Raw genomic sequence first — 57,671 nt, forward strand, 5'->3', positions numbered from 1 at the left:
CGGTTTTAGAAACTTTATTAACTTTAGGAAGCGTGTTTTCATCACTCTGAACATACAAAAAGAGAAAACCTATCAGGTTCTCTCTAGATGTTAGCTTTTCGTCACCCACTACAGTTGACAAAGAGCCATATTTAACCTGTCTACTTGACAGGGGGCATATCAATAGCGGGTGGTTTATTTGTTTCGCACCTTCGGAGCGAAACGGACTAATAGTCACATAATAAAAAGGAATTAAGCAACCAAACGCTACTTAATTCCTTGAAATTATCTCATCACCTCTATTCGCCTTTAAATTTTGATAGACTCTATTTTCTAATTAATATGACCAATATTGTCAATACTAACCTTTTCAATCAATTCATTAGTTGTCGAAACTAAGTACATTAATAAATCCAAAAAGAGTATCAATAGTAAAGTAAACTAAATAATTGAGTTATAAATGGCTATTTTCACAAAACTGTTTCATCATCACACTATCTCAGTACACAAACCATTTTTCTATAGCTTTGTCTTAATCTTGATCTTTTTTCTTTAATCCAAGAAACGCACATAAGGTAAACATTATTCCGGCAACTAATGACATGAAGACTTCGCTAACTGTTCCGGTTTTTGGCAACCTATCATTGTTAGTAGTTGATTTACTATCAATATTGGTATGTTTATTATCTATGTTCTCTGGTTCATTAAGATAAACTTCCTTCTTATTTTCAAAGTTTTTATCATTTTCATCAGGAACTTTAGCTGTGACATCCTTAGTTGAATCAGATTTGTGTGAATGATTTTCTCTTTGTAAATCCTCTTTTTTGTAATTTTCATCTAAGTGACTATGATTTTCTTGCACGTTATCTTTCTTTTTCGATACATCAAAAGTAGGTTTATTTTCCTCCTCCTTTTTCTCCTCTATTTTCTTGAATACAGGTTTTATAAGAGTATCTTTTGATACATTAATAACATAGCCAGCATCTTTTTTCCCTTCGACACCAGAAATTTCCCAGCCATCAAATTGATATCCTTTTTCTAATTCACCCTTATAGACAGGTAAAATGAAATCTTCTTCCGACACTATCGTTGAACTCATTTCTTTTCCATTTTGAATGGTCACAGTTACCGTATGAGGTTTTAGTTCGCTTACCTCTCCCGTATCTTTGTTTAAAATGAATTCTTTTACGGTTGTATTTCTTGCAAAATCTTTTACAACAATCTTAATGTTTAGTGTCTTATCTGTTAGTTGTTTAATATCATCAAATGATTTATATTCTTTTCCATTTACATAAATATGTTTGTCTTGAATCTCACCATCGAATCCATTATTTCTTTTATCATTGATATTAAAGACTACAGATTTTCCGTCAGCATATTCAATACTAGTATTTCCCTTAGGATCAATGTTTACTTCTGGTTTAACATTATCATATAAAAATTGATAGTGTACTCCAACCGCTTTCGCATTCAAATCGCTATAGCCAGTTTGAAGATAAACATTTCCATCCATATCTGTTACCTTATCTGGGAATCCGTTTGCTTTATAGTCTTTCATTCCCCAGTCCATGATGTCACCGTCTTTAACATTAAGCTTAATATTAAAATCTCTAGTGTTATCAATGTGTAAATCTCCGTAGATTAAATAATTATCTACAACCGATTCATTAACTCTCAACTCCCAGTTAAAACCACCCTTATCAGAAATCTTACCTCTTAAATAAAATTCTGGATTTCGTACATAAATTTTATTAGATTTAGATGGATTAAAGTAGTTCTTGTCCATTGAAAGATTTACTGGTTTTGCATCAATAAATAACATAGAGCCATCTTCTTTTATAGCTTCTACGTTGGACTCATCCTCCCCATGATACTCTTTATCATCTTTACCAAATAATACCAGTTTAGAAGAATCTGTTACAAGATTTCCATCTTTATCGATTGCCTCCCCTTTATCATTCATTTTAAAGGTAAACACTTGATATTTTACAATGTTAAAGCCATCCAAAGCCGACATTAATACTGATTGAGTACTTCTTCCATCTTCAACATTTCTACTATCAGCATAAATTATTTTTTCTGATAGGACTCTTAGATTAGGATTGGCCTTTTGTATTTTTGCTATATCTTCCTGGCTATAAACTCCATTTCCTTCTAACATATCCGTTTTTCCAGGATTATAGGTAGTCACTTTTAGTGCATAGCCTTTTCTTAGAATGATGTTATCCTTTAACAGATATTGTTGTTTTTCTGAATCAGAATAGATTTTACCAGATTCCATTTCCGTTAAATTGTTTGGTTTGTTCTTTGAAAGATCACCTTCTCCTAATTCTATTACATTCCCATAACTTGATGTATAGGGATATTCTGTTTTAGTTTCCTTATTTTTTTCAGGCATTCTAATTTTAGTTTCAGCTTTTATCTGATCATCATCTTTAACAAAGAATCTCATATCTCCTGCAAAAGCTAATCCATCCACAATATCATTAATATTAGCGTATAAATCAAATGTCATCGTTTTTGAGTGGGAATCATACTTAGTCGTTTTGATTTCTACAGAACTATAGTTATTGCCGTAATATACCTTGGCATTTTTAGAAACATTACTTATCTTTCCAAGAATTTCAAAGTGTCCATCTTTAGACGGGCTTAGAACACCATAAATTTTTGATTTGATTTCGTCAAGTTTTTCAGTTTCATATTGTAAGGCACTACCATCGTCATAAGCAATGATATTTCCCTTATCATCGTATTTATAATCGTATTCCTCTGTTCTCTTACCAGTTTCACTTGTAAAGTCATCAACTTCTCTAAATTTCTTTTTAATGAGTTTCTTTAAGTCTTTACTTTCAAAATCTCTAATTGTTGAAATAGTTTTATGAATAGTCAAGCTTGATTTTTCTTCGATAGACTCTTCATTTTCTTGATGATTTTCTTCCTCAGTTGTATCCTTTTTAAGACTATCCTCTTTTCTATTTTCTAAATTTTTAAATTTAGATTCGGAAATCTCGCCAAGCTTTTGGTATTTAGATGAATCTTGATCAGGATCTACTAGATAATAGGAAATCATCCCCTTTTCATCAGCATGATCAGCAAATTTAATTCTATGAATCTTTGTGAAATTGCTAGATCCATCTAATGCAATGACTTCAATGATTTTTCCTCTTAAATCTCCTGCACCATTAATTTCATAAATAGTATTTCCGTCTTTGTCTAGTTTCCTATTTCTTCCTTGACCCTCACCTGCATAAGTTACTTCAAGATTTTTCTCAACCTCTCCATCTTCATTAACCAGAGCGGCGCCTGCATACCAAACTTCGTTTGCAATCTCGTCAAATTTTTCAGGATGTTCTTTTTGATCTCTCGCAAATAAGGTTTCATTCTTGTATTGATCTTTTACCTTGTGATAAGTATCCTTTGTAATCAACTTAATTTTTTCAGGATTTGAAAAATCAACCGAAACAATCTTAGGGGCTGTATTATCAATTTTTACAGGAATATAGGAAACCTGCCATGGGTAATCTTTAGTTAATCTATATTTAAATTTATAGAAATATTGACCTTCTGCAATCGGTTCAAATTGTCCTCTTATCCTAGTAGCAGGATCTTTGGTATCCTTGCTTTCTGGTGCATTTTCTTCTCTACCTCTAGGGTTATAGATGAGTCCATCCCATTTCAAGTCGCTCCAAACTTTTAGCTTAGAAGATTTGATTCCCTTTGCATCATTTCTCTTAGAGTTTAAAATTCCTCTAATAAAGTGTTCTCTCGAAATGACTTTTAAGTCTCTTTGATTTTCTCCCTCTTTATTTGTATTTACTATTGAAATCAATCCTTCTTCTGCACTTCTTAATACAAGTGGAGAAGGTGTTAATCCTCTCCCAAGTTGAGCATCTTGAGGATTTCCATTTGAATCTAAAGGATAAATTTTAGCAATATTAGAACCACTTGATGATGGTGCGTTGATCCCTTCGTTATTGAAAGCAAACAATTCTGGATTTTGATCTAGGGATGTTGTATTTTTATCTTTTCTATTTTGTATAACTCCTGCTGGATTAAATTTATCTATACCTTCTCCACCAATCCCCTTATTTAAGGTTCCTGGAATTTTCGGTTTGCCATCATCATCATAACCTTCCATTGTTTTTGATTTTGAACCTTCCTCCCAGGCCCATTTATCAAGGATTGGTTCGTGGTTCCAATTCCCAGCAAATCCCATTAGAGGCATCGATAAAGAAGGTTGGAAGTTTATTTTCTTCCCGTTGGAGTTCAGAGCTTCCATTTCTTCCACTGACTCAAAATGAATAAATGATTCTACAAATTTATTTTTGTTTTTAGCCTCCCCAACATTTATAACCGCATTTAAATCAAAGCTAGAATTTGGACCTATAGTGAAAGTGTCATGCTCAAATGTAATATTTGCTCCTTTGATTTTTTCTGGGTGGATTTCTGGAACAATTTGCTTACCATCTGGAGATTTTTCATCTTTGTATGTTTCATCCAGTTTGAGTCTGTCAGTTAGAGCATCTGTAGTTATAGCAGATGCTGAAACTTTAAAGGTTAAAGGTCTGTTTGATGTATTGTGAAGCTTAATTGTAAAATATTTTTTATCTCCTTTTATTTCTTTAAGAGAAATAGAACCATAAGAGTTTACCAAACCTTTAGAATCCGTGTTTTTAAAAGTAGCTACGACTTCATTTCTCAAAGCATTGGCAACATTAATTAGCCCTGCTCCCTGTTGTCTAGGTGATGCAAAGTATTGACTTTTTTCTTTCCAAGAAGTTGCATCCATCATAGGGCGTGCAGTATTTTGTAGGGCTATTTTTGTAAGACTTGTAAGATCTATTTTGTCATCTCCCTTAAGATTTTTCAACACAGGTCTTTCAAGCATTTCCTTTAATTTTGGTCTAATCAAAACAGTAGAAGCTGCCACGATTGGAGTTGCCATACTAGTCCCTGACATATAACCATAAGTTGATTTCCCATTAATGACATTGAGAGTGGATTTAATATTTTTACCGGGTGCTGAAACATCTGGTTTTAAAAGTAAATCTATTCTTGGTCCCCAAGATGTGGACCCTGCTGGAACGATGATCTCTTCTTTATACAGTTCTTTGTCTGTGTCAGGTGCAAACTTAAAGTCAATCTCTTTTTCGTCACCTACATTCGGTTTATTAGAATTATAGCTTGCCATATCAATTGGATAGTATTGCTCCAATTTATCTTTAAAATCTTCTTTATTATTCCTTTTAACCTCAGTTTTTTTATCAGGGTTAATCATGTTCCATAACTTTACACCATCATCTCCTGAAATTGAAAAAACTTGACTAGTAGTTCCTTCATCCTCCTCATATCCCATAGCTGGAAGCTCTGTCCAATTATCTCTATTGTAGTAATTTACAGTATTTACAACCATAATGCCACGTGCACCCTTATCCGTTGCACGTTTAAAAGCATTTTTTAACTCCTTTGTATAAATTCTATCCATTACTGCAATTTTGCCTCTAAGATCCAATCCTATCAAATCTTTGTCTTGCCCCTTGCCTATATATACAAATTTTAATTTACTAGAAGCTTTTGATCCTTCTTCATTTGTTATGATTTTATTCTTATCGAAAAAGGCACCTATATTTCTATATTTAAAACTTTCTCCACCTATGTTAACTTTATCAAACTCAACTGTTTGATTTTTAGCAGATGCGACTGCTATCGCATCTTCATGTGCTGCAGTTCGTGTTACATTTCCAGTGTCGGTCATTTTCAGATTATTATTTGCCACTAAATCCCATGAAGAACTTGAAGCAGAAGTCGCATAGTTACCCGTAGCTACAACCATTGGAATGCCTGCTTTTCTTAATGCTCTAATAGCTTGCCAATATTTCTCACCTACAAGACCTGTTCCTGTAAAGCCAGATGATATCGAAACAACATCGACATTGTGTTTGATCGAATCTTCAATAGCATGAAACATTGTTTCATCTCCTGCGAAGCCAGATCCTGCGTCAGAGTACATTTTATAAGAGAAAATCTGTGCATTAGGAGCAATTCCATCTATTCCGTTAAAGTTTTTAATATCTTTTTCAGTATCATTTCCCGCAAGAATCCCTGCAATATGCATCCCATGTGGATCAAAATAATCGCTTCCATCATCAGCTTTTTCTACAGTAATTTTACCACCATTATAATAATTGAAAGCATGAGGGATTTTATCACTCAACCAGAAATTTTTATCAGTACCTTTTAAGTCTTCTTTTTTAAATCTCATTGAGTCTTTAGCATCATCATCAATCCTCATGGCCTTATGCCTATAATCCGTTCCCGTATCGATATTTGAAATGACCATACCTCTACCATCAAAGTTTTTCCCAAATGGTGCATTGATAGATTTTAGGTAATCGATTGCCTCTTCAACTCCAATTTCTTTTCTAGCATGATTCATCATAGGTTGGACTTTTTGTGACCTTTCAACCGATGAAATACCTTCTATTAGTTTAATTATGTCCAGAGTATCTTTGGTTGTTTCAATAGCGCTACCGTTAAAAATTCTATCATAAGTATATAAAACTTTTGTATTCTTAAGATTTGATAGTTCCTTGATTGCTTTTTCTCCAGATTCTTTATCTTTAAATTCAGCAATATAGACAAGTTTATCCTCTTTTTTGGGACTTTCTGGGTCTTTACTTGCAGACGAGTCCGCTTTATCTCCTTGGGATTGATTGGAATTTTCTTCTTTGATTTTTGCTTCTTCATTGCTAGTGTTATTGTCTATCACAGGATTTTTACTAACAACTTCTTTTTCCTCAATATTGGAATTTTCTTCTTTGATTTTTGCTTCTTCATTGCTAGTGTTATTGTCTATCACAGGATTTTTACTAACAACTTCTTTTTCCTCAATAATTGTTGTTTTCTTTTCTTCAGTATCCTTTGAAGTTTCTATAACATTATGAATATCTTCAAGTTTTTCTTTGTTTTCGTTTTGTTTACCTACTACTGTTTCTTTATCAGATATTTTTAAAGAATCTTCAGAACTAGGTGTATCTGCTAGGATTACCTCATTAGGGACATATGCTGCTAAAATAACTGCAGCTGTGGTTAATGACAATACTGTACTTTTTTTCATTTTAATTCCTTACATATTTATTTAACTTCCAATAGATAGTAAACTTTAACTTTGCTAGCATTTGTTATAAAAAGTTTTACTAATACTCTTCGAAGATCGCATCAAACCGCGTCAACGTCGTCTTAGCGTATGTATGGTTACTGACTTCGTCAGTTCTATCTACAACCTCAAAGCAGTGCTTTGAGCAACCTGCGGATAGTTTTCTAGTTTGCTCTTTGATTTTCATCGAGTATAAGTATTATCTAGGAAATAGAGTAGTACATTTATATATAATTGTTAGCTCTCCAGAAAAATAGTATATCATTTAAAAAATTTAAGTCAAGAAAAATTAACCTACATTAATTTATTTTTTAATAAGCGTTAAAAACATAGAGTCAAAAACTTTCGTAGTTAGCTGGGGTACATTATCAGAACATTCACACCATCAAAAATAGTAGCAATCAACTTAAAGCACTAGCAACATCACAAAGTCAAACATCATTAATGAAATATCAGCGCTATTAAACAATATAAAAAACCGCTAAGAATAAGACTTAACGGTTATCTTCTACATATCTATTTTTTCAAATCCTCAGTCGTTTATCTACCTATAACCTAGACTTTACGAGTGCCTTGCTCTACCAACTGAGCTAAATTGGCTAACACTTTTATAGTATGGCACTCTCAATTTTTTGTCAGGAAGTTTTAAACGATTTTCTTTATCAAAATCTGGCAAGGATTCTGGGGATCCCAAAGTTGAGGAAAAATCTCTAATTTTTTAAAACCAACACTTCGATAAAAGACATTTGTTCGATCATAATCTTTATTAGAGCCTTCTGCTACTGTTTTTACCTGTAGGTAGTCTACTTGTTTGCGTGCTTCACTTTCTAAAGTAGCAAGCAATTGACTCCCAATTCCTCTACCTTGATGAGCTTTTTTTACGCCGAGACAATCAATCTCTGCACACTCTTCACTAGAATAGGACAAGCTTACAAATCCAGTCAAATTACTCTCCTGATAGGCTGCCCAAACTTGCAAATCTTTGGCTCCTTCGATGTAGGCTTGCGTGCTTTCAGGTATTCCAAACCATTCTGGCAAATCCTTTAAAACCTCATCAACAACTGCCATTTTTTGATCTTCATCCTTGACTTCTTCAATTGTAAACATCATAAGTTCCTTTCTTGATTTTAGTCTTACTTTACCTCTTACGAACCAGCACTTTCGTAGGCATCCAAGCCCCTATCCCAGAGTTTGAGGGAAATGAAAAAGAAGACAAGGGAAATCAGGATCAAACCACCGATATTAAAGAGCCCATTCTTACCCTGCAAGAAATAACTGGCAGGATAGTAAGCCGTAAAGGCAAATGGCACGATAAAACTGATCAACCAACGAAGGAGCGAATTGTAAATGGAAATCGGGTACTTGGCAAAATCATTGAACATATAAAAAATATAAATCATGGCGCCTGACTGTTTAGTCCAAAAAGCGATACTGGCTGTCGCTATTTTCAAGGAAGTATAAATCAAGGTAGCAAATGGAATACAGACTAGGAAAATCAGGAATTTGGGAAGCGTCCAAGCAATGCTTGATACTGTTGTTCCCAATAGAATGTAACCGACCAAAAGTTCCCCCAAGGCATCAATCTGAAAGGTCTCAACCAGAATATGAAAGAGAGGGTTGATAGGACGAGTCAAATACTTGTCAAATTCCCCTTTTCGGACTAGTCGTTGACCTAAGGCCCAGAGATTGTCAAAAAAGAGATGATCTAATCCCTTTGGAATTAAGGAAAATCCATAGATAAAGGCAATTTCTTGAAAGGTCCAACCTTCTAGCGAGGGGATGTGTTGAAAGATGACATTGAGAAACAAGAGGTTTAGGCCTTGAGTCAGAAAGACTCCCAAGACACCTACTACAAAATCAACCTTGTATTCCATGATTTGCTTGATGTATTGTCTGATAAAAATCAGATGCATGCGTTGATATTTTTTCATACTAACCTCCTTGAATAGTGATAAATGACTGGACTCGTTTCCAAATCAACTGAGACAAGCCCACCATCACTATAAGCCAGAAGAACTGGAGCAAAAGCGCTTGAAGAATCTGACTGGCATCGTATTTCCCAACAATGATCATAACCGGAGTGTAAATCAAGGATGAAAAAGGCAAGAAGGAGAGAATAGCTGAAACCACCTTTGGAAAGAAAGCCAAGGGAATCAAACTTCCAGACATAAAGGCCACTATGGAAGTCTTGAGTAGATTGGAACCCCAAAGATTTTTAAAGACAAATGCTGAAAATCCAAAGCAGATGTTAAAGAAAAAGTTAATCAGATAAGCCAGAGTTAAGCTAAAGAGATAAAGGACAGTTAATCCCAGCACTTCTACAATACCTTGCCCAGATAAGATTTTTATCAAAACAATGACACTTAAAAATGGCAGGCCAACAGAGATAAAAATCAACCACTTGGAGCCAAGTTCGGTGAAAAGATAAGAGGCCGCAAAATGCACTGGTCTCAGCAAGCGCATGATAATGGAGCCATCCTTGACCTCCTCCCCAATCATAAAGGAGCTATCAGACCTGGTCAAAAGATTGGTCACAAAACTCATGATGATGTAGAGGGTGATATCAGCCATACTAAAGCCCTGAATCAAAGGCTCCTGGGAGGAGTCAAAGACAGCCTTCCAGAGATAGAAAGCAACAAAAGCCCCCATGACATCACCAATCCGATAGAGAATAAAGTTGACTCGATAGGTAATCAACTCCTGAATCCCTGCATTGATAAAGGGTTTATAACGTCTCCATAATTTGACCATCTTAGAGCTCCTTTCGGTAGAAGCGACGGATAATATCTTCAATATCCGTATCCACCATCTTCAAATCACGGATTTCAAAATCAGACAGGGTTTGCTTGATAATATCGGCCGACTGGTAGCGGGAACTATCGAATTCAATATTGAGAGTATTTCCTTGTCTATCAATGGACATATCAGGCAAGCCTTCATAATGAGAGACGAGATGACTTTGACCTGGTATCAGATCGAAAGAGAGAGTCTTCATCTTGCCAAAGGTTTCCTTGAGCTGGCTAACCGTTCCATCAAAAATCTCTTGCCCCTTATCAATCATAAAAATCCGATCACAGAGTTGCTCAATGTCACTCAGATCGTGAGTGGTCAAGAGAATAGTTGTTTCTTCCTCTTGATTGATTTGAGTAATAGCCCGGCGAATGTTATCCTTAACCGACACATCCAAACCAATGGTCGGCTCATCTAAAAAGAGAACCTTGGGATTGTGAAGCAAGGAAGCCGCAATATCCGCCCGCATCCGTTGACCTAGCGAAAGAGTCCGCACGGGATCCTTGATAAAGTCCTTCAAATCCAAGACTTCATTCAAAAAATCCATGCGCTTGTGGAAGAGCGAGTCTGGGACATCGTAAATCTCCTTCAAAACCGTGTAAGTTTCTTGCAGGGCCAAGTCCCACCATAGCTGAGTTCGTTGTCCAAAAACAACCCCAATATCCTTGACATAATCCTGGCGATTATCCTGTGGAATCTTGCCATTAATCCGACAAAAACCAGATGTCGGTTTCAAAATTCCTGTCAGCATTTTAATGGTGGTCGACTTCCCAGCACCATTTGCCCCGATAAAACCTAGAATCTGCCCCTTGGGCACCTCAAAGGTCAAATCCTTGACCGCTTCAAAGGTCTGCTTTTCAGGATGAATAAAGGAACGCAAAGCCCCCTTCAACCCCGGTTCCTTGACTGTCTTCACAAAATTTTTCTGAAGATGTTTCACTTCTATCATTGCCATATCTATCTCCTACAGTAAAAAATCAACAAACCGTGTCCTCTAAACACAAAAAGCCAATTTCTCATCTCCTAAAATCTGCCTTCTTTATCACAGCAGAACACCTTAGTATTACTCTATTATAAAGCAGTTAAAAAAGGAAACCAAGTGTTATTCTCGAAAAAGAGAAAATAGTTTTGATACTTGAAAAAATCAAAACTACCCGTCTAATTCACTAAACAAAATGACGCAATTCAATAATTCATCAGAGCCTCTACATATTCCTGTAGAGGCTCATTTCAACTTCTCTCATTCTTGCTTGTGAATGTTTAGATAGATTATAAGCCACAAAAAAGCCACCATATGGTGACTTAATGATAGACAATCTAAAAAGAATTGGAAATAATTCCTTTTTTGAGTGCTGTAAGTATAAATCCCTACTTTACACACTAAGTTCATTTATCACATCTAACAATAACTCTTTGTCATTCTTCATAATGGCTAACAATGCATCCTCGTCATCTTCCAAAATGGCTAAATATATCTTTCTTCGAGCTTCAAACTTTTCGATTTCTTTTTCAATCTCTTTAATCCGTCGAGTTTCTCTTAATTTCATAGAAAAAAGAATTCCCAAAGCCATAAAAGTTAATACATCAATTGTAGCGAAAAATATGATAAGATTCATGATAATTACTCTCCCTCTAAAATAAATTTTCTTAGTTCTCAACTAATGAATGGATTTCAACACTTCACTCTGAAAAGATGAGTTTTCCTTGTTTATGTTCATTATTAGTGTTAACCATTAACAAACATATGCTCTCGCAAACATATACAAATCATCTAATTCATCATGTTCAGGTCTTGAGGTTGTATGAAATCCTGCACAATAATGACAATAATAAGTACGAATGGTTTGATCCTCACACAACATGACTGCACGAAGTGCTTTGGCATTAGTCTCATAAACTATTTTATTTTTTTTAGCTCCATGACAGTAAACACCTTTTGTTGAGTGTCTGTTCTTCATAAGTTTCATTTTGTTTTTATAGATTATCTTTCTAATTTTAGACATTTTGCTTTCCTCCTTTTGGTAATAAATGCTGTACTTTTGTTTTGCATTATTTCTTTATAACTATATTTTATCACCAGAAACACACAATACAAGTACCTTAAACACATCATTGTCCATCTGTTTTATACTTTCAAACAATACAACAAAAAAAGTACGTATAAAACGTACTTCTGTTTTTTTGTGAAATGCTATTAAAAAAAAGTGTCAATTTTACTTATTTATTTTTTCTAGTTCAAGTATAGTAAATACCCCATTAAATCGATCAATATAACGTTGAAAACTATCTCTGCCATAGGTTTCAATTTCATATATTACCCTAGGAACTGTACTCCTTGTATCTTTCTCGATAACTTTAAGTGCAGGGACATCATCTTCAAGTACTTCCCAAAACTGACCAACATATCTGAATCTAATCCGAAATTTTTCCGTATCTGAAAACATCAAGAAAGTATAATAACGAACATCACTATCTGACAAAATTTGAGTTAATTCCTCAGAACTTAATATTAGTTCTGTATTATACTTCGAACGATGAACAGTTTTAAAACGATCCAGTCTGAAATTACGAAGACTCCTTGTATCTATTCTTAATCTTCCATCCTTTTCTTCAACTTTATATGCCATACAATAAAAATAATGATCATTAAACATAATCGAGACCGGTAACACATCATAATCGGCATCCTTTCCTTGGTATTTCGTATACTTAAAAGAAAGAGGCTTCTGATTTTCAATTGCGTCAAAAATAGCGGATAGATGAGGTAAGATAGATTTACTCTTATTGTCCCTGTAAATCGATAATTCCTTATACTCCTCTAGTTCCCGTTCCGTAAAGTTTCTAATACGCTGACGTTCCCTATCATCAACAGCTCTCTCTACAAAAGTATCAATGATTTCTCTAACTTCCTCAACACGTAGTGCTCTACTTTCTAAAAGAATCTTAGACAAGATGACGGCCTGGTTGTACTTTAAGTTACCATAACCATGGTTATATTCTGCCTCATAGGTTCCTGCAAGTCGAGAATACTTTATTTTCATATCATCTCTAAGTACTTTTAGATTTTCCTTTAATTCCCTTAAATCATCTTTAAAGGTTCGCTCGGCGATATTAAAACGTTTAAGGTAATCAGTTTTATTAACCTTATGCCCCTTTTCCAATTCAGACATAAAATATAAAAGACGACTGGTTTTCCCTTGCAAATTATTTTCTTCTTTCATTATTCGACCTCATGCTTGATTATAACTTATAGAATATAATATCATTATCCTCTACGTTAGTATGCTTTTACTTTCAATACTTATCTAAAAAACTCAAAGTCCCTTTGAAAATTGAAAAATTATCCTAATTCTGTTCGTAATAATATCTAGTCTTTTTTGTACTAGCTTACAATAAAAATAGAGATTTAATACACAAAGGCCAGTGTGAATTTCACTAGCCTTTGTGATAATATTAGTGCAATTTATTATTCAAGTATTCTGCTATATCCAAAAATGATAGCGTAGAATCAAAATGTTCTTCCTCTGCTTCTTCGCCACCTATTAAATTAAGGCTAAAATGATTTCCTCGAAATCTGACTTCATATACTTCATTTATATAGAGTATCCTATTGGTACTTTCAATCCCTTTCTCACTTTCATAACAAGATTGTATTCCTAATTCCTTTAGTTTTTCTTCTAGTGCTATCAAATGAATATCATAATTTTTAGCACTAGAGCTCTTATTGGGAATTAACAACATCTCCTCTGAACGATTAAGCCAGAACGGAGATTTCATTCTATATTGTGAAGGAGTCATTTTACTAAACATGGTTTCATAGTAAGCAATGAAGGCATAACGCCATTCTTGAGGAGCTATATTACTAATATTTTCTTGGATAATACGACGATACTCAACATCTAGCGGCTTGTTCATATCGAGTTCATCAAGTAGTTTTTTGACATACTCATTTCGAGATGAAAATAAACTTTTGAGGCTTGGTGCAGACCCAGAAGACTCATTTGAATTATCCTGATACAGCGTTTTATAATTATTAGCTGTAGTCATTGTATAGTCTCCTAGAGCTAGCAAAGCTGCCCGCATTAATAGACCTTCTTCAGGCTTTGTTTCAGTAAACATTTTTGATATTTTATTCCAATAGATTGAAATAACATCAATCTTTCTGCTTGGCAAATCATCCGCTTCGAAGTAAAAGCAACTTCGAATCTGACCATCAAAATAGGGATGATTTTCAGCAACTTCTATAATCTCTCTATAGGAATCATCTGCAGTTATCAATTTAGCTTTTTCAATCTCTTCGTCAACTTGGTCAATACTGAAACCATTAATTCTATTTCCCTCGGCTAGATATTCTAGCAGGTCTGAAGTATGTTCGATTTGTTCATTAATCCCCTTGATTGCCCGTTCATATGACTCTTGAGAATCTATAACTGAGTTATTAATCAAGTTCCTAAAGATACGATACCAATTTTTATAGCTAGTATCTAATGAATCACCGTGATGTTCTAAGAATGTTGAAATAACGTGAAAATAAACCCTATCCTTCAGTTTTTTGTCGACTATTGAACCTTCTAAGATAGATGAAACCTCAGGCACTTTATTCTGAGAGAGAAAGTCAAGAACAGATACAATTATTTTTATATGACTTATTTCTACAGTTTCAAAGTCGATTTCAAGAGTCCAATTGTCGCGTTTAGAATAATCAAGGCTATCTAAATTATTGATAAGCACAATTTCAAATAAATTTAAAAAGTTGGTGTCAAAGGCATTTTTATCAATATTCCAAATAACATCAGTCCATTTTGTATCAATATTTTGGGAAAATTCCCTTTCTAAATGACTATCTATTTTCTTTATTCTATCAATTAATCTTGCTTTAAAATTTTCAAAGTCAGTTAATGGGCGCCCTCTAGAATTCAGTTTGATATAGAGCTCATCTTCTGAACCAAGTTTATCAATATCTAGAAAATTGAAGACAAGTTTTTGGTTATTAGAATCTGATAAAACTGAAACATAATCAAACCCATAATCAAAAGAATCAGAAATGTCATCTAGTGTTTTCAAGGCACCTTGTACAGTTGGATCTAACTGCCATGAATCTGCAAACCATGGCTGATCTGTTATGATTTCTGAAGAACTTTCTGTTTCTGTAAAGATATTCTTTCTGTTCTCAAATAGACTCTTGAAAAATTGTGTAGAAGACTTTCTAGTTTTATAAGAAAAATTACCTAGAAAGTCACACTCGTCATTATCTCTATAGGCAAAAAGATAAACCAGAAATAAGGTTGTCAGACGTTGTTGCCCATCTAATGGAATAAACTTCCCATTAATTGATTTTCCATAAATAAAATTCAAATCGAGTGGTCCAACGTTTGTGTCAAGTAAGGCAGTATTTATATCCTGGAGTAATTTTTTTCGAACTTCTGTGGTTCTTTTATCCTTTCTTCCTTGTGCATAGTCTCGCTGAATCAATGGAATTACGACTCGATAATTTTCTAACAATGATTTTAAGTTATATTTTACATTAATCTCTTGCATGACTACTCCTCATAATCTCCAAAAAATTGGTTGAATTCCTGTTTTATCGCTTGAATATAACTGTCTTTATCCTTATCAGTCCAGTCGTCAAATCCATCTACCTCATTGCTATAGACTTTCAAGAACACATTGCGCGTACAAACAGGTACAAATTTTCCTTCCGCATCAACCTCAAGAATAATTCTACGCTTTTGGTCAAATGGGCTATTTCCATAAGAGCGATTCGTATTAGAGTCTAGCAAGGTTAAATTAGCTAGACTATCATCAGCCTCAGCAGTCTCATCAGCCGTAGCATGAATATGCTCGATATCCCATTTCTCTTTCTTATAAATATCAAAAGGAAATCGATATTGTTTTTCACTCTTATTAATCAAAGTAACGAGATTAAACAGTAAAAGTAGATCCTTAATTTCTTTTTTCTTACTACTGTAGGAAAAATCTTCGATAGAACCTATATCTTTTTTCAAAGTTTTATAAGCAATTTTTTTTAATTCATAAAAAGCTTCTGACTTTTTCTTCCCTCTTGTAGCCTCAAAGACCTTTTCAATATTCTTATCGTCAACCGATAAGAGATAGCCGATTAAATGGTACCTATTTAGATCCTTGTACCAATTGGTCAAATCTTCAAATTTTAAGTAGACTTCATTCCAGTACTCACTTATAAAAATCGATTTATTTTCAGCATTTTGATATTTTGCGTAGATTGAGTAAAAAGTTGCATAAATATCATTTTGAGGTATTTCTAAAGTTTCATGTTCAAGTAGGTTAAACAAAAGATCTATCCTAGTGACATAATTCTCACTATTTGTAAGAAACTTCCAAAATGATTCCTCTTGAAGTCTATGTTCAATAATATCCCATTCTATTCCCCTTTGAATCCTTTCACTATCATTTTCAGATTCATAATTAGTTTGATCTAACAATAGAGCTTTAATGAGCTCAGCATTAGTCAAAGGAATTTTACCTAAGTTAACTTTGGTAAATAGTTTTATAGGGTCTTCTGTCTCATCAATTTCATACCAAATAAAGAAAACAGCCTCTGTTAAGACTTGATAAATATCGTGTAAAGCATTATCCGAATTAATATCTTCTCGTTCCACCCATTTATCAATAGCAGCAAAAGCTTTACTGATATGATGTGCATCAATATCATAATCCTCGATTTGTTGATAAGTATCAAAATTTAATTCTTTTAAATATTTAGCACTCTGTTCTCTTGTTTCATAAACCAACTCAAAGTAATCATATTGATTACTTCTTCTACGGCCACTACTAAATTCAGCAGACATAAATTTCAAAAAAATAAAGATCGTTGTTAGCCTCTGTTGACCATCAACTACATCATAAGTATTATCTGAAACTTTCTTAACAATCAAGGGCTGCAAACAGTACTTATAATCTCTGTTTTGTTTACTATGTGTATAGAGGTCTTCTAAAAGAGTTGTAACCTCATGTTCAGTCCAGCGATATCCCCTTTGATATGAAGGAACATTAAATTTTAATCCTTTTAGGTCTTCAATTCGTTTTTCAGAAACTACCATTTGATATCTCCTTTTCATCCAAAGGTTGTTATTAGAATTAACAAAATTATTATCTACAATTATAGCACTATTATAAATCAAAATATTGGAAAAAATGCAAAATACTTTCTATATAGAACAGGATAATGAAAAAAGCCACCATATGGTGACTTCATTCTTATCTATTTCTCCTCATCCCAACCAATCTTTTTCCTTGGCAATGCGGACGGCTTCTGTTCGATTGCCTGCATCGAGTTTGGTCAGGATGGCTGTCATGTAATTTCGGACGGTTCCATTTGAGAGAAAGAGGCTTTCTGCGATTTCTTGGTTGGTTGAACCTTGAGCCACCATGGCCAAGACTTCTTGTTCACGTTGACTGAGTGGATTATTGTCAAAGGCGACACCTTCGACAAGCTCTGGTGAGTACTCCTTTTGACCTGCTAGGACGGTATGGATGGTCGCCATGAGGTCACTGATGGAACGCTCTTTGAGCACGTAGGCATCCACCTGGGCTGCAAGGGCTCGTTTAAAATAGCCTTTTCGTTTGAAAGTAGTCACAATGACGACCTTTATTTCTCTTTGATTGGCTCGAATCCACTCAAGGACATCAAGGCCTGTCTTAACTGGCATTTCAATGTCTAAAACGGCTACGTCGACTTCTTCTTTTTCCAAGAGAGCAATGGCTTCTTGACCATCACTGGCCGCATGGACCTCTTCGACATCGTCTTCCAACATGAGGAGCTGGCAGAGGGCATCCCTCAACATTGACTGGTCTTCGGCAACTAATAATTTCATGCTTTTCCTCCCTCTTTCAAATGTACACGAATAATGGTTGGATGCGATTGAGACAGAATTTCCAAGTCTCCATCTACCAAACTGAGGCGCTCTCTGATACTGTGTAGTTCTTGTCCAGTGACTTCCTCAAAGCCACAACCATCATCCTCAAACTCAAGGACAATACCATGATCACGTCTTAGACGAATCTGACAGCTATCGGCCTGGCTATGTTTGATGACATTATTAGCCAGTTCACGAAGCACCATGGACAAGGTAGACTGACTAACGGGTGACAGGCTGTCTAAATCAAGGCTACTATCCACGGTCAGGACGATATCAGATAGGTCAAAGAGCCGCTCGAGTTCCAGTAACTCCTCGGCCACCGTTCGGTACTTGAGCTTATTGACAATCTCACGCACCTCGTACATGGAGTCTCGGCTAATCTGGTTCAATTCTTCCAGATTCTTTCTAGCAGCTTCATACTGCTCCTTGTCCATCTGTTTCAGAGCCAACTCAGTTTTGAGACTCATCATGGCAAAGGTATGCCCTAAGGTATCATGCAAATCACGACCGATACGATTGCGTTCATTTTCAGCGGACAGGATATTGATGGTCCGATTCTGCTCCGCAAGGGCTTCTTCCATCTTTCTCTCCTGACGCATACGGTTTTGAAAATAGTACATTCCCAAAGAAAAAAGAGTAATAGCCAGGGACATGAGGTGGGTGCTCAAATCGTCTGTCAGTAGGAATGATGATGACGTCAAAATCAAGAGTGTCACTAGAAAGGATAAGAATCGATAAGAAGATATGCTATCCTCAAATCGCCAAACGAGAAGGTTAACATTGAAAAAAACAAACCACATCATGCCACCCTGGAAGGTCACGGACATAAAGATAATGTAAGCTAGAGTGTAAAACCACAGAAAGGGAATCCACTTGCTATAAGCTTTTTTCAAATACACCATAAGGAGATAAGAGATGGTAAACAAACCTGTCAATAACAGGGTCCAAACTGGATAATATCCGCCAAAAACTCCTAAGATTGGGAAAACAAGGAAAATCAGACTAACAAAATAAGCGAAATCATTTTTCTGGTAAGTTCTAAACATGGTCACTTTCTCTGTAAGATTTGATAAAAAGGGCTAAGCCTGTAGTTATTGTAGCATAGACCAAGATAAAAATGAGCGATTTCCATGAAAATTCCCCTTTTTTTGCGAAATTGACTACTAACTGATTGATATGATAGATGGGTGTCCACTCCGAAATGTGCTGAACCCATTTTGGAAACATGGTTACTGGCATCCAAGAGCCACCGATAATAGCAAGACCAAGAAAGACTATATTTCCGACGATAGCCATGATTTGTTGAGACTTAATTTGGGCAAGGAGCAAGCCAAAGGATAGGAAGACTAGGCTTGACAAGAGTAAAAGAGCCCCTGAACCAAGCCAATGTGATAATGGCATCTTAACATCACGCACAAAAGCTCCCACACAGAAAGTCACTAGGATAGCAACCATAAAGTTCATAAGAACTCGAAAGATTTTAGAGAGGTAATAGGATTGAATACTGATTTTTGAATGTTCGATGTAAGTTAACCAGTGATCGGTTTGATCCTCTCTAAGCATGTAGGGGAAGGTAAAGAAACCAAAGCTGGACATAGAAAATCCAGTCATGGTCAACATATAGGACAAGATAAAATCTTTTTGTGACGCTGGGTCAGGACTCATTTCCATACCTGAATACAAGAGGAAGAATCCGACGGGCATTCCTATGGACATGATGAAGACTGGCCAACTGCGCCATGTTTTTATCCATTCGATTTTAAGTAGTGCTTTCATGACTTGTCCTCCCTTGTGCTATCAAATAGGCTATCTAAAAGTGTCTTGTTTTGAATTTCAATGTCAGAAATGCGACAGCCTTGAGCTTGTAAACTACTCCATACACTTTCAATATCTTTAGTCATAAAGGTGACAACATCACGTTTTTCAGTCACTTCATAAATGGCTGCCAGTTTGTCAAGACTTGGCGCAAAGCGACTTGCTAAGGTGACTTGCTTTTCCTTTTCCTCACTACGCATAGCATGTGGCGTAGTATCCCTGATGAGTTTTCCCTGATGAAGAACCAAAATGCGGTCAGCTGTGTGTTCGACTTCTTCGATATAGTGGGACGAATAGAGAATGGTCACACCTGACTTTTTCAAATCATTGATGATTTCCCAAAAGCGTTGGCGTGTCGTAGTGTCCATCCCTGCTGTCGGCTCATCTAAAAACAGAATGTCAGGCTTGCCAATAAGACAGAGAACAAAGGCAAGAAGACGTTTTTGTCCTCCTGAGAGTTTGTCCGCAAACTGCTGATACTGGTCATCTTTAAATCGTAAGAGTGCTTGAATTTCTTCTTTAGATAAGCCATTCTCAGAAATATCTTGGAAAAAAGCAATCAGTTCCTTGACTTTCAATTGCGAGGGAATGGTATTTTCTTGGAGAAGAACCGCAATTTGATCTTGCGCTTTCCCCTTTTTACCCTTGATAAAGACTTGACCGCTACTGGCTTTCTTATCACCAAGAATACAGGACATCAAGGTCGTTTTACCAGCACCATTTGGCCCAATTAAAGCAAGACAGTCGCCTTTTCCCACCTCAAAGCTAATATGGTCTAAAATCGTTTTTCCTTTGATTTTTTTGACAAGATTTGTTATTTGAAGGATTGCTTCACTCATGTTTGTGATTTCCTTTCTTTTGGTAGAAGGCTAGAAAAACATAACAAGCTGCAACAGATACTCCCATAACACTATAGAGAATATCACTGCTGCCATGAAGTAGGACATAAGCAAAGAGGATGGTCCAAATTGCTGCTAGAAGCATGATGCTTAGTATTTTCAATAGTTTCATGCTGGGCCTCCTAGTTTTTTAAATCATTTATGACAAGGTCGATAAAACTTTTAGCCATAGTGATGAGAATGTAGGCTGAGATAGACAAGCCAATAATCATGCCCAAATTTGAGAAGATAGCTTCAAAATTGCCTTTTTCAAAGATGTCAGTAAACATGCTAAGTCCAGCAAAGACAGTTCCGATGACAGCGTAGATAAGGTAAGATGTTTTGATTTTCATGAGATGACCTCTTTCGTTTTTTATTATTTCTAAGTTATGACTAAAGTATATCTTTTTGGTCATTCTCTTTTTAGCACCAGATGTCATGACATGACATGACATTTGTCATGTGACGTAAAGGCAAGAAAAAGAGCTGACCTTTCAGTCAACTCTAACTTAAGTTATAAGCAAAAGAAGGTTCATCCGTCATTTTGACACTACTCGTTTCTAGCCAAGAAATTATAATTTCAAGGCTAACATGTTAACCGTCATACCTGCTGCTGTTCCCAAAAGGTAGACGACATCTCCTTCTTTAACTAAGCCATGATCTAATGAGTAAGCTAAACCAAATGGAACAGATACAGAAACCATATTACCATAGTCGGTAACTATGTTAAGATATTGATCTTCAGCAATACCAAGTTTATCCATTACCAAAGATAAGGCGCGACTAGCTTGATGGGGAATGATGTAGTCCACATCCGCAAGAGCCAAGTGAGTTTTCTCTTGGAATTCTTGGAACATATCAGGAAGCTTATGCGCTGATAAAAGGAGAATTTTCTTGCCCTTCATATCAAACATAAAGTCCGTTTTTGACTTTTCTGAATATTTTTTAGGATGGTAAGAAGTCAAACCTCCACGGATTTCAGTATCATGAGCACCTTCTGACCAGGTATGTTGTAGACTTGCAATAACCCCTTTGTCTTGAGAACTTGCTTGGAAAATAAAGGCTGCTGCTCCATCACTAAAGAGTTCAAAACTTTCTTTTTGTTTCGGATTGAGACCCAGACTTCCGACCTCACTAGATACAATCAAGACACGATGGTATTCACCAGCTTCAATCAAGTAGGACATTATTGATAAAGCTGAGATAAAACTTGTACAAGTCGTATTGATATCCATGGCTGGGATGGCAAGTCCTTTTGCCACGCGCTCATGAATCAAGGCTGCAGTACAAGGAATAGGCTGCACACCAACTGCACTGGCTGAGACAAGACAATCAATGTCATTAATTTTCAAATTGGCATTTTCAAGAGCTCGTTGGATAGCCACTTCGGCCAAATCCAACTGTGTTTCTTCATCTTCTACAACACGATAACGTGTTTGATTTTTGAATTGTACGGTTTGTTTTGGAAGACAAACTCCATAACCTGCGATTTCAACATGTCTTTTTACTTCTGTCATTGTCATTCATCCTTTCATAAACGCTGAATACGTTTGAGTTTTCGACTGGTATCCCAATGATAATCGGAAAAATGGATTTCTGGAACCTTAAACTGCTTTTGCTGCGCCAAGAGTTGAAACTGAGCTGTGATAGCTTCTTCTACTTGCTCGTCTCGTTGGCTGAGACAGACTTCAACAATCTTCTCTGAATGTTGCTTGACTTGATAGTCTCCAACATTTTCCACAAAGAGAATACAACGCCTGATAAAATCAGGATAGATTGTCACCTGTTCTCCATCCTGACCTTCAAAGTAGAAAATATCATCGGAGCGACCTTCGACCTTGTCAATCCTTGTATAATGAGAACCACATGGACAAGGTTCAGGATTTTCAACCAAGATATCATTAAGTTTGTAACGGTAAACAGGTTGACTGCTTCGCTTGAAATCCGTTATCACTGGATAAAATCGATGCTCATCCAGATACTCTTTCTCTACAAAAATGATATCCTCATTGAGGTGAAGATATCCTGCAAAACAGGTGCAGGCTAGAAAACCTTCCGTCGCTTGATAAACCTGGTCAATAATGGGTAGCTTAAAAGCACTCGAGATGCGAATTCTATCACTATCCTCTAAAATTTCTGCTACAGAGACAATTTTTTTCGGTGAGATAGACAAGTCTCCTGCCTTAAGACGCTTGCTCAACTCTATCAGCATGGAAGCTGGTGCCACAACAATCGTCGGTTGATAATGATTAAGACGTTCAATATGTTCATCAGTATTTTTGAAAATATCGAAGTATTCTAATCGTATCAATGCCGTATTGATAGTCTGGTAGAGTTCATTATCTGCTCTCAGGAAAAAGGCAATTCGGTGGCCAAAAAGATGACCCTTGGGCAACATCTTAGCTAGAATAGCTGCCGCCCACATGCTCCGCTCTTTCTCAGTCGTGATGAAAAGGCCACGATGTCCCGATGTTCCTGAAGATAATCCAACAGCTACTTCACCTTTAAGTTCGGTGAAGTCACGAGTCTTTTCACTCTCGATAGCTAAGGCTAGAGCCTCATCGCGATCGATGCCTTGAGTGTTTAACTCGTTAAAATGCGTCATCATAAAGGTCTTATCCATATGGTCGAAGTCAGTAGGAACACCATTTTTGAAATAAGGAGACTCCCGTTTTAGAAAATCCATATAGTTAGATAATTGCTTTTTCTGATAAGCTTCTAAAGCTGCTCTCGTTTTGAAGTTGTGAAGCCATCTGGTTTGGATAAAGGTTTTAAGAAAGGTTATTTTTTTCATACAAGATACGCTCTATCCTTTCTACAGGGTCATGGCTAACTAGTACTTCCGTCCCATCTTTTAGGATATCCTCCAGTAACTCAGTACCCTTGATATAATCCGCCATATTATCCTGAACCAAGGACGGAATGAGGTGCATTTGTTTCGTATAAGGTAGCAAATCGACACCCCAGCACAAGTCCGCTGCGATAAAAAGATTATAATCTTGAATATAGAGACAAGCCTGACCCTTGGCATGGCCATCAACAGAGGCTACCAAGATACTTCCATCTCCAAATAAATCACAGGTCGGACAATAGGGAAAAGTTGAGTTTTGCTGATCAGCCTTGATTACTTTTACCTGTTTCTCAAAAGACGCTGGCAAAAATTCCTTAAAAATCAAATCCTTCAACTTAGGCTTCTGATAAACCTCATAAACCTCCTGAGTCAGAAGGAAGCTCGCATTAGGAAAGAAGCCAGCCCCTCCCAAATGGTCAGGATGCAGGTGGGAAAGCATAACATAAGTTATGTCATCAGGCCTAATCCCCTTCGCCTTCAACAAGTTTGAAATTTGATCCTTTTCTGTCATCTGCACCGGCGTTCCTATACGATACAAGCCATAGCGAAGCTTGGTCTTAATATCGTAGTGATAACCTGTATCATAAAGCAGATAGCCTTTATCTCTGTGTTTGATTAGAAAGACACCGGCTGGAAAGGTCATCTTTTTATTCTTGACTTTCTTGAACAAAAGACCAGTATAACTAGTACAATATCCCGCAGAAAAATAATCAATGCTTTCGATAATCTTGGACATATTGTTCAATCCCTTCTGAAATCGTTATTTTAGGCCGATATCCCAAGTCACACTCTGCCTTGCTAATATCTAAAGTCTGACTATAGCGCAGTAAATAATAGGTATAGCGTGTTAGGGCTGGCTCTCCTTTGAGCTTTAGTCTCTTATAAATACACTCCAAACTACTTGAAATAACAGACACAAGTGGAGCTGGAATTTTGCGATAGCGGATGGGATAGCCCAAACCTCTCAAGGTTTCTTCAATCAAGTTCCTAAATGCTCTGGGTTCTCCATTGGTAATATTATAAACCTCTCCAGCTGCTTGAGGAGTTTCCAAAGCCAGACGAATAGCCAAAGCAACATTTTCCACACAGGTCATATCCATCAGTTGGCGACCATCACCAATCAAAGGAATACCGATCTTCTGACTAAGATTAAGAACACGTGGCAAAATGCTGGTGTCTCCAATCCCAAAAAGTCCTCGAGGTCGCAATATGACACTAGACACATCAGGATAATCTTTAAATAGTTTTTCTGATGCCAATTTACTTCGAATGTAATTGTTAAGCCTATTTTCCTGAGGGGCATCGCTTTCTTTGATATCCAGCTGATCTCTAGGCGCTGCATAGATACTTGGAGACGACACATATACCAAGCGCTCGATTTTAGCCTTACGGCAAGCTTCAAGGACGTATTTAGTTCCTAAGACATTCGTTTGGTAAAAGTCTTCCCAAGGACCCCAGACTGTTGACAAAGCGCCGGCATGAACGACCATATCCATTTCCTGACAAGCCTTAGTCAAATCCTCTTGGTTAGTCAAATCTCCTTGAATAAAGGTCACAGAGGCATTTACCAGAGACTGGCCAATTGCACGATTACGACCAAAAGCTCGGACTTGATAACCATGCTCAACCAGTTCTTCCACAACATATTTGCCTAAAAAACCTGTAGCCCCCGTTACTAAAACTTTCTTCATTGTTTTTTCTCCTTGTCTGCCAGCAGGCGAGCTATTTCACCTTCCACTACTTCTGTAGGATGATATGATTTGGCAGCATGACTTAAAGCCTCTAACTCAGACCAATCTTTCTTAGCCAACAATGCCTCAAAAGCTTGCCCAATTGCCTTGTCATCCTCTCTTTTGGCAGTCAAAGCCACACCTGCCTCAAGTCCACGAATAGCATAGTCATACTGGTCATAATCGTGAGGAAGTATTAAGGATGGCTTTTTATTTATAATACATTGGAAAAAAATACCTGAACCACCGTGGTGAATGACATAATCCATCTGAGGAATGTATTCATTGTAGGGAAGATAAGAAACCACTGAAACATTATCCATTAATTTTTGGCATTGGAATTCTTGCCCTCCAAGACCTAAAGTTACAAAAAACTGGCACTCTGGATGAGACTTAGCTAACAGCTTCGTTTGGTAAATTAAATTGTCCTTTGCCCAATCCAATTGGGTCCCACAAGTCACAAAGACAATTTTACGATTTGCAAATGGCGACAAATCAAGAGGATAATCCTCACATCGCTCAACTGAACCTCCAGTAGGACCCACCCAGTGGTAATGTTCTGGGAACCCTTTCTTTATCTCCAACTCTTTCATTCCTATTCCTAAAATAGAATACGGTGAATAGATACTCTCTTGTCCCTTATGGTTGTACATTTTAAAACCATAACGCTTTAAACGATTTCGTAATAAAAAAGTGGCGGAACACTTCAAGAAACGAGTCAGTTTTCTGCCTAGCCATTGTTGAATCAATTGATTGCGATTCTTCGGACTTCCCATTCCTCCGAAGAAACAAGGAGGACCATCCGTCGTTTCAATAGCAAATTGTGTGGCCATTGTTGTTATCCACGGAATCCCCATTTGCTCTGCAACAAGTCCACCCGACAAACTGACATAATCGGCAATGACTAAATCAGGTCGGCTTACTTTCCATTCCGATAGTAATTGATCGGAAACAAGATTAATAATATCAAGACTAGCTGATAGTTGACGATAAGCAGAAAAAAGGCACAATTGCTCCTTATTATTAGCCACCCTTTCAAAGTCCATTTCATGACCTTCAAGAATAGTAACAACCTTAAAGCCTGCTGCCTCAGCTACTGCACGTTTCTGCTGTCCTGTGAATAAACGAATATCATAGCGAGGATTTTTTAATAAAGGCATTAGCAGATTCATGGTTGGATAAAGGTGCCCACTTAATGGAACGATGACCACGTCAATTTTTAGTTTTCCCATAACATTAGCATAGCAAATTTTTTTTGAAAGAACTACTCAAAACCAAATACTATCTAAACTCATTTTCTCTGAATAGATACACTTCTTCAGTAAGATTTTTCATCCATTAATCAATCAAAGCTTGCCACAAATACTTTAACATAGAACTTTTCAATATTTTTTAGCAAGAATCCCCTAACTTACCTCCATCATAACAAATATTCTTTCCAAAGGAATTAAGAGGTAGTTTTCTGTCTCAGTAAAATCTGATAAACTAGAGTTATGCAAACAACAGACTCATTTAGTAAGGCAATTATTTTGGGAGCTACAGGAGGAATTGGACGTCACCTAGCAACTGAACTGGCAAAACATCTTGATTTTCTGGTTCTAGTAGGCCGAAATCCAGACAAATTAGTCCAACTGCAAAAAGAATTAGCTGGAAGCAAGGCGCAACTGTCAATCCTAACATTAGATATGCTAGATCAAATGGCTTTAGAAGCTTTTGTAGATAACCTAGATGCAGATCTTCTCGTCAATTGTGCAGGGTTAGCTTATTTTTCCCAAGGTAACCATCTAGCCACAGAAAAGGAACAAGAGCTCTGGCAGGTAAACTACCATGCTCCAGTCCAGCTAATGAAATTGCTAGTGCAGAAAAATCGGAAAATCCAGCTAGTCCAACTTTCTTCACTGGCAGCTCTTTTTCCCCATCCCTATTTGGCCGCATACAGTGCCAGTAAGGCTGCTCTGCAAACTTACGTTCTAGCCCTCCATGAGGAACTAAAAAAAGCAGATTCTCAGGTCCGAATTGCACTTTACCTTCTTGGACCAGTCCAAACAGGTATTTTTCCTCCTAAACTAGTAGAAGCATTGGGAGGCAGTCGCTTGCAGATGAAGCCTGAGAAAGTCGCTCAGCAGTTGATTCGATTCATAGAAAGGGGTACTTCCTATGCTGTTATCGGCCTTCGCTATCGTTTGCTAGTTTTGCTAGGTCGTCTGCTTCCCCAAAGATGGATTATTCGTCTCCTTGCAAGGTATTTACGAAAGGGACTTATTAATAGATGAAATTTATATTTATATTTTTAGGCGTTGCTTATCTTCTCTTATTTCTCATCCGTTGGTTGCTGTCCTTCATTTATTATAAAAAAGGCCATTCTCATATTGCGGACTTCCCAGAAGAGCTTTTTACAGTGGTCCAACCCATCCTCTCTGGGGATCCTCGTTTAGCGAATGATTTGCGGGCTAATCTCCAGCAAACAGAATCAGTGGAGTTCTACTGGTTGATCGACCAGTCTGATACAGAAGCCCAGCGAGTAGCAGATCAGATTTGCCAAGATGCTTCCTTTGCCCAACGCATTCGAATCTTTCTCATTGAAGACGTCCCTCAGGGGATTAATCCCAAGAGCTACAAGATTGAGCAGGTTGTAGAGGAGCTGACCCGGCCTTATCTGATTGTTTTGGACGATGATAGTGTGATTGATTTTTCTAAAATGGGTGAGCTGACTACCTATCTAGGTCAAGAGGTCATTCTGACAGGTATTCCCTATAACCAAGAAAGAAGTAATTTCTGGTCCAAGCTGGTTGCAGCATTCGTTAATGGCAATTCTTTTATTACCTATTTTACCATGGCAGAAGTTGAGGCAAATCACTCCATCAACGGGATGTTTTATATCCTACCGGTAGAACTTGCAAAAGATCAGGGGCTCTTCACAGCGATTAAGGACTATCTATGTGATGATTTAGCTGTGGCCGATTTTTTAAGGAGTAAAGGAGTATCCATTATCCAAACGCGGGTTACCTGTAATGTTCGAACCACTATAAAAAACGCTAAGCAATACCTGCTCCAGATGAAGCGGTGGCTTCTCTTTAGCTCTATCTATCTCAAAGAACACCTAGACTGGAAGGTCTTTTGCCTCATAGGTTTACCGAGTTTTCTACCTCTTCCAGGTTTGATCTTAAGTCTTATTTTAGGTTGGCCTTATCTTCTTATAGCCTTAAGCTTACTGGTATTCAAGGCAGTTTGGATGCTCCTCTATCGACAAAGCATTCTAACCAATCGCTTACACTTAGATGAAGTCACCTACGAAGTGCTGAATGATCTCCTGCTTCCTTGGCTGTTTGTCTATGTTCTAATGACACCTCCTGTGATTAATTGGCGGGGGCGGAAGATTCGAGTGACGGATGGAAAGATTCGTTATGAGTAAGATGAAGTCCTATCTAGACCGTTTGTCTGCTTTGTCTCCTGATCAGACCATGCTAGACTCTGATCGCTTGGTTCTCTTTCTTAGTGGGAGCAGTGATATTACTTGTGCCGGGCTGACAGCTGGGCAACTAGACCTCCTCCATGCAATTTGTCCATCTGGCTATTCAGTGGTAGCCAGTAATTTTCCCTTCAATCAAGATTTTGAACATATAAAGTCTCCACAAGTATCCCTCTTGTCAGCTTCTGCATCCAATATCATCTACTATTGGCATACGATTTTGAACCTTCGTTTCCAAAAGTTGTTACAGGAGCACTTGTCTCCCTTGTTGGAAGCTCAGGAAGTAGTTCTTGTTTGTAAGAGTTCAGGTGTCAATATGCTGACCCAATGGTTGAATAATTTGGGTAATGAGATATCCCTTCCAAGATTTCGCATAATCGCACTTGGTCCTGTCTCCCAAAAACTCTTAAACAACAAAAAACTAGAGCTACTGGTCATCAAAGGAAAGAAAGATCCTTATTCACGTATTCTGGATCGCCATTCAGCGGATATTCAAGTGGATACGGATCATTATAACTATGAATACAGAGAAGATGTGAAAGGAATCATCTATGACTGGATTAGAAAAAGTGATAAAAATTGATGTGATAAGCGTTCCATTTAGTGGTCATTTATTTCCGACCTTGACACTGGTGAAACCCTTGTTAGAAGACCCTCGTTTTCAAATACGTGTCATTACAGGTTATCAAAAGAAGAAATTAGTTGAAAAAATTGGCTTTGACTGTGTTGCCTTATTTCCAGATCGTCCGACAGTGATGGAAGATATCGCCAATACCTCAAAGCAAGCAAAACCACATATTATGTACCAACAATTAATCGCAAATAGCAAACTAATTCCAGAAGTTATAGACGAAATCAAGCGAATTTGGGAGTCCGATGGAAAACCAGATTTGATTATTGCAGATTTCATTGCAGCTCCTGCTGGTATTTTAGCAGACCGTTTGGGAATTCCCTGGATTACGACCCTCCCAAGTCCAGTAGCTATTGAGAGTCGCACAACTACTCCTGCTTATTTAGGAGGTTGGAAACCCCATCAGGGAATCCTCTACAAATGTAGAGATGCACTGGGTAGACAGATTATTCGCATGGCAAAAAGAATTGGCTTTGCACTTGTTAAAAGAAATCTTAAAAATTTACAAGATTTCAAACTTTATAGAGAGGATGGTACAGAAACCATCTATTCTCCTTATTCAATTCTGGCTCTGGGAATAAAAGAGTTGGAGTTTAGAGATGATTTTCCATCCCATCTTAAGTGGGTTGGTTATCGCTGCCTTTCTTTTGACAAACTACCCAAGGAACAAGAACAGTATTTCACGACCTCTCAAAAACGCGTGTTAGTGACTTGTGGTACCCATTTAAAATGGGAAAAAGAAAGAATGGTGAAATTGGCCAAAATGCTAAGTCAAGAATATCCTGACTATCATTTTTATGTCACACTAGGTAACCCAAGTGGTTTGCAAAATCCGCCACATCATCTAAATAACAATCTTTTACTTTTTGATTATCTGCCCTACACAGACATTCTAGATAAAATGGACTTTGTGATACATCACGCTGGTTCCGGTATTCTAATGGGATGTATCGAACAAGGCATTCCTAGCCTTATTCTTCCTCAAGATTTTGATCAGTTTGACAACGCCTTACGAGCTGAGTTAGCCCAGGTAGGACTTGTCTCTCGAAAAAAGACAGATTCTGAAGTCTTAGATTTATTCCAAGCATTAATTTCTCAAAAAGATTGGCCTAAATTACACTCTCTAACTCAGATAAGCAAAGCCTATCAACCTACAGAAATACTTTATCAAGAGATTGAAAGACTCTTAAACATAGATAAATAATCTTATTAACAAAAACTTAGGTCCTCTCCTAAGTTTTTTTGTAAATTTTAGTCAATATAAAAAGCCAACCCAAGGTCAGCTTCTTACTGTCTAATATCGATCAGCGAGTTCGTAAAAAGTGCGGACGACACGTCCTTTATAATGCACTCTGACTTTCCGTAGCCAAAGGCTATCACCTTTTTCAAGAATATTAAAGTTAGACTGGCTGACGAAAAAGTTACGTTTAGTGTCACCAACTTTAACCACTAGGAAATGATTAGCCCTTGTTCTTGGTGCTTTGGCAATTCTCTTTCCAATAATGACGCCAACAACCTTAGTCCAATCTTCGTTATAATAGCCCATCTTGGTTAAGACAAAGAGGAGAAACCTATCCGTTACTATCCAAATACCAGCAGAAAGAGCTAGGGTGAAAAAGATAAATATTCCCATCACCAAGCTAAGACTACCACTCTCAAGCCCACTTTCAAACCAGAGATGCAAGCCTTTCTGATTTCCAAAATACAAGAGAGCTAGGAAAATACCTGTAAGGAGGAGAGCGAAGACTCTTTCACTATTTCTTAAAATAAAATCTTTCATGTCCTACTCCTTCTCTACCGTAGTGTAGCTTCCATTTTCACTCTTGATAGCAACATCTGATGACATGGCAACTGATAAAGTAATTGGACCACGGACTTGGCCGTCACTATCTCTAAGTTCCCAATTGCTACCGTCATTGCTTGTAGCAAGCCCTTTGTCTTCTTGACCATTTTCATAAACTGGCAAAACATAAACCTCTGTCACGCCTGGTAGTTCTTGATGCTGTCCTGTCGAGCTATCCTCAATCACAAAGGTTGAACTGGCCTGGCCGTAGACCACCTTTTTAGTGTCAGAAATGGGCTTGTCTGACTTTTTAGCTAAATCAGAAATAGCAGATGCTGCTTTATCCACCGTCCCCTGTGAGACCAGTTCATTTCCTGTAAGCCCTGTAATGACTTGTATCTTCTTGGGTTGCGATTTCAGCATTTCTCGGGTGAAAAAGCCATTGGCGAGGAAAAAGATACCACATACCATAATGAGAAAATAGACGACAATAATCTTTTGCCCTGTTCGGGTGGGCTCGGTCACTTCCGTCACTTGACGTATCGGACGTCCCTGCCAAACATCTTGCTTGTATTTTTTATCCAAGAGGTCACAAAGGTAGGCTTCCAACAGTGCGAAGTCAAGCTCCTTGGCTAACGTTTCAAGCCCTTCCAAGGTCTCATATTTCAGACCGCCTCTTTCGAGTATAGCTCCTATAGTCTTAGTCAAACGGTAGGCAAAATCCTGATCACCCAACCAGCCCGAATCAGAGCACTGATTGATATAACCTTTGAGTTTAGAAATAGTCAGAGGATTGCATAGAAAATACTCCTCAACAACTTGAAGAAAACTATCCTGATCCTTAATAGCTAAATCTTCTCTAAAAACAGAGTCCTCGCTAGTCCTTGAATAAGGCTCACTCTGATTGAACGTTTCATGAATATCAGATAAGGCTAACTCATCCAACTGTTCCTGTTCTTCCTCAGAGATCACCTGCTGAAACACATGTTCTGTCACTTGCTTGTCTTCGACTTCTTCAGTCGCAGAAGCCGTAAGCTCAAGTTCTTCAATACTATCTTGATTTTGACTAGACTTGCTAGAATCTGCAGCTTGTTTAAAGGAAGCTTCTAGCTGAGAGGCAGATACCAGACCAGCCACACTGCCATCAGCCTGTTTATGGCCTATGACGGCATCCATATCCTCATTTTCAGAATGCGATTTTTGCCAGGCAAGGGCCTCTTGATAAGCCTTTTGCAGGCGTTGGAAATTTTCAGGGTCATCCTCAGGGTGATAAACCTTACTTTGTTTGGCGTAGGCTCTCTTGATGTCCTTAAGATTATTGGTTGGTTGAATGCTCAAAATCGACCAAAAATTCATGCGTCACCTCCTATCTCCAGAAATTAGGGTCATCAGACCTATCAAAGGGTTCACCAGTCTCCTCATGGTCAGCTTCTTCTTGACGGAAAATATCCAAATCATCTAGTGACAAGATATTTTCAATGCTATCAAGATAAGCTTGGTAGCGTTTCACGATTTCTTTTCGCTTCTTGATATTGTTAATAGCCAACTGATAGCCTTTTTCAAAATCTTCCATTTGCCACAAAAAATGTAATTGCATCTTATAAGGCATTTCCATGACTAAACGATAGGCCCGCTCAGACTGCGTTTTAAAATCGGCCTCAAAGGACAATTGATCAGAGACAAGCTTAATATTTTCCAGATGCTCACTCTTATCGACTTCTTCGATTTTACTTTGACTACCGATACGATACGTTTTAGTCTCGCCTGTTGACCCCAGTTTAACCTCTATATAGAGCATGGAATTAATATCGTAAGTAAAGGTGGTCTCAAAAAATTCTGTCTTAGTCGCAGTTCCAGGAACATCGATAATAAACTCATCCAAAAAGAGATTTGCCTCAGGGTCGAGTGATTCTCCCTGATAAATCATAAAGCGACACTGTTTCTGTCCCCGACTGGCATAATAATATTTACTTGCAGAGGTCGGAAGGACAGACAGCTTATTAATGACCTTTGAAAAGATATTTTTATCAAAGTCAGAGTCATAGGCACTGATTCCCAATGAGAAAGGACAAATATCTGTAATCACCAAATCTTTGACCTTCTCCTGACGCTCTTTGACCGCCAAGTAAGTCCCCAAACCACGCGCAACCAACTCATCCATATCCTTCAGACGCTTAATAGGAAGATTGAGCAGATTCGTGATATAAGATTGAACCAAAGGCATCATGCTAGACCCACCGACCAAGATAAAAGCATCCAACTCATGAGCCCTGTAGCCACTATCACTCACTGCCCTACCAATGACTTTCTTAACACGATCAAGAACAGGTTGGATAATGGACTTAAGCTCAGCTTGAGTGTATTGTTTCATGTAATATTGGTCATCGTAGGTCAAGGAGACTGCAGCCACTTTTTCTTTTTGTAGCTTGAGTTTGCAACGTTCTGCGGACAAGAGGAGACTAGATTTTTGCTTCGTATCTAACTTTTCCAAATCAATTCCTTGCGACTGACAAAAATCTTCAGCAATAGCCTTATCAAAGTCACTACCTCCCAAGAAGTTATCCCCTGCAATGGAAACAATTGAAATCACATTATCAAAGCAATCAACCACAGAGACATCAAGTGTCCCTCCTCCAAAGTCAAAGACGATGAAAGACTCGTCCTTACCAATCTTATGACAAGCAATAGCTGCCGCAGAAGGCTCGTTAATCAAACGTTCCACTTTAATCCCCAATCGTTGTCCGATAGCCTTGGTCGCAGAGCGTTGCTTTTCATTAAAATAAGCCGGCACACTAATAAGTATCTCATCTACCTTTTCACCTAAGTAACTCTCCGCATCTGCTACTAATTGTTTAACCACCAAAGTTGACAAATCCGTTGCCGAAAAAGCTTCCCCATCAAGGTAAAATATTTCATTGGTTCCCATTGAACGCTTAAAGAGTTGGGCCGTATTCTCAGGGTCAGTCACTAAGCGTTCCTTCGCAATTTTTCCAACCGTCAAAACATCATCCGACACATGGACCACGCTAGGCGTCAAATAGTCGCCAAAACCATTTGGAATCAGCTCAACCTCACCTTCACGATAGGTAACCGCTAGACTATTCGTCGTTCCCAAATCAATACCAATTGTTGCCATAACATTCTCCTAAACTGCTTTTGTCCTTCCATTATAACATAGTCAAAAATGTCCTTTTGCAAGAATTAAATAAACTATTTCAAATGAACCATGAATTAAGAAGGCCTGCATATAATGACATCACATTCTTTTTGAGAACAAAGTAAGTTTAACTGAGACTTTCCGCTATGATCCCCCCTAAGAACTTAAACTTCAGAGGTTCAGAAATATCGAGACCTTATGCTCTAAGCTTAGGTATGGAACTTCCTTGACGTTCGCTGACGTCCATCATCACCTAAGGACAGTCTCGAAAAAGATTCTTTATTAAAAAATAAAAGCCAACCCAAGGTCAGCTTTTCATTATATTATTAATTATTTTTTGAATGGTTCTTCCACCATGATGAGAGGATGGAACCTGAGATATTGTGCCAAATACTAAAGATAGTCGATGGAATCGCAGCTTGTGGTACGAAATATTTCATGGCAAGGGTTGCTCCAAGACTTGAGTCTTGCATCCCCACTTCGAAGGTAATGGCTTTTTGTTGTGGTTCTTCCAAACCAAGGATTTTTGAAAATCCAAAACCAAGGGCATAACCACAAAGGTTATGGAGCATAACGACTGGAATGACAAGGGCTGTCGCTGCTGTGAAAATATTAGCATGGTTGGCAGAAACAACTGCTCCAACGATCAAGAGGATGGCAGCTTGTGAAATCAAGGGCATAATCTTGATGATGGCATCGATTTTCTTACCAAAGATTGAGTGAACAAGCACACCCAAGATGATAGGGACAACCACGATACGCAAGGTACTAAGGAAGAGGCTTTGAGCAGGGACACTCACGTACTGACCAGCCAAGAATGACAAGAGGGTTGGAATCATGAGTGGTGCCAAGAGAGTTGAGAGGGTTTCAATAGAGACATCCAAGGCAACATCCCCACCTGAAAGGAAGGCCATGACACTAGATGAAGTCCCACTTGGACAAGACCCAACAAGGATAACCCCTGCTGCTGTCGCACCCTTAAGATGGAAAATCATACAAAGTAACCAAGCCAAACCAGGCATGATGACATAGTGGGCAACAGTCCCAAGGACAACTGGAATTGGACGCTTAGCAATACGTTTAAAATCTTCAGTAGTTAAGGTAAGTCCCATACCAAAGAGAATCAAACCAAGTAGATAAGCCGTATTGGGAATGACCCAACTACTAGTTGCGGGAAGGGCATAGTTAAAGGCAGCCCAGAGGATAACAGCTACAGTAAACCATTTGCTGAGCCATTTACTAAAAGATACAAGTGACTCCATAATGAAACCTTCTTTCTATTTTCACAGAATAGTATAGCACTTTCATTTTGGATTACAAGGTAAATTTCGAATTTTCTGAAATTAATTTCAAAAAATAAACCCTCACACTTAAGATGTGAGGATTTTGTGATTTATATAAACGTTAAGCCTTGTCTTGCGACTTTTCTTCAAACTGTTGAGCCCGTTCTTCTCCCCACCACAGTGGTAACAATTCTCCCAAAGTGATGGTTTGACGTGTTTCGTAGTCAACCATAAACTCTAAATGACGATTGTCGGGATGGAGTTCCATTAAAAATTCTCGACAAGCTCCACAAGGCATGCCAGATGGTCCACCATGAGGTGGCTGGTCACGAAAGGTGATAATACGCTTGACCTTAGTCTGACCAGTTTCTTGATACATATTGAAAAGGGCAGCCCTTTCGGCACATAGATGGAAAACACCACACGTCCCTTCCATACAAAAGCCTGTGAAAATTTGCCCATCTTCAGCCTCAACGGCAGCCACAACGTGCCTAGCATAGACAAAGTCTGAGACTTCCTGTAGCTGATACAAAGCTTTTGCCTTTTCATACATCTTCTGCCAAATATCCATTATTTCTCTTTTAACCTCGATCACTTTCTCTATGCGACTTGATAAAGAGTGCAAGCCCTGTTGCTACTACAGTATAAGCCAAAATAAACAAAAGTGATTTCCATGAAAATGTCCCATCCTTTGCAAAATTAACGACCAATTCATTGACATGATAGACAGGTGTCCACTCAGAGATGCTCTGAACCCACTTAGGGAACATGGAAATAGGAACCCATGAACCACTCACTATAGGCAAGACAAGGTAAATAATATTTGCCACAAGAGACATGAATTGTTGAGATTTAATCTGAGCGATAAGTAAACCAAAAGCTAGAAAGAGCAGACCGGACAAAAGTAAGAGAGCACCTGACCCTACCCATCTAAAGAATGGCATCTCTACATCTCGGAAAAAGGCACCTACACAAAAGGTCACAATGATGGCAACCATAAAGTTTAGAAGCACACGAAAGATTTTAGAAAGATAATAAGCTGCAATACTAACCTTTGAGTGCTCGATATAGGTCAACCAGTGTTCAATTCGGTCCTCTTGCAACATATAGGGAAAGGTAAACAAACCAAAACTAGACATGGAGAAGCCAGTCATGGTCAGCATATAAGACAGCAAAAACTCTTTTTGAGCTTCTGGAGTAGGTGCTGAGAAGATACTAGAAAAAAGGAGGAAAAATCCGACAGGTATCCCGATTCCCATGATAAAGACTGGCCAACTTCGCCACGTTTTAATCCATTCAATTTTTAGTAATGCTTTCATGCCTTGTCCTCCCTTGTTGAATCAAATAGGCTATCCAAGAGTGTTTTATTTTGAATTTCAATATCAGAGATTCCACAACCCGAACCTTCAAGACTTTGCCATACCTTATCGATATCTTTGGTCATGAAGCTAATGACATCTCTCTTCTCAGTAATCTCATAGATGTCTGGCAGTCCGTGAACAATGCTAACAAAGCTACTTGGCAGAGTAACCTGCTTCTCTTTCTCTTCGTGTCGCATAGCGTATGGCGTGGTATCTCTGATAAGTTTCCCTTGATGGAGGACTAAGATACGGTCAGCTGTGTGTTCCACTTCTTCGATATAGTGAGAGGAATAGAGGATAGTTGTTCCAGCTTTTTTCAAATCATTGACAATCTCCCAGAAACGCTGACGAGTAGAGGTATCCATACCCGCTGTCGGTTCATCCAAAAAGAGGATTTTAGGTTTATCAATCAAACAAAGGACAAAAGCCAAAAGACGTTTTTGCCCACCTGAGAGTTTGTCCGCAAACTGCTGGTACTGGTCTTCCTTAAATTGCAGGAGTTCCTGAACCTCTTGATTGGTCAAGGGATTATCAGAAATAGATTGGAAGAAGGCAATCAACTCACTGACTTTCAAACTATTTGGAATGGTATTTTCCTGAAGGAGAACCGCAATTTTATTTTTGGCCTTACCTGCCTTACCATCAATAAGGACCTGACCACTGCTCGGTTTTTTATCACCAAGAATACAGGACATCAAGACAGTCTTACCTGCCCCATTAGCTCCAATCAAGGCGACACAATCCCCCTGATTTATCTCAAAACTAATATTCTCTAAAATGGTCTTTCCCTTGATGCGTTTTCCAAGGGATGTGACTTGAATAACCGTTTCACTCATACCTGTGATTTCCTTTCTTTTGTATAGGAACCATGCTAATTGACAATAGAGCTGATATCATTGGACTCCCTTAATACTCCACTTCCAACTCCGTACAGAAGAGACTTCCGCTCAGATGAAGTCTCGTTTCAACTTGCTCTAAATCAGATTCAAAACGATCCACCTTTACAGATGATAGGGGATGTGAGATTCCAGTGGTGTCCATGACACAACCATGAGGAAGTCGAATATGAACTTCACCAAACTTAGCATCAAGATGAACTGCTACCTTACTTGATGCAAAGCTAGCTTGACTCAAATCCAGCCACAGCTCACCGAAAGCCATATTCATATCAACCGTTTCGACTTCTTGAGAATAGATGCGATACCTATCCTCAGCCATATATGTCTTAACAGAAATATGTGGTCCTTCTTGGTCGTTCTTATTGACCTTATAGTCTTTAGTGAGACTCTTCTTTTGACTACGGCCATAGAGCAACTCTAAAGCCAAACCTATTAGAAAGATACCGCTAAAGAGATTCCACTGTGCAAAATCGAGGTCTAACAAGTCATGAACATAGGGTGATAAGAAGGCCAAACCAAGAAAAATAAGAAGAGGTCGCCTATTCAAGATACCAAAACAAAAGAAAGCCACGAAGAAGACCAGATTATAGTTGACCATGATCCAAAAATCTGGAATAAAGGCACTAGCGATAAAACAAGCTGCTAGTAAAAGTAACAAGAAGGACCGAAGATTAAATCGTTCCATAAGAAAACTCCTTTCTAAAGAAATGATTGCAATTTTCCAATTATTTTCACTATCAGTATAGCACTATTTGTAAACGTATTCAATATTATATTAAAAGGATTTGCAAGAAAAAAAGAGCTTTTGCTCTTTCATTATTTTCAATGTTTGATAGTTACCTGTCCAAAGGATACAGATCCTGTTAGAGAAACTGTAGTGCTTGATAACTCTCGCTCTCCTAGACTATCATAGCCTTTCACTCCTGCTAGGCTTGTATGAAGCCCGTGTGTATCCACTTGCCAATCCTTAGGTACTCGAATGATAACCTGAGAAAAATTTGCCTGAACAACAATCTGAGGTCGGTCCGTCATAAACTGCGCCTGACGCAAATCCAAGGTCAAACGTCCAAAATCGGCATTGGCATAAACAGTTTCGAGATTTTGTGAAGTCACCACCTGAACAGACTCTGAAAATAAGGTCTTAGCAAATACCTCTCGTTCATGTTCTTTAGACACCTTGTAAGAAAAGTTCTTCTTATAACTTGGCTTGCTCAAACGGTCCACCGCAATTCCCAAGATAAGAATTCCTACAAAGAGAGTCCATTCTGAATAGTCCAATCTAAAGAGGTCATGGATATAGGTCGATAGAAAAGCCATCCCCAAGAAAAAGAGAAATTTCCCCTTAGATTGCCAGCTCAAAAGCACAAAAAGCAAGGCTAAAATCAATTTATAATTAAAGGCCAAATACAAATCTGGAATAAAAGCTGTTGCGATAAAATAGGCAGCAATGATAAGTAAGGTAATAACACCTGAATTAAAGCGTTTCATAACAGTTCCTTTCTAAATCCTATCCTTGAGTTTTTCCACAAAAAGGTAGGCTGCTGGACAGAAAAGCGTATTTTTGATAGTCAGATGATTAATCTGATAGATTTTCTTACGATCCGTGTGAGGAAAGGCTGCACAAGCCTTGGGGCGGACATCATAGATGTCACAGAGATTATCAGGTCCCAAAAATGGACAAGGCATAGACTTGAAGACCTTGTCACCATCCTCATCTACTTGCAAGTACATCTCCTCGAATGCAGGTAACTTCATGCGAAAATGCTTGGCAATACGAGTAATGTCCTGCTCTGTGAAGTCTGGGCCTAGTGTCTTACAACAATTGGCACACTGGACACAATCAATCTCCTGAAAGACTTCATTGTGTACCTGCTGAACAATCTTATCTAAATTTTTAGGGGCTTTCTTCTTGAGCTGTGCTAGAAATTTACGGTGCTCCCCCTGCTTTTGACGTGCCAATTCCTCGTAACGTTTGACATCAATAGTCTGTGACATGTGTTTTCTCCGATAATTTATAATTCTGTCATCTATTATAGCATAAAAGAAATAGAGCCTAGCTTGAACTAGACTCTATGTCAATTACATCGATACGATTCGACGATAGGAACGAGACGTTAGGGCAAAAACCAAGACATAGGCTAGGAAGAAGACCCCACAAACAATGATAGTGACCACTAACATAAGACTTGGGTTGAAAACCCCAATAATACGCACAATCAAACTGAGCATATGATAGGCAAAGGCCAAGTGAATAAAGGCAAAAATCAAAGGGAGGAAGAAGACCGTAAGAACTTGCTTACGAATGGTTTGCTTGACTTGAAGGTCGTCCAACCCAATCTTTTGAAGAATAACAAAACGCTCACGATCCTCATAACCTTCAGAAATCTGTTTATAGTAAATTACAAGAACTGTGCCCAGCATAAAGATGATGGATAAAAAGATACCAATAAATAAGGTTCCACCAACAAAGCCATTTAGCATCCCTTCTGTATCATATTGGCTATTAGCAGTGAGGTAAGACTGAGAGACACCAGTAGTTTGTCCAGCTAACTGTTGTGTTTCTTTATCTGTCATTTGGTCTAGCAAATCTGAATTTTTCTTGGCATCATGTGTAGGATCTTTGACGTTAACACCAACATAGGTAGCTTGAGTGGTTGCTGTTCCTTTGACACTTTCTTTAAAATCATCCATATCAGGAACAACAAGATAGTTATACTCAGAAACTATGATTGTAAAGATATTGGGTACTTTACCCTTAATAAAGTCATTAATGTCATCCTGAATCTGGTAGGTTTGACCATTGAAAGACAAACTCTTTTGATCCTTTAATATTTTATTTTTAGTAAATAAACCAACTTGGTTTGAAGCCAAATTGAGGTCTTTACCTGTCAATTGTTTATAAGTAGCTTGTGAGAAGACAAGAAAAATTGATTTTGGCAAAACTTTTCTTTCATTCTCAGGAAAGATGGTTAGCTTATTTTTTTCTTGTTCTTTGATACCAAAGTAGAGGTAAGTTACTTCTGCTTTTTCATTTACCTGATTTCCCGACTGTGCTAAGAAATCATCCATAATCTTCTCTGTGCTTGTTAAATCTACATTCGTCCCTGTAACTGAGTAATCATGTGGAGCAACACTCGCTATATAGTCTTTTTTTCCAGCATAGATACTTGCAGCTCCTACAAGCGTCACCAAAACCATACTTGAGAGGATAGCAATAGTCGCCAGACCAACTGCATTTTTCTTCATCCGAAAGACAAGGTTGGAAATGGAAATCATATTATTAGGCTTGTAATAGTAGCTTTTCTTCTTTTTCAAGAGTTGCAGAACGACTGTTGTCCCGGCATTGAAGAGAAGATAAGTTCCTAGAATAACCAGTAAAACAGCAAGGAAAAAACTCATAATAGCCGTTACTGGATCCTTAACAGAGAGAGCAAGGTAGTAACCATACCCCATAGCCCCAAGCCCCAAAAAGGTTTGAATAACTAGGAAACGTCCCTTTTTTTCACCCTTAAGGCCATCTTTAGTTAATTGTAAAGGATTAAGCCGTAGCAATCGGAAACCATTTATCAAAACCAACAAACTAAAAATACAAGCAAAGATGACAAGAACAATAGGAATTGTCATTACTTGAAAGGTCGAAACCAAACCAGTACTTTCACCGATAAGCCTTTGAAGAAAAGCATAAATGAGTTTATCGAATAGTGCCCCAACACCAATACCTAGAAGCAGAGTCACAAAACCCAAAATCACCGTTTCTTTTAGAATCATACTAAAGAGATGACGTTTCTCTAAGCCTAGCACACTATAGAGACCAAGCTCCTTTGAACGATTTTTCATGACAAAGCTGTTGGCATAAAGAACAATAATTCCAGAAGATAGGGCGACAATTCCAAGTCCCATACCCAAAACCGCCTTGATAGAATCTGCCCCAGTTAAGTCATCCAGATGTGGATTAAGCGTTAAAGATGTAAAAATATAGGTAATGGTAATAGTCAGAATTGTTGCTAAAGCATATGGATAATAAAGCTTACGATTTTTTATGAGATTGGACAAAGCCAGTCTATTGGTCAGAAGAAACATATTAGTTCACCTCACTTGCCATTACTGTAAGTGTATCGGAAATTTCTTGGAACATTTGATGTTCAGACTTATCACCTTTGAAGATTTGATTATATAGAATACCATCCTTAATGAATAGAACACGCTGTGCACGACTGGCAGCCGCTGTCGAGTGAGTTACCATAAGAATGGTCTGACCACTGGCATTGATCGCATCAAAGACATCCAAGAGAGCTGCTGAAGATTTGGAATCCAGGGCACCTGTTGGCTCGTCTGCTAAGAGGATTTCTGGTTTAGTGATGATTGCACGCGCAACCGCAACCCTTTGCTTTTGTCCACCTGAAATTTCATAAGGGTACTTCTCTAGCAAGGAATGAATTCCCAATTGACGACTGATAGCTTCTACTTGTGTCATCATTTGCTTAAGTGGGCGTCGAGAAAGGACCAAAGGTAGTAAGATATTATCTTTAACAGATAGGGTATCCAAAAGGTTAAAATCTTGGAAAACAAACCCTAATTTTTCACGACGAAAACTGGAAGCATCCTTATTTTTGATGGTTGCTGTGTCCATACCATTAAGATAGACACGCCCTGCTGTTGGTTTATCAAGCATGGCAAGGATGTTGAGCAAGGTCGATTTTCCTGAGCCGGATTCACCCATGATTGCAACATAGTCACCCTTTTCAACTGTAAAATGGATATCTTTAAGGGCTTCAACCTGATTTCCTTTGAAACGTGTTTTATAGATTTTTTTAACATGTTGAACATCTAGTAACGCCATAATAAGCTCCTTTATTTAATAGATTTGGAAGAGATTTTAGGAACCTCTTACTTAACTTCTGATACCATTTTATAGAAAAAGCAAGGTCTCAACCATAACCCTTGCTTTCATTTGTGGTCATATTTCTTACACTTTTGTAAGTTATTAATCAATAGCTAACTTCTGCTTTTGAAAATGAATGGAGACTGTGGTTCCTTGGCCTACTTGGGAGCTAATACTAATATCATGTCCAAGCTGATCAGCAATTTTCTTAGAAAGATAGAGACCTAACCCAGAGGACTGCTGAGTCAGTCGACCATTGTAACCTGAAAAGCCACGCTCAAAAACCCGTAGAATATCACTATTTTTAATACCAATCCCAGAATCTTTAAGATGAAGCCCGTTATCTTTGAAGTAAATTTCAATACCACCGCTTTTTGTGTACTTCAAACTATTTGACAAGACCTGCTCTATGATAACCAAGAGCCATTTTTCATCTGAAACGACCTTAACATCTAAGTCATGTAGATTAATAGTCAATCCTTTTTGAATAAAGAAAAGACTATGTTTTCTAACAACTTCTTTAACCAAGGGTTCTAATGTAACCTGCCTCAACTGCAAATCATCATGAAAATTCTCTAAACGCAAATACTGCAAAACCAAATTGGTGTAAGAATCAATCTTGAATACCTCTTGCTCCAAGAGAGCCCTCGTTTTACTATCTGTAACATCCCCTAACAATAATTGACTGGCTGCTATTGGCGTCTTGATTTGATGCACCCAAAGGGTATAGTAGTCCATCAAATCTGTATAGCGCTTGCGCTCCTCCTCAGTCTGAACCATTTGACTCTCCTTAGCATTTTCCAAGGCCTGAGCTAGATAAAACTCTAAAGGACTTGATGGTGTCATTTTCTCATAGAGATAGGCTAAGTTATAAGACTGATAAGAGGTAACCAAGTCCCAAATAACTATGATGACAGCCACAAATGTCAGTATGGTCAAGGCATAATGAAGAATGTCTGCTGCCTCTTCAAATAAAAAGGCAAACAAAACCAAGATGATTCCATTAAAAATAAACAAAAGATAGAAAGGTAGACGAGACCTAATCTGATATTTGACAAATTGACGCTTATCCATCATGACGCAACCCGTAACCGACACCTTTCTTGGTTCCAATAAAGTCCTTCAAACCAACTGCCTCTAACTTCTTACGTAAACGTGCCACATTGACAGACAGGGTATTATCATCAATAAAGAAGTCACTGTTCCAAAGCTCCTTCATGAGGTCTTCCCGACTAACGATATTTCCAGCATGGTCGAAGAGAACTTGTAAAATCTGAAACTCGTTCTTGGTCAAAGAAACGACTTCTCCCTGATAAACCAGATCCATAGCCTTAAGATTCAGAATCACACCCATATATTCCAAAAGACTCTGATCCTTTCCAAACTCATAAGATCGGCGCAAAAGCCCTTGAATTTTTGCCAAGAGAACATTTTGGTCAAAGGGTTTAGTCACAAAGTCGTCCCCACCCATATTGATTGCCATAACGATATCCATGGCCTGATCTCTGGAAGACAAGAACATAATAGGCACCTTGGAGACCTTACGAATTTCCTGACACCAATGATAACCATTAAATAGAGGTAAACCAATGTCCATAAGAACCAAGTGGGGCTCTACTTTTACAAAAATAGATAATACTTCCATGAAATCTTCAACAAGAACAACTTCGTAACCCCACTGTTCTAGCATTTTTTTGACTTGTTGACGGATAACCTCGTCGTCCTCCACTAATAAAATCTTATGCATAACTCTACCTCTTTCATTTCCCACTATTATAACAGAAATGCTATAAGAAACGACCATTCTCAGCAAATCTTACAATAATGTTAGATTGAATTTTCCAACTTTTAAAATAGTGCGTTTTCATAGGAAAAATCCTTTGAGTCTTCAAAGAAAATATAGTATTATAATAGAGTTGATGTTGGTTTATCATCAACCAACGACAGCTTCATCGAACAATGAGAAGATTACTTATTTATGTCACGAATTGGCGTGACGTTTCTACAAGGTGCCGTAACACCTAACAATAAGTAAGTCATAAAGTCATCAAAAGATTTTACCGTCTTTTTGTGATTTTAAAGGCTTGCTTTGCAGGCCTTTTTCTGTTATTCGATTGGTTTGATCTTTGTCAGAGTCTCAATGGAATCTGAGAAAATCAAAATACACTTTAGTTTTATTTTTTATAGGAGGTAATATGAAATTACTGGAAGACCGCATTCTCAAAGATGGGAATGTCCTTGGGGAGAACATCCTCAAAGTTGACTCTTTCCTTACTCACCAAGTGGACTTTGATCTCATGCGTGAGATTGGAAAGGTCTTTGCTGAAAAGTTCAAGGATGCAGGCATCACCAAGGTGGTGACTATCGAGGCATCTGGTATTGCTCCAGCCCTCTATGCTGCTGAGGCTTTGGATGTCCCTATGATCTTTGCTAAGAAGGCTAAAAATATCACCATGAATGAAGGGATCCTCACTGCTGAGGTTTACTCCTTCACTAAGCAGGTGACTAGCACTGTCTCTATCGCAAGCAAGTTCCTCACTCCTGAAGATAAGGTTCTCATCGTTGATGACTTCCTAGCTAACGGCCAAGCTGCCAAAGGCTTGATTCAAATCATCGAAGAAGCTGGCGCACACGTCGAAGCGGTCGGTATCGTTATTGAGAAATCTTTCCAAGATGGTCGTGCCCTTCTGGAAGAAGCTGGCTACCCAGTTGTTTCACTTGCTCGTTTGGATCGTTTTGAAAATGGTCAGGTCGTATTTAAGGAGGCAGACATCTAATGCAAAACAAAGAGAAACATTCGCAGGCGGCGGTCCTAGGACTGCAACACCTACTTGCCATGTACTCGGGATCAATCCTGGTTCCAATCATGATTGCTGGAGCCTTAGGGTATTCAGCTCATGAATTAACCTACTTGATTTCAACCGACATTTTCATGTGTGGTGTAGCAACCTTCCTCCAACTTCAACTTAATAAATACTTCGGTATCGGTCTTCCAGTTGTTCTTGGGGTTGCCTTCCAGTCAGTAGCACCACTTATTATGATTGGTGAGAAACACGGTAGCGGTGCTATGTTTGGTGCCCTTATCGTTTCAGGGATTTATGTTATCCTCGTTTCTGGCGTCTTTTCAAAAGTGGCCAATCTCTTCCCTTCTATCGTTACGGGATCTGTCATCACTACTATTGGTTTGACCCTCATCCCTGTGGCTATCGGAAATATGGGAAATAATGCTGATAAGCCTACTGGTCAAAGCCTCTTCCTTGCAGCTATCACCATTCTCATCATCCTTTTGATTAATATTTTCACTAAAGGATTTATCAAATCCATCTCAATCTTGATTGGTTTGGTTGTCGGTACTGCCATCGCAGCAAGCATGGGCTTGGTTGACTTTTCACCAGTGGCTGCGGCACCTATTGTCCACGTGCCAACACCATTCTACTTCGGGGTACCTAAGTTTGAGTTGTCATCAATCATCATGATGTGTATTATCGCTACAGTGTCTATGGTTGAATCAACTGGAGTTTACTTGGCCCTCTCTGATATTACCAAAGAACCACTCGATAGCACTCGCCTTCGTAACGGTTACCGCGCTGAAGGTTTGGCTGTTCTCCTTGGTGGACTCTTCAACACCTTCCCATACACTGGTTTTTCACAAAACGTTGGTCTTGTGAAATTGTCAGGTATCAAGACTCGCTTGCCAATCTACTATGCAGCTGGTTTCCTTGTTCTTCTTGGACTCCTTCCTAAGTTTGGTGCCTTGGCTCAAATCATCCCAAGCCCAGTCCTTGGTGGCGCTATGCTTGTTATGTTCGGTTTTGTTTCTATCCAAGGGATGCAAATCTTGGCACGTGTTGATTTCGCCAACAACGAACACAACTTCTTGATTGCTGCGGTATCAATCGCTGCAGGGGTTGGTCTTAACGGCAGCAACCTCTTCAACAGCCTACCAAATGCTTTCCAAATGTTCTTCTCAAACGGTATCGTCGTTGCAAGCTTGCTTGCCATCGTCCTCAATGCCATTTTGAACCATAACAAAAAAGAAAAATAACACAAGAACACCTGAGTCGCTTGACTTAGGTGTTTTGTCATGCAATAAAACAGATTGAATCCAAGTCATATCTATAGTACAATGAAAATATAAATGTTTGAAAAATTAATTTAGAAAGGAAAACAGAATGCACGAAACACATTCTCTCCGTGAGCGATTCCTTGTTTTCTTCAAGATTTTTGTGCCCATACTGATTTATCAATTTGCCAACTTTTCGGCAGCCTTTGTGGACACTACCATGACTGGTCAATACGATACCCTGCACTTGGCGGGGGTAGCCATGGCAACGAGTTTATGGAGTCCTTTTTTCACCTTTTTAACAGGTATCGTCTCTGCCTTGGTTCCTATTATCGGACACCATCTAGGGGCAGGTCGCAAGGACCGAGTGGCACCTGATTTCTATCAATTTCTTTATATGGCCTTGGGCCTATCACTTATCCTTTTTGCCCTCGTTTTTCTGGGGGCTCCCTTGGTTTTGAATCATTTAGGATTAGAACCTTTGGTCAGAAAGGTAGCCCTTGGTTATTTACGCTTTTTGAGTCTTGGTATTATTCCCCTCCTACTCTTTAGCGTGGTTCGCTCCTTCCTTGATGCGCTTGGACTCACACGCCTTTCCATGTATCTCATGCTTCTGCTCCTACCTCTCAATGGTTTCTTCAATTTCCTCCTCATCTATGGCATTGCTGGTTTACCAGAGTTAGGGGGAGCTGGAGCTGGGCTTGGAACTTCATTGGCTTACTGGGCCCTTCTCCTTATTTCCATCTCGGTTATCAGAAAGCATAAAAAGATTAAGCCCTACCACATTGAAAAGATTCAACCCCTTGATAAAGCAGCTCTGCTTGACGCCCTTAAACTAGGTCTCCCTATTGGTGGAACGGTCTTTGCGGAAGTCGCCATCTTCTCTGGTGTTGGTCTGGTTATGTCTAAGTATCCGTCACTAGTGATTGCTAGTCACCAAGCAGCCATGAATTTCTCAAATCTCATGTACGCCTTCCCTCTCAGCATTTCCAGTGCCATGGCTATCATTATTTCCTACGAATTTGGGGCTAAACGCATGAATGCGGTCAAGAGCTACAGCAAGCTGGGACGATTGACAGCCCTAGGATTTTCTATCTTTACCTTGATTTTCCTCTATTTCTTGCGCTATGATTTAGCAGAACTCTACGGCCATGAACCTGAGTTTTTGAGAATGACGGCCGTTTTCATGACCTATAGCCTCTTCTTTCAAGTGGCGGATGTCTTTGCGGCTCCACTTCAAGGAATTCTGCGTGGCTATAAGGACACCAAAGTCCCTTTCTATCTCGGTGTCTTGTCATACTGGGGCATGACTTTCCCTGTTGGCTACCTTCTTGAAAAAGTCGCTGGACTGGGTCCATATAGTTACTGGATTGGCCTGATTGCCAGTCTTATCGTCAGTGGACTTTGTTACCAATGGCGCCTAAATAGAATCGTCAAACGCTACGAATCACAACTTTGATATCCCTGAAGCAGTCTTGTCAGACTGCTTTTTCTATACTCAAATCTCGATAATACAGAAAAAAAACTCCTGCATATTGAAAACAGATAGACTGTTATCAATACACAGAAAGCTTCTTTTGATGAGTGATTAATTATATTCAGATTTTCCTGACCTATTACCAAACTGGATGCATTAATGAAAACATAGATGTTTAATATTGAAAAAAGTATCACAGAGACCAGCTGGATCAACTAGGGCACCATAAATCATGACTAAACCACAGAGAGCTAGGAAATGATAAAAATAAACTACCTTCTCCCCTGTTTTAGGAAGTAAAAGAAAAGACCAGAACCACAAGACACAAATGGCTATTAATATGATTAGTTTATTCATCCATTCCATAATAATCTCCGTCACAAAGGTTTCGCACAATAAAATAGTCCTTAGGACTATCTGAATGTTATCACAAAATCTAACAAGCGCTGTCATTACTTCTTAAGGAAATATCTTAGTATTCTCTTGCTAGTCTTGTTTTGGTAAGTTAAGACATATAAAATCATATTGGGAGGTTGGGAAGACTCATTATTACGTAAAGTACAATAATGTTTACAGACGCCAAAACCAGCAAAAGCCAAGGAGAAGGACACATTTACACTTGTCAGATTTCTCACTATTATAGTGTACTATTTTTTTATTTGAAACGTAAAACAATTTTGCCTAAATTGTTAAAAAATGTAATGAAAGGTCACTTTTTTGTCCTGAATGGTTAGGTTACATATCATGTTAGGTTTAAAAGGCTTTCATCTTATTTACATCTTCTTCTGTCATGAAAAAAGAGGTTAGAACCAAGGGGAACCAACCTCTTTTTAGTAAGTAATATCATTCCTTCAGAATACCTAATCAATCCACTTGATCAAGCAAGTAAGCATAGCCCTCTTTTGCCATGTCAGCTTTAGGAACAAATCGCGTTGCTACACCATTGATACAGTAGCGTAAACCACCTCTATCACTTGGCCCATCTGGAAAGACATGACCTAGATGAGAATCACCCACACGACTACGTACCTCAATACGATCCATATTGTGCGAATGATCTTCCTTATAGTTGGCTACCTCTGGGCTTATAGGGCGAGAGAAACTTGGCCAACCACAGGCCGAATCAAACTTGTCCTTGGACGAAAAGAGTGGCTCACCAGTCGCCACATCAACATAAATCCCAGGCTCAAACTGATTCCAAAGCGGACTCGTAAAGGCCCGTTCTGTTCCATTCTCCTGAGTCACAGCGTAGGCTTCTGGACTCAAACTTTCCTTAAGCTCCTGCTGATTTGGCTTGTGATAAGCACTAGCATCAATGACAGGACTAGCTGCCTGATTGACATTGATATGACAGTAGCCATTAGGATTTTTCTTGAGATAATCTTGATGATAATCCTCAGCAGGAATAAAGTGTTGGAGGGGCAACAATTCAACCGCCAAAGACTGACCGTATTGCTCAGTCATTTCTTGGAAAACTTGCTCGATAATCGATAAATCATTTGTATCCGTGTAGTAGACACCCGTACGGTACTGAGTTCCCACATCATTGCCCTGTTTGTTTTTACTCAGAGGATTGATGATACGGAAGTAATGTAGCAAAATCTCACGCAAGGACACCTTGCTAGCATCATAGGTCACCTGAACCGTTTCAGCGTGACCCGTCTGACCGATAAGCTCATAGCGAGTCGTCTCGCTACGGCCATTGGCATAACCCGAAACCGCATCAAGCACACCAGGCACACGTGAAAAATACTCCTCAACACCCCAGAAACAGCCACCAGCAAGATAAATCATATGATTATTTAGATTTGACATTTTTAACACTCCCTTCAATAGATACTTTCATCTCCACGCCTTAAGTGTAACGCTTTTGAGAAGATTTCGCACTTATAGTGACTTGAGGGAGAAAAAATCCCATCACATTGTGATAGGATTTTATGTTTATTCCATTTCGAAGCTTTCGCTCTTAATCTTATCTGGTAAGACGAGAGACAAGAGAATACACAAGATGGCTGGTATCAACCATGGCAATGATGCTCCTGACAATGGTAGGAAGTTAATAAGGGCATTTAGTCCTGCAAGCTTGAACTGGCTGCCAAGCACGCTAAGCAAGGCAATCAGCGTTACTACCGCAACTGTAACCTGCATACCAGGTTTAGACAAGGCCACGAACTTGTTGGCAATCACAATCATGACAATCGTAATCGTGATTGGGTAGAGAATCAAAAGCACTGGCACTGAGAAAGCAATGATATTGTTAAGTCCCAAGTTGGCAATCGCAAACCCAATCAAGGTAAAGAGAATGGCGTAAGCCTTGTAGGATACTTTCGGAAATGCCTTGTGGAAGAATTCTCCTGTCGCAACGATAAGTCCTGCAGTTGTTGTGAAACAAGTCACTGTCACCATGATAGCTAGGAAAATCTGAGCAGCTGGTCCAAAGATAGCTTGTGTGGCTTGTGACAAGACGCTAGCACCAATATTGGCATCTTTTGGTAGGCCTGCCACTTGGAGTGGGAAATGATTGCCCAAAAAGGCTAGTCCCAAATACAAAGCACCAAAGAGAAGCGTCACTACAAAACCAACGACCCAAATGGTAGAGATATACTCTTTCTTAGATTTAAAGCCTAGTTGGTTGAGAGTGACTACTGCCACTACACTGAAGGCCACAGAAGCTAAGGCATCCAAGGTGTTGTAGCCTTCCAAGAATCCCTTACCAAATGCAGAAGCTTGATAAGCTTGGCTAGCTACCTGAGGACTGTGAGCACCGTATTTAAGTGCTCCTGCCACAATAACCATAACAATCATAATAGCAAAGACAGGTGTTAAGATACGTCCAATACTATCTAGAATTTTAGATGGGTTCATGGCAATCCAAAGTGCTAAAGCAAAGTAGATTACGGTAAAGACAAAGAGCCAAAGGCTGGTATGTCCACTGCCAATCAAAGGCGAGAAGCCAATCGAAAAGGCTGCTGCTGCCGTTCTAGGAATGGCAAAGAAAGGACCAATAGACAGATAAAGGACTGCCAAATAGACTAGGGCAAACTTAGGCGAGATTTTTTGTGAAATCTCATGAATGTACCCCTTAGGATTTAGGGTCCCAATCACCAGCGTTAGGATGGCAATACCAATACCTGATAGGACAAACCCTGCAATCGCAGGCCAAAAATGACCTCCAGATTCAAAGCCTAGCTGAGGCGGAAAGGTCAGATTTCCGGCTCCAAAGAACATACCAAACAACAATAAAGCTGTAAGGCCTCCTTTTTTTAACATAAGTTTCTCCGATCTAAGACAAACAAGATATCATCTCAAAAAAGATAACTTGTTTATTACTATTTTAGTCAACTTACTTAGTATGACATGATTAGTTTGGAACTTCAAGCTATTCAGACTTATTAGGAAAGGTTTTTAAAATTGCAAATTTTCTGTATCATTGTACGAAAAAACTAGACAAGATTCTTATCTCGTCTAGTTTGATAGTTTAATTAAGGATGACTAACAATCAATTCAAGCTCTCCCTGAATTTCCCAAGCTTGAACATCGCTTGGTAGAATGAAGTGGCTTCCTTTTGCAATTGGATATTCTTGACCATCAACAAGGAGACTTCCTTGACCGTCAAGTACACTAAACAAACTGTAATCTGCAGTCTTTTCAAAATAAGCCTTACCTGAAATCTCCCATTTATAAACGGCGAAGAAATCACTTGCTACTAAAAGCGTTGATTTGAGGTCATCTACTTTTGTTGTGACTGGGCGACTGTTGGCAGGTTCACCAATATTTAGGACATCGATAGATTTTTCCAGATGGAGCTCACGCAGGTTGCCCTGGTCATCCTTACGGTCAAAGTCATACACACGGTAGGTTGTGTCACTTGACTGTTGGGTTTCAAGAACTAAGATACCTGCACCAATAGCATGCATGGTACCACTTGGCACATAGAAGAAATCACCTGCTTTAACTGGAACCTTAGTCAAAAGATTTTCCCAATCCTTACTTTCAATTTGCTGACGCAGTTCTTCTTTTGATTTGGCATTGTGGCCATAAATAATTTCAGCACCTGGTTCAGCAGCAATGATATACCAACACTCTGTTTTACCAAGTTCACCTTCATGTTCAAGTCCATAAGCATCATCTGGATGGACCTGAACTGAAAGCCAATCATTGGCATCCAAAATCTTAGTTAAAAGTGGAAAAACAGGTTCCTGACGATTTCCAAACAATTCACGATGCTCTGCATAAAGAACATCTAAAGTTTGACCGGCATAGCGACCATTTTTAATAGTAGAAACACCATTTGGGTGTGCGGAAATAGCCCAGTACTCTCCTACATGGTCGCTTGGAATGTCGTAGCCAAAGACATCACGCAAATGCGTGCCACCCCAAATCTTCTCCTGCATAACAGATTGTAAAAATAATGGTTCAGACATAAAAACTCCTTATATAAGAATGAATAGACTCAAAATCTATGTCTTAACATAGATGATTACTCACATCATGATAAATGAATCAGTTCCACTTTAAAGCGGATGTTCCAAAAATCACCTATAGCCAGTAAGCTCCATCATCAGCAAATCACAAACAGACTTTGACGAGTAATTACCTCAATTATAAGCATAATTTGTGAAAATATCAACAGAGTCCTTAAAGAAATCATAAGATTTTGGCTTAATGGCTGCAAGTCATTTCAATAGCAAATTTCCTTTAAGAATCCTACTCATTCCTTCATTTTTCGGATAGATTGATTGAATTTAAAGACTTTTTAACCTATAATGTTATTGATATTATGAAAGGAAATCTCTCAATGAAATTCTATTCCTATGACTATGTGCTAAGTCAGATTAGCCAACAAAACTGGGTTATGGTTGCCATTACTGCAGGACTTATTTTAGTGACCGGTGTATTTGCTTTTAAAGCCTTCAAAGAACGCCATGATACTAAGTTTCGTGAACTCTCTATTATTTCTATTTTAACCTTAGTTGCCGTGGTTCTAATTGCTATCAGTAATTTCCAAAGCAATCAATCTAACAACGACCAATTTAGAGCATCTCTTCACTTTATCGAGGTTGTGTCTAAAAATCTTGACGTTGATAAGAGCAAGGTTTATGTCAATACTTCTACTACTACAGATGGCGCTATCCTCAAAGTTGGAAACAAGTACTATCGTGCCATCTCAGGTTCAGAACCTGACAGCTACTTGCTAGAACAAATAAAACTTTACAAGTCTGATGTTGAACTCGTGGAGGTTAAAAAATGACATCTTTTTATCTTACTGTTGCAATTAAACTAGCTTTGGGGCTTATTTCACTCGTCTTTGTTATCAATTTAACAGGTAAAGGAAACCTAGCACCTAGCTCAGCTACTGACCAAGTACAGAACTTTGTTCTTGGTGCAATCCTCGGTGGTACAATTTATAGTAGTACCGTTTCAATCCTCCAATATATCGTGATTTTGATTATTTGGACGATTTTGATTTTACTTCTAAAATGGCTAATTACCAATATTCTCTTTATCAAACATTTGATTGACGGTAAACCAACTGTCATCATCAAACATGGTCAACTAGATCCTGAAGCTTGTCGCTCTAAAGGACTTTCAGCCTCTGATGTCGCTTTAAAATTACGTTCCCAAGGAATTTTTCAACTTAAAGAGGTTAAACGTGCAGTTATTGAACAGAACGGCCAATTGATTGTGGTTCGTGCGGGTGATGAAAATCCGAAATACCCAATCGTTACTGATGGGGTCATTCAAACAGAAATTCTTGATACTATTGGTAAAACGGAGGATTGGTTAAATGAAGAGCTTCAAAAAATGGGATATGACAACATTTCAGATATCTTCATCGCTGAATATGATAAAGGAAAGATTAATGTTGTCACTTATTAAACAAAATACTTGCATTACCGTTTAATATTGTCTACAATGGTCTCATCATAAAAAGGAGGTTCTATCATGGGAATCGAAGATAAATTGAATCAAGCTAAAGGTGCTCTTAAAGAGGGTGCTGGTAAACTGACTGGCGACAAAAAGACTGAAATTGAAGGTGCTGTTGAAAAAGTTGTAGCAAAAGCAAAAGACGGTCTCGAAGATGTTAAAGAAGGCATTGAAGGTGCTGTTGAAGGCCTTAAAAATAGCTTTAAAAAATAAGACAAAAAAGAAGTTTTCAAGCCATTTGGCAAGAGAACTTCTTTTTATATGTTTTCTAAACTGAAATTACTTACGAGAATGCTTGCTTCCTTTAAGTGCAAATGATGTTGTCATAAGTACAGCTCCTAATGCACCTAATCCCAAGCTACTCACATCACCAGTATCTGGTAACGTTGATTGGTTTGCTTGGCTACTTTGTGAACTTTTAGCAGACTGATTAGCCTTAGAGCTTGTATGTTGTTTCTGAGCAAAATTAGTTTGTACAACTGAGCTAACATTTTCCTTTTGACTTAAGACTGACTGACCTTTTGATGCTTCAGAAGTTTGATTTTGAGTAGGAATCTTATTCAACTTCTCAGCAGTCTCTTGATTTTGTTGTTGGGTGCTACTTGTCTTATCTGTCCTTGCCTGTGCGGGCTGTACTTCTGCTGACTGATTTGCAACTGCTACTTCAGACATCAATGATGTTACTTCAGGGTCTGAAGCATTAGTCCTTGATGAGCCTTGAGCTGATGGGCTTGTGCTACTTGCTGTCGTAGAAGTTGTGCTACTCACATTTGGAGACGTTGAGTTACTTGTTTGACTTGCAAAGTTTGGTGGAGTTGGACGTCCTGTATTAGACGTCTGACTTGTTGAAGTCGTACTACTTGTGCTTGTTGTATTTTCAGAACTTGTCGAATCTGATTGCCCCCAAGGTGTGTTAACGCTTCCGGTATTGGTAGAGCTACCACCATAGCTAGTCGGTCCACCGTAGCCTCCAAAGTTATCAGGCACTGAGCCATTTCCAAAGCCACCGCCTGGGAACCCACTCATGCCACCAACACCAGGACCATTGTTTGTGCCTTCTTCAGTAGCTGTTGCAGTGGCACTTGAACCACTTGAGGTCGTGATGGTATAGGTTTCACCCGAAGTTAGGCTCTCAGTACTAAAGACCACATTTCCGAATGAAGAGGTTGCTTTCGTTGTTGCAACAACATTTCCAGAGCTATCAGTGACTGTGATGGTATCCCCTGCACTTCCAGAGATGTTAGCCATAATGTAAGATTGGCTTGAACCTGTTGTAAAGGCTTGAGCCATTCCTTGGTTACCAATAGCCCATACAGTACCGCCCGAGATAATACCTGTTCCATCGTAGTCGATAGCAGCATTATCTGCACTCGTCTGAGCGACATAGAGGGAACCACTTTTCACTGTCACATTGCCGTTACTGTCAATACCATCACCATCTGCCAAGATAGTTACCGTTGCACCGTCAATATTGATGCCCACTTCATTTTCCAAGTCAGAAGTCGAATTGGTTAAGCTTGAAGTATCAGCGCTGTCTTTGGTCGTCCACTCAGTGGCGTTAATACCGTCATCACCAGCAGTGATATCAACGGTTCCACCTGTCAAATTGATATAACGCCCTTCAAGGCCTTCGTCACCTGCCACGACTGTTACTTTAGAGTTACCCTCAACAGTCAATTCATCCGTAACCGTAATACCTTTGTCAGTTGCATTAATGGTTACCGTTGAGTCGGTAATCGTCAAATCACCACTGTTCACATCTGTTTCGTCTTCGACCTGAATACCGTCATCAGTTGCCGTGATGTTGACTGTGGCATTTTTAATGGTAACAGCTGTCGTCGCATTGATACCGTCTTTAGCCTCTGACGTCAAATCAAGCGTTACTGAATCAACAGTCACACTATCAGCCTTGATGGCGTGCTTTTCAGTACTTGAAAGGGTAAGGGTGCTTCCAGTACCACTCGTGATTGTTAAGGCACCAGCGGCTTCAATCGCATTAGCAGACGTCGAAGAAATAGAACTGTCTGAAAGGACATTAACAGTCAATTCTGCTGAAGAATTGGAAGTAATAGACGAATCCGTTAAGGTCACACCATCCAAGTAGATCGTCACCGGATCTGTCACACTACCCGCCACAATAATGGTATAACTTGAACCATTTCCAGTTAAAGTATATGAACCTGATTGATTAATGGTAACGGTAGTACCATCAACTGTTACTGTGCTACTATCACTCGTTACAACAGTTGTCCCATTAAAGGTAATCGTGGTCGTCGTGCTTTCTGAATCAGTGCCGTTAGACTCAGTTGTTGCCTCAGAAGCAGTATCAGAAGAATTGTTAGTTAGAACAGAAGCCGTTTCTGAGGCAGTCGCTTCAGTGGTATTTGTGTTTGTATTAGTGCTAGTGTTTTCTTCTGTAGTGGTCGTTGCTGTATCTGAAGTCTCTTCAGTTGTAGTTTCTGAAGAATTTGTGGTTGAAGTTGTATCAGTTTCTGAACTGTCAGATGCTTCACTACTTGTCGTCGTATCAGTGCTTTCCTCTGTTGTACTTGTTGCTGAAGAATCTGTATCAGATGTCGTAGTTGTGGTACTTGTATCTGTAGCTGTGCTTGTTTCAGTAGTTTCTGATGTATTGTCGGTCTGAATACTTTCTTCAATCAAATCGGCAGTGGTTTCACCCGTCGTAACCGTTGATAGTGTTGAATCAGTGTTCGTCTCATCGGCTGAAGCCTTATTTTCATTTAGGACGACCGAGCTACCAAAAATTAAGCTAGCTACTAGGACTGATCCTGCTGTTTTCCATTTTGATGATTTTTTAATTGAATAACGCTCTTGTGTTTGTTTTGTATCTTTGTATGTCATATGTTGGACCTCTTTCTTACTTTTGAGATTCCTCTATTAAACACAAGAAACCTAAGACAAGACTTAAAGAAAGGTTAATCTTTCCTTAAAGTAAAAACGTCCCCAAGATATTGGGAACTTTCAATCTCTAGGATAAACTACTCTAAATTCTTCTAAAACAACTAGACTGTCCTGACTAAAATGTAATCCAACCTCTTCCAACCAATTGCTAAAGAGATTCTCATGAATCTCTTGCCAATAGGTTAGCCCACGGTCTCCTTCACCTTCCTTGTAAGCATGGTCTTTAGAAACCTCTTTAAATGGGACGACCTCAACTTTAGTCGTTTCAATAATACAGATAGCATTCTCCTTACTATCAAGAATGACGCTCAGTTCATTTTCCTTGGGCAATGGTTCATTCCCCACTGCATACAAGTCAAAAGCTGAACTGGTTGCTGTCTTTTGCCCCATCAATACGAGTTCTGCCAAATAATCTGCTTCCACGCCAAAGGCCCAGGCATCAATCTTATCACCGATTGTCTGATTTAAAATCTTATAGGCTTGCCACATCTGGTCTGATTTCATCAATCTACTCCTGCTTTTACTTTACTTCCATTATATCAAAAAACGCTAGATCATCAGACCTAACGTTTTCATCTTAATACTTAGAATGTTTGTAACCGTAAAAGGCATAGATAGCTGACCCAATTAGCACTACCAAACCAAAGGCTAACCATGTCTGCCAACTGTACTGACTCATAAAGGAGAGGCAGACTTTAATTGAAATAATGGGCAAGACA

At 38.6% G+C, this 57,671-nt stretch carries 51 protein-coding genes and 1 riboswitch (1 of these 52 running past the window's edge); of the genes, 10 read left to right on the forward strand and 41 right to left on the reverse strand.

Going from position 1 to position 57,671, the window contains the following annotated elements; all coding sequences use genetic code 11:
* Window positions 1-511: 511 nt before the first annotated feature.
* The 21 genes from PCY16_RS08545 to PCY16_RS08645 all read right to left on the reverse strand — a co-directional run bounded on the left by PCY16_RS08545 (window position 512) and on the right by PCY16_RS08645 (window position 26,329).
* Complete coding sequence (locus PCY16_RS08545) at window positions 512-7,096, reverse strand: S8 family serine peptidase (protein WP_301354533.1); 6,585 nt, start codon at window positions 7,094-7,096, stop codon at window positions 512-514.
* Window positions 7,097-7,780: 684 nt separating this feature from the next.
* Window positions 7,781-8,242 (reverse strand): GNAT family N-acetyltransferase, encoded by a 462-nt coding sequence (locus PCY16_RS08550; RefSeq protein WP_060971933.1) that lies wholly within the window; start codon window positions 8,240-8,242, stop codon window positions 7,781-7,783.
* Window positions 8,243-8,280: 38 nt separating this feature from the next.
* Window positions 8,281-9,066: an ABC transporter permease gene (locus tag PCY16_RS08555; RefSeq protein ID WP_195414198.1), complete on the reverse strand. Its 786-nt coding sequence runs from the start codon at window positions 9,064-9,066 to the stop codon at window positions 8,281-8,283.
* A 1-nt stretch (window position 9,067) separates the two neighbouring features.
* The gene (locus PCY16_RS08560) at window positions 9,068-9,886 is read right to left on the reverse strand and encodes an ABC-2 family transporter protein (protein ID WP_195414197.1); all 819 of its coding nucleotides are present in this window, start codon (window positions 9,884-9,886) and stop codon (window positions 9,068-9,070) included.
* 1 nt (window position 9,887) lies between these two features.
* Window positions 9,888-10,880, reverse strand: a complete 993-nt coding sequence (locus PCY16_RS08565) for an ATP-binding cassette domain-containing protein (protein WP_195414196.1) — start codon at window positions 10,878-10,880, stop codon at window positions 9,888-9,890.
* A 418-nt stretch (window positions 10,881-11,298) separates the two neighbouring features.
* Window positions 11,299-11,541: a hypothetical protein gene (locus tag PCY16_RS08570; protein ID WP_060971937.1), complete on the reverse strand. Its 243-nt coding sequence runs from the start codon at window positions 11,539-11,541 to the stop codon at window positions 11,299-11,301.
* 117 nt (window positions 11,542-11,658) lie between these two features.
* On the reverse strand, window positions 11,659-11,928 hold the full coding sequence (locus PCY16_RS08575) for a hypothetical protein (protein WP_060971938.1): 270 nt from the start codon (window positions 11,926-11,928) through the stop codon (window positions 11,659-11,661).
* A 210-nt stretch (window positions 11,929-12,138) separates the two neighbouring features.
* On the reverse strand, window positions 12,139-13,146 hold the full coding sequence (locus PCY16_RS08580) for a YafY family protein (protein WP_148512557.1): 1,008 nt from the start codon (window positions 13,144-13,146) through the stop codon (window positions 12,139-12,141).
* A 232-nt stretch (window positions 13,147-13,378) separates the two neighbouring features.
* Window positions 13,379-15,463 carry a DUF262 domain-containing protein gene (locus tag PCY16_RS08585; RefSeq protein WP_060971940.1) on the reverse strand — a complete coding sequence of 695 codons (2,085 nt, stop codon included), beginning with the start codon at window positions 15,461-15,463 and terminating at the stop codon, window positions 13,379-13,381.
* 2 nt (window positions 15,464-15,465) lie between these two features.
* On the reverse strand, window positions 15,466-17,004 hold the full coding sequence (locus PCY16_RS08590) for a DUF262 domain-containing protein (RefSeq protein ID WP_060971941.1): 1,539 nt from the start codon (window positions 17,002-17,004) through the stop codon (window positions 15,466-15,468).
* 171 nt (window positions 17,005-17,175) lie between these two features.
* Window positions 17,176-17,778, reverse strand: a complete 603-nt coding sequence (locus tag PCY16_RS08595; protein ID WP_195413914.1) for a response regulator transcription factor — start codon at window positions 17,776-17,778, stop codon at window positions 17,176-17,178.
* Window positions 17,775-18,869 carry a sensor histidine kinase gene (locus tag PCY16_RS08600; RefSeq protein ID WP_195413915.1) on the reverse strand — a complete coding sequence of 365 codons (1,095 nt, stop codon included), beginning with the start codon at window positions 18,867-18,869 and terminating at the stop codon, window positions 17,775-17,777. Before PCY16_RS08600 ends, PCY16_RS08595 begins: the two co-directional genes overlap by 4 nt.
* Window positions 18,862-19,599, reverse strand: coding sequence for an ABC transporter permease (locus tag PCY16_RS08605; RefSeq protein ID WP_195413916.1), 738 nt, complete (start codon window positions 19,597-19,599; stop codon window positions 18,862-18,864). Before PCY16_RS08605 ends, PCY16_RS08600 begins: the two co-directional genes overlap by 8 nt.
* A complete protein-coding gene (locus PCY16_RS08610; RefSeq protein WP_195413917.1) occupies window positions 19,596-20,477 on the reverse strand; it encodes an ABC transporter ATP-binding protein in 882 nt (293 codons plus the stop codon). The genes PCY16_RS08605 and PCY16_RS08610 overlap by 4 nt, the downstream gene beginning before the upstream one ends.
* Window positions 20,470-20,649 carry a hypothetical protein gene (locus PCY16_RS08615; RefSeq protein WP_117647979.1) on the reverse strand — a complete coding sequence of 60 codons (180 nt, stop codon included), beginning with the start codon at window positions 20,647-20,649 and terminating at the stop codon, window positions 20,470-20,472. The genes PCY16_RS08610 and PCY16_RS08615 overlap by 8 nt, the downstream gene beginning before the upstream one ends.
* Before the next feature lie 10 nt (window positions 20,650-20,659).
* Complete coding sequence (locus tag PCY16_RS08620) at window positions 20,660-20,869, reverse strand: hypothetical protein (RefSeq protein ID WP_021143966.1); 210 nt, start codon at window positions 20,867-20,869, stop codon at window positions 20,660-20,662.
* A gap of 219 nt (window positions 20,870-21,088) precedes the next feature.
* Complete coding sequence (locus PCY16_RS08625) at window positions 21,089-22,033, reverse strand: 3-oxoacyl-[acyl-carrier-protein] synthase III C-terminal domain-containing protein (protein WP_195413918.1); 945 nt, start codon at window positions 22,031-22,033, stop codon at window positions 21,089-21,091.
* Window positions 22,034-22,047: 14 nt separating this feature from the next.
* The gene (locus PCY16_RS08630) at window positions 22,048-23,310 is read right to left on the reverse strand and encodes a F390 synthetase-related protein (RefSeq protein WP_195413919.1); all 1,263 of its coding nucleotides are present in this window, start codon (window positions 23,308-23,310) and stop codon (window positions 22,048-22,050) included.
* Window positions 23,288-24,103, reverse strand: a complete 816-nt coding sequence (locus tag PCY16_RS08635) for an MBL fold metallo-hydrolase (RefSeq protein WP_195413920.1) — start codon at window positions 24,101-24,103, stop codon at window positions 23,288-23,290. The genes PCY16_RS08630 and PCY16_RS08635 overlap by 23 nt, the downstream gene beginning before the upstream one ends.
* A complete protein-coding gene (locus tag PCY16_RS08640; protein ID WP_195413921.1) occupies window positions 24,078-25,058 on the reverse strand; it encodes an NAD(P)-dependent oxidoreductase in 981 nt (326 codons plus the stop codon). The genes PCY16_RS08635 and PCY16_RS08640 overlap by 26 nt, the downstream gene beginning before the upstream one ends.
* The gene (locus tag PCY16_RS08645; RefSeq protein ID WP_195413922.1) at window positions 25,055-26,329 is read right to left on the reverse strand and encodes a glycosyltransferase; all 1,275 of its coding nucleotides are present in this window, start codon (window positions 26,327-26,329) and stop codon (window positions 25,055-25,057) included. The genes PCY16_RS08640 and PCY16_RS08645 overlap by 4 nt, the downstream gene beginning before the upstream one ends.
* Window positions 26,330-26,590: 261 nt before the next feature.
* Between PCY16_RS08645 and PCY16_RS08650 the strand changes: the two genes are divergently transcribed.
* From PCY16_RS08650 to PCY16_RS08665, 4 genes are read left to right on the forward strand one after another with little or no spacing between them, the layout of a single operon-like run.
* Window positions 26,591-27,370 (forward strand): SDR family oxidoreductase, encoded by a 780-nt coding sequence (locus PCY16_RS08650; protein ID WP_195413923.1) that lies wholly within the window; start codon window positions 26,591-26,593, stop codon window positions 27,368-27,370.
* Complete coding sequence (locus PCY16_RS08655; RefSeq protein WP_195413924.1) at window positions 27,367-28,509, forward strand: glycosyltransferase family 2 protein; 1,143 nt, start codon at window positions 27,367-27,369, stop codon at window positions 28,507-28,509. Before PCY16_RS08650 ends, PCY16_RS08655 begins: the two co-directional genes overlap by 4 nt.
* Window positions 28,502-29,149, forward strand: coding sequence for a hypothetical protein (locus PCY16_RS08660; protein ID WP_195413925.1), 648 nt, complete (start codon window positions 28,502-28,504; stop codon window positions 29,147-29,149). The genes PCY16_RS08655 and PCY16_RS08660 overlap by 8 nt, the downstream gene beginning before the upstream one ends.
* Window positions 29,118-30,401, forward strand: a complete 1,284-nt coding sequence (locus tag PCY16_RS08665; protein ID WP_195413926.1) for a glycosyltransferase — start codon at window positions 29,118-29,120, stop codon at window positions 30,399-30,401. Before PCY16_RS08660 ends, PCY16_RS08665 begins: the two co-directional genes overlap by 32 nt.
* Window positions 30,402-30,491: 90 nt before the next feature.
* Here PCY16_RS08665 and PCY16_RS08670 read toward each other — a convergent pair whose 3' ends face one another.
* From PCY16_RS08670 to PCY16_RS08735, 14 genes are all read right to left on the reverse strand, one after another.
* Window positions 30,492-30,977, reverse strand: a complete 486-nt coding sequence (locus PCY16_RS08670) for a hypothetical protein (RefSeq protein WP_195413927.1) — start codon at window positions 30,975-30,977, stop codon at window positions 30,492-30,494.
* Between the two features lie 3 nt (window positions 30,978-30,980).
* Complete coding sequence (locus tag PCY16_RS08675) at window positions 30,981-32,336, reverse strand: J domain-containing protein (protein WP_195413928.1); 1,356 nt, start codon at window positions 32,334-32,336, stop codon at window positions 30,981-30,983.
* A 10-nt stretch (window positions 32,337-32,346) separates the two neighbouring features.
* Window positions 32,347-34,116, reverse strand: coding sequence for an Hsp70 family protein (locus tag PCY16_RS08680; RefSeq protein WP_195413929.1), 1,770 nt, complete (start codon window positions 34,114-34,116; stop codon window positions 32,347-32,349).
* A gap of 347 nt (window positions 34,117-34,463) precedes the next feature.
* The gene (locus PCY16_RS08685) at window positions 34,464-35,399 is read right to left on the reverse strand and encodes a bile acid:sodium symporter family protein (protein ID WP_013990402.1); all 936 of its coding nucleotides are present in this window, start codon (window positions 35,397-35,399) and stop codon (window positions 34,464-34,466) included.
* A 142-nt stretch (window positions 35,400-35,541) separates the two neighbouring features.
* On the reverse strand, window positions 35,542-35,991 hold the full coding sequence (locus PCY16_RS08690) for a cytidine deaminase (RefSeq protein WP_080611939.1): 450 nt from the start codon (window positions 35,989-35,991) through the stop codon (window positions 35,542-35,544).
* A 10-nt stretch (window positions 35,992-36,001) separates the two neighbouring features.
* Window positions 36,002-36,739: an ABC transporter permease gene (locus PCY16_RS08695; RefSeq protein WP_080611938.1), complete on the reverse strand. Its 738-nt coding sequence runs from the start codon at window positions 36,737-36,739 to the stop codon at window positions 36,002-36,004.
* Complete coding sequence (locus tag PCY16_RS08700) at window positions 36,736-37,617, reverse strand: ABC transporter ATP-binding protein (RefSeq protein ID WP_080611937.1); 882 nt, start codon at window positions 37,615-37,617, stop codon at window positions 36,736-36,738. The genes PCY16_RS08695 and PCY16_RS08700 overlap by 4 nt, the downstream gene beginning before the upstream one ends.
* 70 nt (window positions 37,618-37,687) lie before the next feature.
* Entirely contained in the window at window positions 37,688-38,365 is a 678-nt protein-coding gene (locus tag PCY16_RS08705; protein WP_175061860.1) for a hypothetical protein, read from the reverse strand.
* 137 nt (window positions 38,366-38,502) lie between these two features.
* Window positions 38,503-39,168: a hypothetical protein gene (locus tag PCY16_RS08710; protein ID WP_175061861.1), complete on the reverse strand. Its 666-nt coding sequence runs from the start codon at window positions 39,166-39,168 to the stop codon at window positions 38,503-38,505.
* 12 nt (window positions 39,169-39,180) lie between these two features.
* Window positions 39,181-39,675 (reverse strand): YkgJ family cysteine cluster protein, encoded by a 495-nt coding sequence (locus tag PCY16_RS08715; RefSeq protein ID WP_004182309.1) that lies wholly within the window; start codon window positions 39,673-39,675, stop codon window positions 39,181-39,183.
* A gap of 84 nt (window positions 39,676-39,759) precedes the next feature.
* Window positions 39,760-41,760 carry an ABC transporter permease gene (locus PCY16_RS08720; protein WP_060971956.1) on the reverse strand — a complete coding sequence of 667 codons (2,001 nt, stop codon included), beginning with the start codon at window positions 41,758-41,760 and terminating at the stop codon, window positions 39,760-39,762.
* A gap of 1 nt (window position 41,761) precedes the next feature.
* Window positions 41,762-42,520 (reverse strand): ABC transporter ATP-binding protein, encoded by a 759-nt coding sequence (locus PCY16_RS08725; RefSeq protein WP_060971957.1) that lies wholly within the window; start codon window positions 42,518-42,520, stop codon window positions 41,762-41,764.
* A 144-nt stretch (window positions 42,521-42,664) separates the two neighbouring features.
* Entirely contained in the window at window positions 42,665-43,636 is a 972-nt protein-coding gene (locus tag PCY16_RS08730) for a sensor histidine kinase (protein ID WP_060972012.1), read from the reverse strand.
* Window positions 43,629-44,309 (reverse strand): response regulator transcription factor, encoded by a 681-nt coding sequence (locus PCY16_RS08735; RefSeq protein WP_060971958.1) that lies wholly within the window; start codon window positions 44,307-44,309, stop codon window positions 43,629-43,631. Before PCY16_RS08735 ends, PCY16_RS08730 begins: the two co-directional genes overlap by 8 nt.
* 205 nt (window positions 44,310-44,514) lie before the next feature.
* A riboswitch (purine riboswitch) is annotated at window positions 44,515-44,610 on the forward strand.
* A gap of 147 nt (window positions 44,611-44,757) precedes the next feature.
* Here PCY16_RS08735 and PCY16_RS08740 point away from each other — a divergent pair.
* The 3 genes from PCY16_RS08740 (at window position 44,758) to PCY16_RS08750 (ending at window position 48,084) form a co-directional block, all read left to right on the forward strand.
* Window positions 44,758-45,339 (forward strand): xanthine phosphoribosyltransferase, encoded by a 582-nt coding sequence (locus PCY16_RS08740; protein ID WP_004182304.1) that lies wholly within the window; start codon window positions 44,758-44,760, stop codon window positions 45,337-45,339.
* Window positions 45,339-46,607, forward strand: a complete 1,269-nt coding sequence (locus PCY16_RS08745; protein ID WP_060971959.1) for a nucleobase:cation symporter-2 family protein — start codon at window positions 45,339-45,341, stop codon at window positions 46,605-46,607. Before PCY16_RS08740 ends, PCY16_RS08745 begins: the two co-directional genes overlap by 1 nt.
* Before the next feature lie 127 nt (window positions 46,608-46,734).
* Window positions 46,735-48,084 (forward strand): MATE family efflux transporter, encoded by a 1,350-nt coding sequence (locus PCY16_RS08750; RefSeq protein ID WP_195413931.1) that lies wholly within the window; start codon window positions 46,735-46,737, stop codon window positions 48,082-48,084.
* Window positions 48,085-48,966: 882 nt separating this feature from the next.
* Here the strand turns inward: PCY16_RS08750 and msrB are convergent.
* The 3 genes from msrB to manA form a co-directional block, all read right to left on the reverse strand.
* Complete coding sequence (msrB, locus tag PCY16_RS08755) at window positions 48,967-49,917, reverse strand: peptide-methionine (R)-S-oxide reductase MsrB (RefSeq protein WP_195413932.1); 951 nt, start codon at window positions 49,915-49,917, stop codon at window positions 48,967-48,969.
* A 126-nt stretch (window positions 49,918-50,043) separates the two neighbouring features.
* A complete protein-coding gene (gene brnQ / locus PCY16_RS08760; protein ID WP_037601016.1) occupies window positions 50,044-51,372 on the reverse strand; it encodes a branched-chain amino acid transport system II carrier protein in 1,329 nt (442 codons plus the stop codon).
* Between the two features lie 212 nt (window positions 51,373-51,584).
* Window positions 51,585-52,526 (reverse strand): mannose-6-phosphate isomerase, class I, encoded by a 942-nt coding sequence (gene manA, locus PCY16_RS08765; protein WP_013990384.1) that lies wholly within the window; start codon window positions 52,524-52,526, stop codon window positions 51,585-51,587.
* A 374-nt stretch (window positions 52,527-52,900) separates the two neighbouring features.
* Here manA and PCY16_RS08770 point away from each other — a divergent pair, with 374 nt between their 5' ends.
* The 3 genes from PCY16_RS08770 (at window position 52,901) to PCY16_RS08780 (ending at window position 54,243) form a co-directional block, all read left to right on the forward strand.
* Window positions 52,901-53,353 (forward strand): DUF3290 family protein, encoded by a 453-nt coding sequence (locus PCY16_RS08770; RefSeq protein WP_002885310.1) that lies wholly within the window; start codon window positions 52,901-52,903, stop codon window positions 53,351-53,353.
* Complete coding sequence (locus tag PCY16_RS08775; RefSeq protein WP_002885232.1) at window positions 53,350-53,982, forward strand: DUF421 domain-containing protein; 633 nt, start codon at window positions 53,350-53,352, stop codon at window positions 53,980-53,982. Before PCY16_RS08770 ends, PCY16_RS08775 begins: the two co-directional genes overlap by 4 nt.
* Window positions 53,983-54,048: 66 nt before the next feature.
* Window positions 54,049-54,243 (forward strand): CsbD family protein, encoded by a 195-nt coding sequence (locus tag PCY16_RS08780; RefSeq protein ID WP_013990383.1) that lies wholly within the window; start codon window positions 54,049-54,051, stop codon window positions 54,241-54,243.
* 66 nt (window positions 54,244-54,309) lie between these two features.
* On the opposite strand, the gene PCY16_RS08785 is transcribed toward PCY16_RS08780, so the two are convergent.
* From PCY16_RS08785 to PCY16_RS08795, 3 genes are all read right to left on the reverse strand, one after another.
* The gene (locus PCY16_RS08785; RefSeq protein WP_195413933.1) at window positions 54,310-56,892 is read right to left on the reverse strand and encodes a carbohydrate-binding domain-containing protein; all 2,583 of its coding nucleotides are present in this window, start codon (window positions 56,890-56,892) and stop codon (window positions 54,310-54,312) included.
* Between the two features lie 120 nt (window positions 56,893-57,012).
* Window positions 57,013-57,456, reverse strand: coding sequence for an ASCH domain-containing protein (locus tag PCY16_RS08790; RefSeq protein ID WP_070438137.1), 444 nt, complete (start codon window positions 57,454-57,456; stop codon window positions 57,013-57,015).
* Between the two features lie 73 nt (window positions 57,457-57,529).
* Window positions 57,530-57,671 carry the final stretch of an amino acid permease gene (locus PCY16_RS08795; RefSeq protein WP_195413934.1) on the reverse strand. Its footprint extends 1,244 nt past the window's final position, so only the last 142 of its 1,386 coding nucleotides appear in the window; the start codon falls outside the window, past its right edge — the gene reads right to left on this strand; the stop codon is at window positions 57,530-57,532.

Origin of the sequence: Streptococcus sp. SS4, from assembly GCF_030440125.1 — a bacterium.
In the GTDB taxonomy this organism is placed as follows: domain Bacteria; phylum Bacillota; class Bacilli; order Lactobacillales; family Streptococcaceae; genus Streptococcus.

What these genes read in the sequence shown, in the direction of transcription:
- PCY16_RS08545 (WP_301354533.1), bottom strand. Translation starts at nt 7,096, where the DNA reads ATGAAAAAAAGTACAGTATTGTCATTAACCACAGCTGCAGTTATTTTA.
- PCY16_RS08550 (WP_060971933.1), bottom strand. Translation starts at nt 8,242, where the DNA reads ATGTTTACAATTGAAGAAGTCAAGGATGAAGATCAAAAAATGGCAGTT.
- PCY16_RS08555 (WP_195414198.1), bottom strand. Translation starts at nt 9,066, where the DNA reads ATGAAAAAATATCAACGCATGCATCTGATTTTTATCAGACAATACATC.
- PCY16_RS08560 (WP_195414197.1), bottom strand. Translation starts at nt 9,886, where the DNA reads ATGGTCAAATTATGGAGACGTTATAAACCCTTTATCAATGCAGGGATT.
- PCY16_RS08565 (WP_195414196.1), bottom strand. Translation starts at nt 10,880, where the DNA reads ATGGCAATGATAGAAGTGAAACATCTTCAGAAAAATTTTGTGAAGACA.
- PCY16_RS08570 (WP_060971937.1), bottom strand. Translation starts at nt 11,541, where the DNA reads ATGAATCTTATCATATTTTTCGCTACAATTGATGTATTAACTTTTATG.
- PCY16_RS08575 (WP_060971938.1), bottom strand. Translation starts at nt 11,928, where the DNA reads ATGTCTAAAATTAGAAAGATAATCTATAAAAACAAAATGAAACTTATG.
- PCY16_RS08580 (WP_148512557.1), bottom strand. Translation starts at nt 13,146, where the DNA reads ATGAAAGAAGAAAATAATTTGCAAGGGAAAACCAGTCGTCTTTTATAT.
- PCY16_RS08585 (WP_060971940.1), bottom strand. Translation starts at nt 15,463, where the DNA reads ATGCAAGAGATTAATGTAAAATATAACTTAAAATCATTGTTAGAAAAT.
- PCY16_RS08590 (WP_060971941.1), bottom strand. Translation starts at nt 17,004, where the DNA reads ATGGTAGTTTCTGAAAAACGAATTGAAGACCTAAAAGGATTAAAATTT.
- PCY16_RS08595 (WP_195413914.1), bottom strand. Translation starts at nt 17,778, where the DNA reads ATGAAATTATTAGTTGCCGAAGACCAGTCAATGTTGAGGGATGCCCTC.
- PCY16_RS08600 (WP_195413915.1), bottom strand. Translation starts at nt 18,869, where the DNA reads ATGTTTAGAACTTACCAGAAAAATGATTTCGCTTATTTTGTTAGTCTG.
- PCY16_RS08605 (WP_195413916.1), bottom strand. Translation starts at nt 19,599, where the DNA reads ATGAAAGCACTACTTAAAATCGAATGGATAAAAACATGGCGCAGTTGG.
- PCY16_RS08610 (WP_195413917.1), bottom strand. Translation starts at nt 20,477, where the DNA reads ATGAGTGAAGCAATCCTTCAAATAACAAATCTTGTCAAAAAAATCAAA.
- PCY16_RS08615 (WP_117647979.1), bottom strand. Translation starts at nt 20,649, where the DNA reads ATGAAACTATTGAAAATACTAAGCATCATGCTTCTAGCAGCAATTTGG.
- PCY16_RS08620 (WP_021143966.1), bottom strand. Translation starts at nt 20,869, where the DNA reads ATGAAAATCAAAACATCTTACCTTATCTACGCTGTCATCGGAACTGTC.
- PCY16_RS08625 (WP_195413918.1), bottom strand. Translation starts at nt 22,033, where the DNA reads ATGACAGAAGTAAAAAGACATGTTGAAATCGCAGGTTATGGAGTTTGT.
- PCY16_RS08630 (WP_195413919.1), bottom strand. Translation starts at nt 23,310, where the DNA reads ATGAAAAAAATAACCTTTCTTAAAACCTTTATCCAAACCAGATGGCTT.
- PCY16_RS08635 (WP_195413920.1), bottom strand. Translation starts at nt 24,103, where the DNA reads ATGTCCAAGATTATCGAAAGCATTGATTATTTTTCTGCGGGATATTGT.
- PCY16_RS08640 (WP_195413921.1), bottom strand. Translation starts at nt 25,058, where the DNA reads ATGAAGAAAGTTTTAGTAACGGGGGCTACAGGTTTTTTAGGCAAATAT.
- PCY16_RS08645 (WP_195413922.1), bottom strand. Translation starts at nt 26,329, where the DNA reads ATGGGAAAACTAAAAATTGACGTGGTCATCGTTCCATTAAGTGGGCAC.
- PCY16_RS08650 (WP_195413923.1), top strand. Translation starts at nt 26,591, where the DNA reads ATGCAAACAACAGACTCATTTAGTAAGGCAATTATTTTGGGAGCTACA.
- PCY16_RS08655 (WP_195413924.1), top strand. Translation starts at nt 27,367, where the DNA reads ATGAAATTTATATTTATATTTTTAGGCGTTGCTTATCTTCTCTTATTT.
- PCY16_RS08660 (WP_195413925.1), top strand. Translation starts at nt 28,502, where the DNA reads ATGAGTAAGATGAAGTCCTATCTAGACCGTTTGTCTGCTTTGTCTCCT.
- PCY16_RS08665 (WP_195413926.1), top strand. Translation starts at nt 29,118, where the DNA reads ATGACTGGATTAGAAAAAGTGATAAAAATTGATGTGATAAGCGTTCCA.
- PCY16_RS08670 (WP_195413927.1), bottom strand. Translation starts at nt 30,977, where the DNA reads ATGAAAGATTTTATTTTAAGAAATAGTGAAAGAGTCTTCGCTCTCCTC.
- PCY16_RS08675 (WP_195413928.1), bottom strand. Translation starts at nt 32,336, where the DNA reads ATGAATTTTTGGTCGATTTTGAGCATTCAACCAACCAATAATCTTAAG.
- PCY16_RS08680 (WP_195413929.1), bottom strand. Translation starts at nt 34,116, where the DNA reads ATGGCAACAATTGGTATTGATTTGGGAACGACGAATAGTCTAGCGGTT.
- PCY16_RS08685 (WP_013990402.1), bottom strand. Translation starts at nt 35,399, where the DNA reads ATGGAGTCACTTGTATCTTTTAGTAAATGGCTCAGCAAATGGTTTACT.
- PCY16_RS08690 (WP_080611939.1), bottom strand. Translation starts at nt 35,991, where the DNA reads ATGGATATTTGGCAGAAGATGTATGAAAAGGCAAAAGCTTTGTATCAG.
- PCY16_RS08695 (WP_080611938.1), bottom strand. Translation starts at nt 36,739, where the DNA reads ATGAAAGCATTACTAAAAATTGAATGGATTAAAACGTGGCGAAGTTGG.
- PCY16_RS08700 (WP_080611937.1), bottom strand. Translation starts at nt 37,617, where the DNA reads ATGAGTGAAACGGTTATTCAAGTCACATCCCTTGGAAAACGCATCAAG.
- PCY16_RS08705 (WP_175061860.1), bottom strand. Translation starts at nt 38,365, where the DNA reads ATGGAACGATTTAATCTTCGGTCCTTCTTGTTACTTTTACTAGCAGCT.
- PCY16_RS08710 (WP_175061861.1), bottom strand. Translation starts at nt 39,168, where the DNA reads ATGAAACGCTTTAATTCAGGTGTTATTACCTTACTTATCATTGCTGCC.
- PCY16_RS08715 (WP_004182309.1), bottom strand. Translation starts at nt 39,675, where the DNA reads ATGTCACAGACTATTGATGTCAAACGTTACGAGGAATTGGCACGTCAA.
- PCY16_RS08720 (WP_060971956.1), bottom strand. Translation starts at nt 41,760, where the DNA reads ATGTTTCTTCTGACCAATAGACTGGCTTTGTCCAATCTCATAAAAAAT.
- PCY16_RS08725 (WP_060971957.1), bottom strand. Translation starts at nt 42,520, where the DNA reads ATGGCGTTACTAGATGTTCAACATGTTAAAAAAATCTATAAAACACGT.
- PCY16_RS08730 (WP_060972012.1), bottom strand. Translation starts at nt 43,636, where the DNA reads ATGGATAAGCGTCAATTTGTCAAATATCAGATTAGGTCTCGTCTACCT.
- PCY16_RS08735 (WP_060971958.1), bottom strand. Translation starts at nt 44,309, where the DNA reads ATGCATAAGATTTTATTAGTGGAGGACGACGAGGTTATCCGTCAACAA.
- PCY16_RS08740 (WP_004182304.1), top strand. Translation starts at nt 44,758, where the DNA reads ATGAAATTACTGGAAGACCGCATTCTCAAAGATGGGAATGTCCTTGGG.
- PCY16_RS08745 (WP_060971959.1), top strand. Translation starts at nt 45,339, where the DNA reads ATGCAAAACAAAGAGAAACATTCGCAGGCGGCGGTCCTAGGACTGCAA.
- PCY16_RS08750 (WP_195413931.1), top strand. Translation starts at nt 46,735, where the DNA reads ATGCACGAAACACATTCTCTCCGTGAGCGATTCCTTGTTTTCTTCAAG.
- msrB (WP_195413932.1), bottom strand. Translation starts at nt 49,917, where the DNA reads ATGTCAAATCTAAATAATCATATGATTTATCTTGCTGGTGGCTGTTTC.
- brnQ (WP_037601016.1), bottom strand. Translation starts at nt 51,372, where the DNA reads ATGTTAAAAAAAGGAGGCCTTACAGCTTTATTGTTGTTTGGTATGTTC.
- manA (WP_013990384.1), bottom strand. Translation starts at nt 52,526, where the DNA reads ATGTCTGAACCATTATTTTTACAATCTGTTATGCAGGAGAAGATTTGG.
- PCY16_RS08770 (WP_002885310.1), top strand. Translation starts at nt 52,901, where the DNA reads ATGAAATTCTATTCCTATGACTATGTGCTAAGTCAGATTAGCCAACAA.
- PCY16_RS08775 (WP_002885232.1), top strand. Translation starts at nt 53,350, where the DNA reads ATGACATCTTTTTATCTTACTGTTGCAATTAAACTAGCTTTGGGGCTT.
- PCY16_RS08780 (WP_013990383.1), top strand. Translation starts at nt 54,049, where the DNA reads ATGGGAATCGAAGATAAATTGAATCAAGCTAAAGGTGCTCTTAAAGAG.
- PCY16_RS08785 (WP_195413933.1), bottom strand. Translation starts at nt 56,892, where the DNA reads ATGACATACAAAGATACAAAACAAACACAAGAGCGTTATTCAATTAAA.
- PCY16_RS08790 (WP_070438137.1), bottom strand. Translation starts at nt 57,456, where the DNA reads ATGAAATCAGACCAGATGTGGCAAGCCTATAAGATTTTAAATCAGACA.